Origin of the sequence: Psychromonas sp. Urea-02u-13 (genome assembly GCF_002835995.1) — a bacterium.
Taxonomy (GTDB): domain Bacteria; phylum Pseudomonadota; class Gammaproteobacteria; order Enterobacterales; family Psychromonadaceae; genus Psychromonas.
Genome location: NZ_PJBZ01000068.1, coordinates 57,672 through 115,342, shown reverse-complemented (window position 1 = coordinate 115,342; position 57,671 = coordinate 57,672). Strand labels below are relative to the sequence as shown.

The following is a 57,671-nucleotide window of genomic DNA, read 5'->3' as shown; positions in this document are numbered from 1 at the left end:
AATGGATTCAGGCGCAGTGGCAACCAAGTTTATCGCCCTCATTGTGAACATTGCCAAGCTTGTGAATCACTGCGTATTCCAGTGAGTGCTTTTGCTCTATCACGTAGCCAAAAACGTTTAATAAACAAAAATAGTTCCTTCATTGTCAAAATAGCGAAGACACCTCACGAAGATTACTTTGATCTTTACCAGCGCTATATCAATACAGTGCACCATGATGGTCCGATGTTTCCGGCCTCAGAGACGCAATATAACGACTTTATTCATAGCACTTGGAACCAAGCGCTGTTTATTGAAATTTACGATCAAGATAAATTGATTGCCGTGAGTATTACCGATCAACTCATCACTGAACAGAGTAAAGCATGGAGTGCTTTTTATTGCTTTTATGACCCTGATTATCACGCTAATTCATTAGGGAAATTTGCGGTATTAACGCAGTTAAAACTCGCTGTAGAGCATAATGTTGATTGCTTATATTTAGGCTATTACATCGAAAATTGTCAAAAAATGAATTACAAAACACAATTTAATCCACACCAACGTTTTATTGATGGAGAGTGGGAAAGTTTTCAATAACAGATATTTTGATAAATAGCACAATAAACAAACAACAAACCTTTACCCTTTCCGATAATTCTGGCATGATGCGCCGATTGTAATTAGCACTATGCCTCTAAATGACAGAGGTAATTAAAAAACATTAAAGGATCCATTAAGAATGGCAAAAGAAGATAGTATTGAAATGCAAGGCACCATCATGGATACCCTGCCTAACACAATGTTCCGTGTTGAGTTAGAAAACGGCCATATGGTGACAGCACATATCTCTGGTAAAATGCGTAAAAACTACATTCGTATCTTAACGGGTGATAAAGTAACAGTACAATTAACACCTTATGATCTATCTAAAGGTCGTATCGTATTCCGTGCTCGTTAATTAATTCTTAATTAAACTGCATGAAAAAACCAGCCTAGTGCTGGTTTTTTAGTTTTAGCGCCCTGCTTAATAAAAAAGTCGCTTAGCGATCCTGACCTTATAGCGATTGCTATGTCGAGATTAAAAGTCTATTTTTTACTGCGTAAGTTTTTAGTCGAACCACGCTGTGTTTTTTATCAATTCTTCGCTTCTGAGAGTTACGTGTGGGTTTAGTTGCTCTTCATGCTTTGTGCACCACTACCGCAGAAACAATTAACTCTTTTAAACGCACCAATGCATCCCCTCTATTCTTTTCTTGCGTTGCAGTGATACATCCGTTGATGATGCAAATGTTTGAGGAGAAGACATTGTTAAGAATACCCAAGATCAAGCTTCATCTACGTTAGCATTAACAGGCACGCTTTGGCGCTCTGACTTCCCCCTATCGCGCTAGCAACATATAGCGATCCTGATAATGAAGAAATTTTAGTTACAATTAATAAACAAGAGACCAAAAACGACAGTTCTTTGCAGGATTTATTAAAAAAACATCCTTTCATATCAAGATCTGATAAAAATGAGGTTGTGATTAATTATATTATTACTCAATGGGTCAGAAAACAAACAGAATTAAGAAAGGAAAATTCGCAGGTTGCAGGATTAATCGCAGCTTTCTCTGTTGAACATGCAGAGCAGATCTTGTTAATACTTTACTGAATATTTTCAGCAATCAGCTACGATTGTTACTTACAAAGAGCAACACGCCTCAGATAAGATTAATCACTTTCACTTCAGTGATACTCAATGGATTGCTTGCGTTGAAATGATCTCTGAGGGGACTGATATCCCTAGATTACAAGTTTGCTGTCACCTAAGCAGGGTAAAAAAAGAGATCTATTTTCGACAGGTTCTAGGTCGTATTTTGAGAGTAAGTCACTCAGCAAATCAAGAAGCTTGGTTATTTACTTTAGCTGAAGAAAAATTAAGTTTTTTTGCTAATAGGATAGACCAAGAGCCAACAGACATACGGGTACTGATAGAGATCGTATGACTGACAATGACTTTTTATTCACCGGAAAGGCAATAAAAAAGCATCAACTCCAGATAAAACGGCATATGAACAAGCGATCACACTGCTTAGTGAACTTTCCATATCTAACCAATTAAGTAGTTCAGATAACCAAAACGATAACTCACCACCATTTACTTGCCTTGAAGGGGTTGGTGGGGTTAGGCAAAAACTAATAGCAACTTTTACCTGTACATAATTACTGTAGGCCGGTTTTGTAGTGGTATGGTGCGTGGCGAACTCGTCATCCTCCCTTTGCCACGACTAGATGATATATCGGAGGCCGTTTATTTGTTATCCTTAGTTCCACTGACACTCGATGGTTCATTGAGTGTTCAAAACTACTTCTGAACAAATAGGTGCCACCATGCTAGCAATCTCAAACGCCGTAATAATTGCCGATTGGGAAATTGAACTTAATGCAATCAGATCTGCAGGAAACGGAGGACAAAATGTCAATAAAGTGGCAACTGCTATTCACCTTCGTTTTGATATCAAGCGATCATCTTTACCCGCCTTCTACAAAGAAAGACTACTTAAGCTTTCTGATAGCCGCATTACCACAGAAGGTATAATCATCATAAAATCGATGCAGTTCAGAACTCAGTTGCAAAACAAAGAAGCAGCCTTGGAACGCTTAAAAGAGCTCATTTTATCAGCCATAGTTGTGCAGAAAGCTCGAAGAGCAACAAAACCAACCAAAGGATCTCAACGTCGCCGTGTCGATAGCAAAACAAAACGCGGTGCTTCGAAGGTATTGAGAAAGAAGGTGGATTTCTAGTTAGGAGAAGTGAGCTCTGTTAATCTAAAGTGGAGGGAGTTCAAAATTCTGTGTCAGGTTAATTATTGAATTTTACTTTCTAAGGTTCTTCGCACAACTCGTAATGTGAACCAGGTAGCTTGATAAGAAAACATTACAAAAGCTATGGGGTACTTTATGTTGTGGCTAAGTTATTTGAGCCACTAATTTAGAGTGAGCCAACAACTATTCTTATCTCGCTTCGTGCCCCATTATAAGCTAGAAAGCAAACTCCATTGCTCCTCAGAAACTTATAAATGAGTGACCAATGTTACTTAGCCACAACAGTAATATAACAGCAAAACATCTCGCCCACCCAATGTAAGATTGCTATTTTCCTTCATATAAATAGCCTCAATACACATGATAATCCTCCCTTAAAATAAGTATAAAAGACTCAGTACTTGGCCTGTTTTTTGCAGTGTGTTTATTAATCAGCTTCAGTTCAAAAAATTGGCAACTATTGCTCTATTTTTTGCTGCTGATGCCGATTAACTAAACTATCTAATGGTGATAATTGAGGCTATTTATGACATCCGTTCAAATGAATAATTACAATGCTAATCTTAAGCTGACGCAAGCTCAGGGAGCACAAAAGCAACCCGTTGAGGCAGAAAGTACGACTCAAAATGTATCGCCAGAAAAAAAACAGGTAAGCCTTTCTACTGAAGGAAAAGCCTTGCTTGCTGCCGAGTCAGAAAAAGCGCCATCAAAGCCAGTAGCTAATGTCTCGGAACAAGGCTTCGGCGATAAAGTAGAATCATTTGCTTATGGCGCGTTAGGCATAGATCATCCCGATGATCTTAATGAAGAGACTGACAGTAGTTACTCTGCAGGGCAGTATCTAAAAGGGGCACTTTCTGTTGGTGCGTTATTATTAGCTGTTGTTTAAGGCTAGTTATACCAAACAAATTTAATATGTCATTAGCCTTGCTAGTTAAAAAAACACTATCTGCATTATGTATAGTGGCATAGTTAATTCCCCCCTATTTTAGGAAATATTAGTAAAAACATTCTAATACGCTTTTCGCCTCAGAAGCGAAGCCAAAAACGCCCCCATTATAATCGGCAATTTCAACGCCGTTGGAGATTTTAAGTGGCACTGTTAATACTTTCTTTATGTAATCTTTTAATTTATCTAATCTTTTAATTTATCTAATCTTTTAGCTTATCAACATAATGTCGTTGGTATATTTCAGCTGGCATTTGAGCTATTTGATAATCGATCATATATTCAAAACTTTTTAGTAACGGCATAAATTTTTCAGTGTTATTTTCTAGTTGTGATAACAAATAAAATCCTGCCTCAACAGTTGAAAATCCATCTTCTCGAGGTGATTTTCGTATGCGATAGTTACTTTTGCTCGTGATATTAATCGAGACTTTAGGCAGCGCTTGTAAAAAATCATTACTCATTAATAATTTATACGCTTTTTTCCAACTGCCATCGAGCAAAATAAACTGACTCTCTTTATTAAAACCCGTGACCTCAGTTAAAGACGCCGCGGGGATGGCATCTTCGCTAGGAAATAGCAGGTAGCAATTCTGTATATCAAAATCCTGCTCATTAAACACTTCACCAATAGTAAGTTGTACATTATTTAAAGAGAGCTTTAAAATGCGCGCAGTGCCTAACGCTTTTTTTTCTTCGCTGGGATCTTGTAATATATGTAAGTGGTGCACATTATCAATCGATTTTATGGTGCTACAGATACAAGCAGAGCTCGCTTTTAAACAATTTGGGCAGAGTGCTCTCTTGACCATAACAACACCTTATTTCTCGTTAAATATGAAAAGGAAGACCATGCCCTCGCTTTTAATTGAAACCACTCTATTGGTGATAATCTCACTGACTGTCTACTTTTTTGAGCCCTTGAGTGGTGACTGGCTCGCATATTACCACACCGGCATTAAGCAATTCGAGTTTTGGCGTTTAATAACGGCGACTTTTTGCCACACTAATATTAATCACCTTGCCATGAACTTATTAGGCCTGATGGTTATATTAGGATTATTCCTTGATACCTTTAAAAAAACATCTCTGATGCCTTTAACTATTTTTAGTAGTGTATTTATTGGTTTATCACTGTTTATATTAGAGCCTGATGTCATTTGGTATGTTGGTTTTTCAGGTGTATTACATAGCTTGTTTAGTTATGGCGTGGCGTCTGAACTTTATCAAAAAAGTAAATGGGGGGTGGGATTAGCAATAGGCCTTATGGGTAAAATCGGTTATGAACAATTTTTTGGCGCACAGCAAAGTACCATCGATCTTATCGGGGCACCTGTTTTAGTCAACGCACATTTATATGGCGTTATTGCCGGTGTTATTTTTTACTCTGTGGTATTACTTAAGCAAAAAAAAAACATCACTATAAAAGCGGAAAAATATGGCCACGATTAACAACATAGGTTTAAAGCGTAAGTTTAAACCATAGGTTTAAAGCATTTTAAACAAGCTTAATGATTGCAGTTGCATAAATGTTTGCTGAGACACTTCTAATTGGCTCATTTGTAATTTGAATTGACTAATTGCAGCTGCCATATCTAAATCTTCCAAACCAGAAAGCGTTTTCTGATTGGTGAGGTTAAAGTCTAATGACGATTCTCGTTGATTCACAATAGTACGCGTACGTGAGCCGACCGACGTATGCACTTTAGTCACATTACTAATTGCATTATCAATTTGTAAATGTGCCATTTCCAGACCCATTGTACGCTGTGCTTTTGCAGGGCCATCTTCACCCGGTATTCTTAACAGATCGATGGTATATTGAATGGTCGAAAATATATCTTTTTCACCACTTTGACGCAAAGTGAAGTTATCTAAATGTTCTACATTACCTTTAATGGTTGTTTTAATACCATTAAATTCAATTGATTGCCCTTCTTTGTATACAGTAGGCTCAACATAGTTGGTCATTGAATAAGTATCGGTAGTAGCAGGAATCCCATCAACTTCGATAGAAATACCATTAATAGCAAATGATGCAGCTGGCGTAGTAACCACCGTACTATCATAAACAGCAGGCACCGTTGCGACACCACCAATGGTGACGTTAAACTGTCCTGATAAAGGAGCGGTTTCGGTAAAGACAACATCCGCACTACTACCCACAGTCCCGACGGGGAAAGTGGCGTTTGTTGGATCAACAGATGATACTTTTACATTAGCATTACCCGTGACAGCAGTATCATCTAAGCCGTAAACAGAATACTCAGGATCTGCGCCAGGGGTAGGCTCAGAGATTGAAATCGTATAATCTTGCTCTACAAAATCTTTTGCTGCTTTTTGATCGATCACCGAAGCAGAATCAATGACACCTGAACCTGTATTAGCGAGGTTACCCTCAGAAACAAAGGTACCATTACCTTCTGCAATTTTAGTAAATACCGTAGAACCCGCGTCATTACCTTCGACTAATACTCCAGGTCCTACTCGATAGGATTTACTGCCATCATCACCGTGATAGTCAACGGTACCAAATTCATTTTTTTGAAAGGGCTGGGTATCAACCTGATAACCAGAGAAAATATATTGGCTATTACCATCTTTAGTATTTGCAACGCCGACAAGTTCATCTAATAAACCTTCGAGTTCCGTAGCCAGTACGTCACGATTATCTTCACTATTAGTATCATTACCGGCCTTCACCGTTAATTCACGTACGCGCTGTAGAATATTTGTCACTTGGCTTAAAGAGATGCCTTCAAGAGAGTTGGCACTTTCTGCAGCATCACCATTTTTTATATATTGCTCACCCACACTCACATCTTGCTTCAAACGCTGAATAGTCGAGATTGCAACGGCATCATCCGAACCATGAATAACACGTTTCTGTGTTGATAGATGGATGTTTTGCTGACTTAGCTTACTTTGGTGCCCTTGCATGCTATCAACATTTCGCTGGTAAAACATTTGGGTAGAAATACGCATAATTGCCTCTCTTAAGACTTATTCGAGCTTATGACTCAACTAAAGTAATAAATGCAAAAATCATTCCAATTATTGCGATTAATAAAGATAGTTTTAGGGGGCTAGTGAATCGCGGGTAATAAGCAATAAGTAGTTATTAAAGAATAAAACCACTTACTTTATCGGGAAGCTTGCAGAATGGTGTCGAATAACTCAGTGGCAACAGAGATAACACGAGCAGCTGCACTATAATGCTGTTGGTATTGTAAAAGGTTAGCCGCTTCTTCATCCATATTGACACCACTCATTGCTTGAATGCGATCAAATGATTGTCTTTGAAGAATCGCACTGGACTCCATTGATACTTCAGCATTGGCTGTTTTTGCCCCGATTTCCGATAACATGCCACTATAAACATCCGAAAAAGTCGCTTTTCCATCATTCATTATTTTCTGTGTTTGAAGATCCGCCATTTTCATAATGTTACGGCTATCACCATCAGCCGTTTCATTATAATTAAGCGTGAATTGGTCACCTGCAGCAGGCGAGCCTTTAATCATTTCAACGTCAATATCCGCTAGATTAAAGGTTACTTTTCCTGTTAACGGATCCGGTGTTAGTGTTAAGCCAGAAAGTGGAGCACCCACCGCTTTTGCCGGTACATAGTTATTTGCAGAGCCAGCCGGTAAAGTCACCGCCGTGCCATTTTTATCTAAAATGCTATAGGTAATTTCACCTGTTGCCGGATTAACCGCAGTGATATCAATCGTTAATGGGTTATCTTTGTCCATGTACAGTGGATCTAATGGGTTATTAATAGATTTAGTACGTAATTCTGCCGTCCCTGTATTTGCATCTCCTGACACTGTTTTAATTTCAGCATCGGCAGCTGCTATTTTAGAGGGATCTTTATGCTGTAAGCTGGCATCGTGAGCAGCTAAACGTGTTGGACGTAATGTAAATGTTTTACCTACTTGTGGTGGATCTAATGCTGTAATTGCATCAATACCGATGCTGATACCAGAATTAGGGATTTCTATACGGCTATCTTGGCCTAAATTAGAAGCCGTGAGACCCGTATGCATCTCACCGGTTGCGCGATTGGTAGAGCTGAATGAGATTGTTTCAGGTGGACCAACAGCATAAGCCTCAACCACTAGTTCAAAATCATCGGGTGTTAACGCACCTAAATCATCAATACGTACACTAAGTTGTGCGCTACCTAAACCATCATCATGAGCAAGTACACGGTTTCTCATTGAGAGCAGCGAGTTCACATCATTAAAAAGATCTTCACCTATTTTTCCTTCCAGTGTCATACCTTCTTTTTGTTGCTCATTAATAGAATGTGTTAAACCAATAATGCTTTGACCTAACTGGTTAAAAGCACGCTCTAAGTCATTATTACGTATACCAAACATCGCAGAAATTTTTCCGCCTAAACGCTCTCCGCTAATTAATGCCATATTGCCATCAATATTAAATGCTAATTCTTTACGAGATGGATCCGGGTCGCCATTAACGGCAATCATCTCTAATGATGTGCCTCCCATAACCAGTGATTGCCCGCTACCAATATAAACATTGACCATGCCGTTATCTGCCGGCACCACTGAAACGTCAACATATTGACTTAATTCAGTAATCGCTTGATCACGTTTATCCAATAAGTCATTGGCATTACTCTGCCCGCCATTGCCTAATACAATCGAGATTTGTTTATTCAAATTAGCCAGGTTATCTGCCAACGTGGTAACCGTTTTAGCGGTATTAACGATATCGTTATTAATGCCCGTGTACTGAATTTCTAAGTTGTCATATAAACGATTGTATTGATTAACCATATTACCCGCAGACTCAAGGAATACCGTACGAGACTCAAGCATATTAGGTTTATTTACCACGCCATTCATTGATTCAAAGGTTTGTAATACCGGCTTGATGACAGAGGTACTTTCATCAGAAAGTAACATATCCATTTGGCTAGATTGCTGAAAAACTTCTTTTGTATAGCTTGCTTGAGAAGTGTTTAGAATGTTCTCTGTAAATGCGAATTTATCATAAGCACGCTCAACACCCTCAACAATAGAACCACGTCCAATAAAATAATTACCAAAGCGATCTGCCCCACCCGATACGACTTCAGCGGATTGGCGAGAATAACCTTCGGTATTAATATTGGCAATATTATGACCCGTTGTATTTAGCTTTGCCTGGGATGAGTAGATACCAGATAAACCAATTTGAAATAGATCAGCCATTTGATTCTCCTTCAGCCACGGCCGCTTTAAACGACTCGTTATTCATTATCTGTTTAATCTTGTCAGCATATTGAGGATCCGTTGCATAACCCGCTTTTTGCAGCTCTTCTACGTAGCGACCCGCATCAGTTCCCTGATCCAGTGCCTCTTTGTAGCGTTGATTAGTGGTAATAAATTTTCCGTAATCAGTAAAGCTTTGTGCATAGTCTTGGTACGCTCTAAAATCAGAACGACGTTTAATGCCAATGCCATCTTCGACTTCAAGGCTATCTTTAGCGACTTTGTCACCCTGCCAATCTTTGTGCGCTTTAATGTTAAACAGATTAAAACTACTTTGGTTATCAGACCCATTAATAATCTTTTTACCCCAGCCTGTTTCAAGTGCAGACTGAGCAACTAATGCGGCCGGTGAAATGCCTAATGTTTTTGCCACTTTTTTGGCATAGGGCATTAGTGTCTCAATGAAGGACTTTTGATCGGTAAAAGGTTTAGCATCATTCGTTGATTGCTTGGTTTTATCAAAAACCATGACTGATGGCTGTGTTTGGTCTGGTTTATTAAGATCAACGGGAGGCAGGGTTTTATTAATGTCCATCATTTTCCCTTTGTCACTATTAGGCATAAGCAGTTTATCTTCTGGTACACCTTGAGGACGAGAAATAGACATAGGGTCAAGCTGACGAACAAGCGCATCGGCTAAACCAAGTGAGCCGTGGCGACTGATATCAAGCGCGAGTTGCTTGTCTTGCATATCGGTATAAAATTTAGTGTCTTTGTTATTAAACGGGCTATCTGTTTCAAAGGCTTCATTCGCTTGGCGCATTGATTTAATTAACATAGATGCAAACATTGACTCAAACTGATTAGCCACTTCACGAATCGATTCTTTACTATTACCCTGCGCTTTTTGACGCAGTTGATCTAACCCTTGTAGATCAAAGTAATTGCTCGGTTGTGTAACTACATTATTCGCCATATCTAGCTCCGTTTAACTCATTTTTTATGCTCCTTTTAAATAAAGCAATAATAGTGCCACAATGGTAAGTAGTCAGTAATTAGCGGTCAGCTAACAGTAAAAAGAAAGCCCTGCGATATCTTCATAGAGCAGTTTTTTTATAAGGGGCTATAAGGGAGTAAAAACGAGGATAACAAGGGAACTAAATAGGATTTTATTAAAGTTGATAAACGGGTCTACTCACGTAAAATGCCCCTTTAAATTTTATCGGGAAAAATGAATATGAATCCAGTTTTACTCGCAGTCTGTTTGATGCTCGTTTTATCAGTCATGCGTGTCAATGTAGTGGTTGCATTAACACTCAGCGCATTAGTCGGAGGTTTGAGTGCAGGATTATCACTGGCAGATACTGTCAGCGCATTTGAAGGTGGTCTTGGTGGCGGTGCAACCATTGCACTTAGTTATGCCATGCTCGGTGCATTTGCCGTCGCGATCTCTAAATCAGGCATTACTGATTTATTAGCGCAAACCGTTATCAAGCGTTTACACGGTAATAATGCAGATAAGCTATCAACAACGATAAAATATGGTGTGTTAACCAGTATTTTATTAATCGCTATCTCTTCGCAAAATATTATTCCTGTTCATATCGCGTTTATTCCTATTTTAATTCCGCCTTTATTAGCTGTTTTTGCCAAACTTCGTATGGACAGACGTTTAGTGGCCTGCGTATTAACCTTTGGTTTAATCACACCCTACATGGTCTTGCCTATTGGTTTCGGTGGTATTTTCTTACACAATATCCTGCTTAAAAACTTGCATGATAACGGCCTTGAAGCAACAGCTGCACAAGTGCCAGTCGCAATGATACTACCCGCACTTGGCATGCTTACAGGTTTATTGATTGCGGTATTTATCAGTTACCGTAAACCGCGCGATTACGCAGTGGTTGAGCAAGAGGAAGTTAAGCCTGAACTGAAAACGCTTAATAAACGCCATATTCTTGTTGCCGGTATTGCCATTGTCGCAACCTTAAGCACGCAGCTCTATTCAGGTTCAATGATCATTGGCGCACTCGCCGGTTTTGTTGTGTTTACAGTAGGTGGCGTGATTGCCTGGAAAGAAACACATGATGTATTCACTAAAGGTGTACACATGATGGCGATGATCGGGTTTATTATGATAGCTGCTGCTGGTTTTGCAGCTGTGATGAAATCAACTGGCGGTGTTGAAACATTGGTTTCATATTTAAGCATCAGTATCGGTGATAACAAAGCATTAGCCGCATTATTAATGTTAATCATCGGTTTATTAGTCACTATGGGTATTGGTTCATCATTCTCGACGATTCCCATCATTGCGACGATTTACGTTCCTTTAGCTATAGCGTTTGGTTTCTCTCCTATGGCAACTATTGCCTTAGTGGGTACAGCAGCAGCCTTGGGTGATGCCGGTTCTCCAGCTTCCGATTCAACCTTAGGGCCAACATCGGGCTTGAATAGTGATGGAAAACACGACCATATTAGAGATACTGTTATCCCGACCTTCATTCACTACAACTTACCATTGATTATATTTGGTTGGATTGCAGCGATGAGCTTATAAATAGAAGCCGTTAGTTATCAGTAAAAAGCTGTTAGTTATTAGCTGTCAGCTATCAGTTAAAAGAAAGCCCCGCTTTATCTACATAGAGCGGGGCTTTTTGTAAAGAAGCTGTCAGTTATTAGCTGTCAGCTTTCAGTTAATAAAAAGCTGTTAGTTATTAGCTGTCAGCTTTCAGTTAATAAAAAGCTGTCAGTTATTCGCTGTCAGCTTTCAGTGAATAAAAAGCTGTTAGTTATTAGCTGCCAGCTTTCAGTTAAAAGAAAGCCCCGCTTTATCTACATAGAGCGGGGCTTTTTGTAAAGAAGCTGTCAGTTATTAGCTAGAGGATAACCTTTTGGTGTTAACTGACAGCTGACGGCTGATAGCTAACAACTGCCCTCCTATATAATGATCAATTCACCCTGCAATGCGCCGGCTTGTTTTAGCGCTTCGAGTATTGCCATTAAATCACCAGGAGCAAGGCCGACTTCATTAACCGCTCGTACTAAGTCATTGAGACTAACACCCGTATCAAATTTAAACATACGGCTGTCTTCTTGAGTAATATTGATTGTGCTGTTATCAACAACCTCAGTATCGCCACCCGCAAAGGCATTAGGTTGTGAAACCTCTTTGTTCTCACTCACCGTCACACTGATACCACCATGGGTTATCGCGGTCGGTAATAACTTAACATCTTGGCCAACCACAATGGTGCCTGTCCGTGAATTAACAATAATTTTTGCATTACTACGAGCAGGTTCAAAAGTCAGGTTTTCTAGCGTTGATAAATACGATACTCGCTGTGAAACATCACGAGGCGCTAACACTCGAATTGAAGTGGCATCTAATAATGAAGCCGTATTTGGCCCTACTAAGTTATTAATGGTATCTGCCAAACGTTTGGCGGTTGTAAAATCAGACTGATGTAAATTAAAAGTAATGCTATCACCCTGTGAGAAAGGAGAAACAACTTCTCGCTCCACAATCGCACCGTTTGATATACGTCCAACCGTCGGGGTATTAATCACAACTTTCGAACCATCAGCGCCTTCTGCGCCTAGACCGCCAACGACTAAACTACCTTGTGCAAGTGCGTAAACCTTGCCATCCACACCTTTTAAGAAGGTTTGTAATAACTCACCACCCCGTAAGCTTTTAGCTTCACCAATGGCTGACACTGTGATGTCAATTCTCTGACCACGCTTAGTAAACGCTTTTAGTTCTGCTGTAATCGCCACTGGCGCTACATTTTTAATTTTTAATTTCTGACCTGCCGGCATGTTAATGCCAAAATTACGTAACATAGTTGCAAAAGCTTGCTCAGCAAACTTACTGCTTTTTTCACCGGTACCCGGTAAACCAACCACTAACCCGTAACCCACTAATTGGTTACTACGTACCCCTTGCACACTGGCAACATCTTTAATGCGAGCACTAAAAGAGCTTGTCGAAAAGCTAATAATTAATAGGCTAGCTAAGATTTTTTTAAATAAATTCATGATTCACTCCTTAAGTTAGATATTGCCACTAAATAGGCCAGTAAGGGCCGCTGAAAAAGGAAGTTAACCAACCTTGTCGTTGGGTATTCGCAAAGTCCCCTGTACCACCATACTCAATACGCGCATTTGCCACACGCATCGATGAAACAGAGTTATCAGCACTCACATCCTCAGAGCGAATAACCCCTTTAATACGCACATATTCATCGCCGTTATTAAGCATCAACCATTTTTCACCACGAATAACTAAATTGCCATTACTTAATACACGTATCACATTAACCGTTATGCTACCTTGCAAGTTATTACTTTGGTCTGCGTCTGCATCCCCCTCAAACTTACTTTTTTGACCAATACCAATACCAATACCCGATAATGATAATGGATTAGTACCGCTTCCAGGCAATGTCATTTGATCAATATCTAAGTTGTAACTATTTTTCTTTTCTTGGCTACTGCCCGCTTTTTTACTTGCAGAGGTCGACTCTTGTAAATAAACGGTAATAATATCGCCAACACGATGTGCTTTAATATCAGAATAGAGATTGTTAGAGTAACTTGCTTGGAACAGTGAGCCACTATTCACGACATCAACACCGGGTTCAATTGGCTCAACAGGTGCATATTCAGGATCATTTTTAGCTTCTACATTCGGTAGTGACGTACAACCAGACAATACCGTTAAACCTAACAAAAGTATTAATTTAATCATAAATCCTCCGTCTATAACTGTTGGCTAACGTACGAGAGCATTTCATCAACGGCAGAGATAACTTTAGAGTTCATCTCATAAACACGCTGACTTTCAATAAGATTTACCAGTTCTTCGGTTACATTTACATTAGAGGTCTCTAACATCCCTTGGCGTAAGAAACCCATGCCATCTGCACCGGGTACGCCTTGAAGAGGTGCCCCACTGGCGCCCGTTTCAGTGTAAAGATTTTCACCCATTGGCTCTAAACCAGAGGGGTTAACAAAGTCATTCACATTAAGCTGACCAACAACTTGATTGTTCGCTTGGCCATTAATACGCACAGAAACTTCACCTTCAGCGCCAATACTAATTGATTGTGCGTCATTCGGTATTTGGACTTGGGGTACTAGCGGATAACCCGAACCAGGTGTCACGATAATGCCTTCTTCATTTAACTGAAATTGGCCATTACGAGTATATCCAGAACTACCATCGGGTAATTCAATTTCAAAAAAACCACGACCTTCAACCATGACATCTAACGAGTTATTGGTGGTAAGTACATTACCTTGAGAGAAGTTTTTTTGTACTGCAACTACCTTCGCACCCGAACCAATCATTAACCCTGATGGAAGCTTCGTATTTTGTGTTGCATTCGCACCCGGCTGGTTGATATTTTGATACAACAAATCTTCGAAGACTGCACGACTCTTTTTAAAACCAACGGTACTCGCATTCGCTAAGTTATTAGAAATGGTTGCTACATTAGTTTGTTGGGCATCTAACCCTGTTTTACTTATCCATAAAGCGGGATGCATAAATTACTCCTTAGATTTGTTAAAATAAAAATAGATGTGTTATTACACAACACGCAATAAAGATTCAGAACTTTTGTCTATCTCTTCAGCATTTTTCATCATTTTTATCTGCATTTCAAAATGTCGTTGCAAGTTAATTAAACTGGTTAACTCACTACTTAAATTTACGTTAGACGCTTCTAGCGTGCCACTTTGTATACGTACGGTATTGTCTTGCTCTGCATCTAAACCATCAATACGTCTGAATAGACCGTCTTCACCACGCATCAGACCTTTAACATCTGGGTTGACTAACTTCAGCTGCGCAATATCTTCCATTCCATCGGCAGGAGCTCCTTCAGGACGCACTTCTAACATGCCATCTTGACGAATACTGAATTTTTCAACGGGTAATTGGATAAAAATAGGTGCGCCTTTAGTATCAAGCACTTGGCTACCATTATTATCAACCAAAAAACCATCCTGACTAATATTAAGTCCACCAGAACGCGTTAACCCTTCTCCACCAAGATCAGATTTAACAACAAACCAGCCATCACCCTGTATTGATATATCAAGATCACGACCAGTTGTTTGCATTATGCCACTTTCGAAGTTTTGACCAGGCTCTTCCGTTACCGAGAAAACCCGTGATGGTTGACCAGGGCCATAAATTTGCATACTGCGCGCTTGCTCAAAACTTGCTTTAAAAGCGGTTTTATTGGCGTTAGCTAGGTTATTCGAATGAATAGCTAAAGCATTCATACTCTCTTTGGCACCTGACATTGAGATATACAGAAACTTGTCCATTTACATTCCTTAACCGAGCGAAGCCGATATGCTTTTAATTAATCATTTAGATGAATATACGTTACTTATATACAACCAAAAGCAAAATCTATGCCAATAGATATTTATAGAGAATTTAAAACAAAAAACGCACCTAAAAAGGTGCGTTTTGATGGAATAAGCGTAAAAAGAAAGCTTATCTAATCTGTAGGATTGTTTGTTGCAGAGTATTATTAATTTCTAATGCACGCGAGTTAGCTTGGAAATTACGTTGTGCAGTAATTAGGTCGACCAATTCTGTCGTTAAATTGACGTTTGATTGCTCAAGCGCGGCAGATTTTATAGAACCAAATGAACCAGAAGCAGCTTCACCTGCAATAGGCTCACCAGAGTTTTGTGATGCGATCCAATTTGAACCTGTTTGTGCTAAACCTTGCTCATTACGAAAACGTACAATGGCAACACGTGATAAAGGTTGTGCAGTACCGTTACTATAAGAGGCTTTAACTAGGCCATCTGGGCCAATTTCAACACCCGTCAATCGGCCTACCGTTAATCCGTTTTGATCTAATGCGGTCACTTCAAATGCTGAAGAAAACTGAGTCGGCTCATTGAATTTTAATGTAAAAGCTTGTGTGCCGTCTGCACCAGGGTCAAGCACACCAGCTCCAGGCGTACCGAGAGGCGCAAAATTTAGTGCAGCTGGCGTACTAGACGTAAACGCACCAACTGAGTCAAAAGTTAATATCGCACCAGTTCGTGTCACACCATTTTTATCAACATAAGTGGCAGGTGAAGTAGCAGTACCATCTGGAGCAAGACCATAATTAGATGCAGCAGGAGCACCAGGGGCAGGCAATGCAGCAGGATTCCATGAATCAACAGGTTTATTACCAACCGTTACAAAAGTGACCCATTGGTTAACACCGGTATAGGAAGCATTATCAGGTTTGATATAATAAGTGGTAGTAATGTGCGCCTTACCTAATGAATCATAAATAGTTACCGCGGTTGCTTTAGTATAAGTATCAGGATCACCGGGATTAAAGTTTGCAGGATCTAATGTTGGTGCATCAGCCGGTAAGTTTAATGTAATGCCTATTTCATCGGTCATTACCGGTGTACCAGCTGTTTCAGGTATTAGAATCGGGCTTGTAGTACTCAAACTAACAGAAGAAGAGGTTCCATCAGGATTAACAGGAAATGCTTGCAGATAATTACCGTTGTTATCAACAATAAAATTTTCATTATTAAGCTTAAAGGTACCGGCTCGTGTATAACTTAAACTACGATCTTCTAAATTACCTGCCGTTGCAAAAAATCCACTACCCGTAATCGCTAAATCCAATGGGTTTTGTGTGAATTTCAAGCTACCTTGATGAAACTGTTGTGCAACAGCGGCAACAGATGCACCATCGCCCGTCTTAGTTTTACTATTAGAAAACAAAGAACTGGCATAAACACTTTCAAATTCAGCACGCGACTCTTTAAAGCCCACCGTGCCAACGTTGGCAATATTATTCGCCGTTGAATCTAAATCTGTTTGCGCAGCCGCGATTCCACTTAATGCAACATTAAAAGACATAATATTTTCCTCTTATTTGTTTTCTGCAACTTCAATTGCATCTGAAAGCTTAATTCCACCTAAACCCTGTAGGTTTAGATTTACGCCCGCTTGCCCCCCCCCTAAACTCACACTTTCTACGTGTGCGTAGGTAGCAACCGTTAATTCTTCACCTTTATTATTTACCGTACCGTTCGCTTTTAAGGTGTAATTGTCTTCAGGTAAACGTTTGTCGTCTTTATCAAGGCCATCCCAAGAAAAACGTTTATTACCCGCACCAATATCACCAAGGCTAATCTTACGTACCACCACGCCGGCACTATTCTCAACGGTTACCATGGTATTATAAGCCCCCGTTTTAGTATTAATTGATCCTGATAAATCACCAGTTTCCGCTAAATAACCTTCATTGCTTGGAATCAAAACTTTTTTCCCAACCAGTGAAGATGCCTCTAACGCTTGGCTTGAACTTAATACTTCTTTCATGCCTGCAAATTCAGTGCCCATAGTCGTGATACCTTCAGCAGTGGTAAATGACGCCATTTGAGCAATCATCTCTGAGTTATCTACCGGTTTGAATGGGTCTTGATACGCCAATTGTTGCGAAAGCAATGCAAAGAAATCTTCTTGTTGTAATTGTTGTTTTGCATCAACCTTTTTATTAGCTGCAACTTGTTCAGCTGTCAGCGGCGTATTAAGGTTTAACATCGAATTAATTGCTGTCATGTATTACCCCTTAGCTTTTGCCCATTTGTAACGTGCGGCTTAACATCTGCTTTGCTGCATCTGCAATTTGTACATTCGTTTGGTAAGAGCGTGATGCGCTGATCATATTTGCCATCTCTTCCATTACATTAACGTTAGAATGGTAAATAAAACCATTTTCATCTGACTTAGGATGATTGGGTGCATATTCCTGATTAAGAGGCGCAGCACTTTCCACAATACCTTGAACTTTAACGCCGACACTACTGCCTAAACTACCTTTTGCACGATTAAGTTCAGCGGCAAAAACAGGGTGACGCGCTTTATATGTTTCTTCACGGTTACTGCTTACACTGTTTGCATTTGCTAAATTACTGGCAGTAGTATTTAAACGAAGAGATTGCGCACTCATGCCTGTTGCAGAAACATCTAATACTCTTAATAAACTCATAACTATTCTCCTCGTTCCAACTATTGGCCTTTAATCGCTTTGCGAAGACCTGAAATTTTACTATTCAAAAAATCTAAACTTGCTTGATACTCTAAACTATTCTTCATAAACAGGTTACGTTCAACCTCTGTATCAACCGTATTACCATCACCTGTATCGACCTGGTTCGCAACACGATATAGCTCGCCTGATTTTGCCATTGAAAATGATTGAGCAAATTTATGACTCTCATGAGTGCGGTCTAAAAAAACACCCGATCTTGTTTTGGCATTTTGTAGCGCATCTTTAAAATTAATATCGCGGGCTTTATAACCAGGCGTATCCGCATTGGCAATGTTTCCTGCTAAAACTTCAGTTCTGCGAGAGCGAACTCCCACTGTGTGCTGATGGATACCAAATGCTTTTTCAAAGTTAATCGCCATAAATTTCTCCTATATATAACTACAATGCAAAACATGTGCCAAAAACATAAATACGGGGTAATTTAAGTAAATATATGGCTATTAACCTTCTCACAGCATAAAGCGGCGGCATGAATTGCAGTATTAACCGCTATCAGTGATGTAAAATGATATTTAACGAGGGTGGTTATAAAAAAGCGTGTTCTGTGGGCATCTATGGGTAGTAGTCTGAATAAAAGGAGAAGTAATGAGGAGTTGTATTAGGGGCAATAATTGCCTCTTTTAATAAAAAGAGGCAATTACAAGTTTAGCTTTTAAGTTTATAGACAATACCAGGATTACAACGAACCATATCGAACTTGTCCGTTAGGCCCGTTAGGGATTCTGAAGCCCCTAGAATCAAGTAACCGCCGGGGTTTAAGGCACCAGCAAACTGATTTAAAATACGAGATTTAACATCACTAGAAAAATAGATTAAAACATTACGGCAAAAAATAATGTCAAATTTCCCCAGCCCCGCATAACTATCTAATAAGTTGAAGTTTCTGAAGCTGGTCAGTTTTTTGACTTCTGGTTTAATTTGCATTTTTCCAGAACCATCATTGACACTATTAAAAAATAGTCGTTTACGATCGTCAGCTAAACCACGTGATAAAGCGAGTGTATCGTAAGTACCATTTTTACATTGCTCAAGCATTGTATTAGAAATATCAGTACCAATAATCTGTACGTTCATACCTAATACTGCTTTTTGTTTTTGATACTCTAACGACGTCATTGCAATAGAATATGCTTCTTGGCCTGACGAACTGGCTGCAGACCACAGCTTAATGCTTTTTTTCTTCTCTAAGATTTCAGGATAAATTTTCTTCGCAAGTAATTCAAAAGGATATTTATCACGAAACCATAAAGTTTCATTAGTTGTCATCGCATCAATCACAGCAGTTCTTAATTCTCTATTTTTATAACTCATTGATTGCTGTATAAGATCAGAGAGTTTCTCAATAGAAAACTGAGTCATTAGAGGAATTAAGCGACTTTTTACTAAGTATTGCTTATTTTCCCCTAGCACAATGCCACACTGTACTTCTAAGAAGTCAGAGAATTGCTTATATATGTCGTCCGAAAGTGCTCTCACTGATAATTTCTCACTTATTATTTATTTTGGTCATCTAAATTGATCACCTTTTGTACGGCAGTCGCTAATTCATCAGGATTGAATTTAGCGATGAAATCATCTGCCCCTACTTTTTCAACCATTGCTTGGTTAAAAATACCACTTAACGAAGTATGTAAAATAACGTGTAAATCAGCAAGGTCAGGGTTACCTTTTACTTCTGATGTTAACGTATAACCATCCATTTCAGGCATTTCTACATCTGAAATCATTAATGCATAACGATCTGTAACAGGTTGTGTTTTAGATATTTCTTTTAACAGATCCAGCGCTTCTTTACCATCTTTCACTAAATCACACTCAATACCCAATGCCGTAATCGCACGTTGAATTTGCTTTCTTGCAACAGAGGAGTCATCAGCCACTAATATTTTCTTAGTACCAATTTTCTCTTGAATGTTTTCATCAATAATTTCAACGGCTACTTCTGTATTTACAGGCGCAATTTCATCAAGAATTTTTTCTACATCTAATACCTCAATCAAAGAACCATCTATTTCAGTGACAGCCGTTAGGTAGTTATAACGCCCGACACCGTTAGGTGGTGGTAAAATATTTTCCCAGTTAATATTGATAATACGCTCAACAGAACCGACCAAAAAACCCTGAATAGAACGATTATATTCAGTAATGATAATAAAACGCTCTTCAATATTTTCTATTGCTCGACCACCCGTTGCTAAGTTCATATCAATAACGGAGATAGTTTGTCCCCTGATATGTGCAATCCCACGGATCGCATGATGTAACTTAGGCAGTGCAGTCAAAGGCGGGCATTGTAAAACTTCTTTTACCTTAAATACATTAATACCGTAACGCTGAATACCACCCAACTTGAATAATAGTAATTCAAGTCTATTTTGTCCGACTAATTGAGTCCGCTGATTCACCGAATCTAACACACCAGCCATATTATTTTCCTTATTATCGTATAGGCATTTACTGACAAATCGTTCTATAATACTGGTATTTACATGATTATCACCACGTAATTTCACAGTGTTCAATTACTCCAATAGGGCAATTACTTTGATACGTTTTATCTTTCTTTTTCTTAGTTTAGGCTGCTCTTACAGTTTTGCTGAGACTAATTTTCGAAAAGAGTTAGAAAACTTCGCTCAAACACTTGTTTTTGATAAATATCATTCATTATTTGAGCTACAAAAATATGAAAAATTACTGTTAAAAGTAGCCCCTTTAGATAAGCGCATTAACTATCCAGCTTGTGTGACAGGTCTTATCGGGGAAGTCGTCAAGAATAAAATCAAAGCAAGTACCTCTGTCAAAGTTAGTTGTCTCGATGAAAAGAGATGGACCACCTATGTACGTGTGCGCGTTAGTGTCCTGCAAAAAGCAATTGTCGTCACTAGCTCCCTTAGTAAAGGTCAGGCGCTTAACCCAAGCAATATAAAATCAGTTTTCATCGACAAATCTCGCATCCGCAATGGCAGTTTTAATAAACTAACTTCTCTTTATGGTGCACGCTTAAAGCGCAACTTAAATACCAATAAAGTCATTAAGAGCCGTGATGTTTGTTTTGTGTGTAAAGGAGATAAAGTAACGATTAATGCAAGTAATGCAAGCCTATCCATAAACGCCTCTGGCATTGCACTTAGCGATGCAAACATAGGAGGAACAGTAAGAGTGAAAAACAGCCGTACACAGCGGATTGTCGTGGGTACTGTTTATGCTCTTAAAAAAGTAAAAGTATCATTTTAGAAATAGTTACTCTTTTTTCAAAATAAAAGCTAAAATAGCTAAAGAAATAGTTAAGCGTGCCGACATTGTTAATATGTAATCTTTTTGGAAGATAATTATGAGTCTAAATATCAATCGCCAAGCGACGCAAAAAAACATCGTTATTGAGAAGAACCAAGCTCAAAAACAACAAGATGTAGGTAAAAAGGAAGTAGATAGTGCTGACAAAAATAAAGATTCAGTACAGCTAACATCGCAAGCAAAAAGTTTGAATAAAATGCAACCTGCCGGTGAGCCTCAAGTTAATAAGCAACGTGTTGAGTCACTTAAAGCAGCTATTTTAAATGGTGATTACAAAATCAATACTGAAAGATTAGCTGAAAAACTCAGCAAGTTTGAAGGTGATATTGGAAAAGCATTCGCTTAAGTACTTAAGTAGATAAAATTATGCTCTCAGAACAACTATTGCAACAGTTAAAAAACATCACTGATCTACAAGTTGCTCTTGCAGAGGAAAAACGTTGTTTAACAGAAAAAGACTTCTCTTCATTTAGTAATATCCTCTTTGACAAACAAAAGCTATTACAAAACATCGCAACATTAGATGCGCAACTCAGCATTGAAAAGACCCTGCAAGTTATACAACAAAGCGCCGAATTAACGGCTTTAAAAGACTCGGTTGAAACAAACTTACAAGCGTGCCAAAAATCAAACAATGTGAATGGAAAGTTAGTTGAATTAAGTATGAAAAGTAACAAGCATCTCATGCAGATTTTGAAACAAGCAAAAGGCAAAAATAGCATCACCTACGATCAAAAAGGAACACTAAATACAGGGCGACTACTTGGAAAAGATATCCAAGCTTAACACTGTCATTATACGTTCATCCTAGCAAACCTATTTCCCCCTCAAAAAAATCTCTTAATATTTATTTAATTTAATAATACACAGAAGGTTTCACTCTGATCGTTTTTCCAGCTTGCTGACTCGCTTCAGTCTTCTGTAAAAAAAGTAACGTTTGCATGTCAAACTCTAACTCAGTGATATAAACCCCACCTTCATGGTAGCTTTTTAAGATGCGTGCTCCACGAACCAGCCCCTTTACCTGTGCTTCTATCTTATCATCAATTAATACAGCACCTTCTACGGTGTCATCAGCGCGGATTAGCACACCATGTATTTGTTCGACCATCTCTTTGTAGGCTTCTATTTTGGAGGCTTTAATGGCATTTAACATTTTCAAATCAAAGCTATTACCAGGTTGTGCATCAATTGAAGCATAACCGACAGAGGTAAAAAGGGATTTTTTTATTACTTCTGCTTTTTCTTCCGCTGTAGGTTCAGGCACTACAGGCGGTTTCTCAGCGAAGTGGGCGCAAGCAGATAGCAGAGGTATTATTAGTATTGCAGATAGATATGATTTCATAAAAGTTTCCTAGCTTATTTATTACATTTGAAAATGCAATAAACAAGCCAACTTTTATTATTTGACGAGGCGAACTTGTGATTTGTTTTGCTGTACAAAGCGACTATCTCGTTGATAATACTTTTTACTTTGATAATCGTATTGCCCACCAACAAACATATTATGGGGAACAAAAGCACTACTCGTTGATTCAACTAAGTTTGAATCGGCATTAACAATACGTATATTAAAGATAACGCCTTCTTCATTACGTGACATTGTCCCAGTCAAGATACGGCGTACATCAACGCCTTTATTTAGCTTTTTCCAATCACGTGTTAGCGCAAACTCACCCGCATCCGTTAACTGAATATTGCCTGTTAATTTAAAATCTACGACACGTAATTGTCTAATATGTAATTCATGAATAAATTGCTCAGACACTGTCTGCCCTAACCAATTAGTCACAGAGTGATCATTCAAATCAACAATGGAGGTTAATGCGATCGTTTCATTGTGATATTTTTTCGGGAAGTTATATAAAAGCTGATCTGCCATTTTACTGACAACTTCCGATAATATTAACGATTTTTCGCCATTAAAAGAGTATTGATGTCCATAACCATTAGATTCAGTTTGCACACCAGATTTTTCTTGGTTCGCATCTTTTTCTACATCAGCTTGGCTAAAGGAATGAGCAACATAATAATATAAATATTCGTCGCTATTTTTCCGTGAAATCGTAGGTTGAGGCTCACTTTGAACCGTATTATCAATAGTGTCGTCAGTCTCGTGCATTATACTGCACCCTTGTAAAAAAAGGACTGCTGTGGCAATTAATAATAATTTTTTCATAGATACCAACCTTGGATAATACGATAATTCATAAATTAAGTTATCGGCAATCATTTACATAACTTTAACATAGAATTGAATAAATATTTTTACCAAAAAAATAAGCGTGGTATAGATCTTGCTTCCTAGTAGATATTATCAGCATTCAAATTAATAGCAGTGATTTATCAAAGGTTACCCCATGAATAAATACATTTTATTTTTTTTAGTTATTTTCTCAAACACGCTCCAAGCCCAATGGTTTGAGTCTTCCGCCAGCGCTAGTGTTATTGACAGTGATTGGGACAACGCGCGTGAACGTGCGATTAAAAAAGCGGTAAAAAGTGCCCTTCTTTTTTCCGGCGGTACAATCTCTAGCTTACAACAAGTTACCAATGGTGTATTAATTGAAAATAAATTAGCCTTAAATAGCGAAGGAGAAATAAAAGCATTAACCATCATCGATGAACATCGATACGGCGAGGTTGGTGGAGAAACTATCAGTGTTACGCTTAAGGTCGATATTCAGACACCAGAGGAAATATGCTACGGCAGTAATTTCCCAAAATCCATTGCACTGACACGATTCAAATTAAACACACCAGAACAAGCCACTGACGGCAGTATCTTTGAGATTAACAAACTGATCAGCAAGACCCTCTTTAATCAGCTAAAACTTTCACCGCAAAGCTTAGATGTTCGACAATACATAAACTCTCCCGTTAAATTAGGTGAGCAATATCAAGACAACAAGCAAACCGACACCTTAACTTCACTTGCAATGACAACTGATAGCCAGTTTATTGTCTACGGTGAAATCAACGATATTTCAGTCACATTCAAAAGTAAAAACTCTTTAAGTTACTGGACATTGAATCCAAAACGTCACTTTTATATTACAATTTACCTTTACGATGCATTACAGGGACACTTAATTTCTAGTAAGCAATATCGTACTCAGGCACCTTGGCAATATGACAAACACGAAAAGGCAAACCTACAAAGTAAAGAATTCTGGCAAAAAGACTATGGTCAAGCCATTATTGCGTTGCTCGATGAGGTAAATATTGATTTAGAAAATAAACTGCAATGCCAACAACCGACTGCAAAAGTGGTTTCTGTTAATAACAATAGCCTGCAAATCAATCTTGGAAAGAGTAATGGTATTACCAATGGGTCTATACTTTCGATATTCTATTCGACCAGTCAAAAAGACCAGTTTGGTATTGAACGTAATTCAAAAAGCCAATATCAAGGAGCAATGAAAGTGATTGAAGTTGATCACAATAGTGCCATTTTACGCACACTAGATAACCTTCCACTGGGTAACATACAAATTAATGATTTAGCTCGCATTAAATAGTTGATACACTTCATTTATCTCTTCATAGCTCAACAGGATAGAGCACCCGCCTCCTAAGCGGATGATCGGGGTTCGAGTCCCTGTGAGGAGACCACGTTTTACAAGACCTATAGGAATAGTAACTGCAAACAAATAGATAAAAACAAAAGAAAAGGTGTAGTTAGAAAATATTTTTATTAACTACAGAATTAGATCACTTAAAAAGAGATCTAATTCTGTTAATTATTTTAAGCATTTCAAAAGTTTCATTTGTAATAGGCTTAACGTTACCACGCAGCTTTCATACCTATGCCTATGAGTCACAAACTAAAGCTCTTTTACCCATATCAATAACAACTACCTCTATCTCTTCTATGCCAATATTTTCATGGGAAATAGTTTGCCAGTAGTCTTTCATAGCAGACGAAAGGCCTTCAATTCCTACTAACTTACCTCCGATCTTCCATTTTTTATTTGTAGACAAAGAGACTAAAAGAAATACACCATTACTAGCAGATCTTTCTCTAAGGTAGTCGCCAACCAATTGATTTCTTAATCGCTCACATAACTTTGGACCACTCCAACTTTTATCAAGTAATTTTAACTCGATAGGAACTGGCGATGCGATACATGGATTAGCAATCCAAATATCCATACGCTGTTCATTAGCCAATTCAGGCTCTTCAGCAATAGTATAATGCCCTTTGCTATTTAGCCTTAACATACCAGCAATGAGTGTTCTCACCTCATTTTCTGTCTTAGCTCGCTGCCAAGTCATCCAAGGGCTATCGTTACCATTCTCAACCCAATCCTTGATTATATTTAATTGCTGTACTGCCAATTCAAAAAGCTGGCCTTGTGACTCTGGAATAATAATGTTTGATTTATGGAATTCTTTAAATTTATGAGCAGACCAAGGAGCCATGTCTCCTTGGGTCTCTGCTATTCTATAAGCACGTTCCAGCATCCAAGGCCTACAAGATTCATCGGGATTAATATCAATTAGAGATTTTATAGCGTAGTAACTAGCTTTACTTGGCACTTCTATCAAATAATTAAACAGCATATCTCGTGAATTTTGGGCATCATCACGAGTAGTTGGGCTATAAGCTCCTTTACCAGCTCTTTCAAGGTCTTCACTTAATTTGATATACTTATGCGTTAAAAGATATAGAGATTTTATATGCTGTACCGTTTTGAATCTTCCAGCGCTGTAAATAGATTTACGAGACATTCTGCTTCCTAATAGTGCAACGATAAATATTTCCATCGCACTTGTCGCCTCCCCTTGATCTAAACTAGCTAACCAATGTTCAAGTTTTGGAATTCCTATATTGGGCACACTATCAACTAACAATGCAAACCACCAAGCCGCTTCGTCACTGTTTGATTGATTCGTGGCTATATTCTGTTCAGCTAATTGAGATAGTTTTTCAGGTTCAGTTCCCCCCTCAATTAAGACCCTTACACAGAGTTCTTTTTTTAAAGAAACAGAAGTAGTTGCATGCATTAAATGTTCTAATATTTTAGAAGCAATATGCACATTCAACCAAGGAGCATAATAGACTAAATCATGTAGTATATGATTTATCCCCCCCTCCTGCTTGTGCTCCTCCAATTCCCATACAACCTCTTTTAATACAGAAACTTCCGTTTCCTTAGGGAACTCTTTGTGCATATTCTCAAACCAGCTAGGGAAACAATTCATATCCCAAGTGATGTAGCGTAGTGCCCTATTAATTTCAGCATTATTTAACGATTTTGGAAAGTCATCGACTTCTATAGCTTCTATTTCCAGCCCTGCCAGTGCAAGTATTAATGAGTAAGGAATAGAGTTTTCAAGCTCCTCTTCTGATCTTAGTTGTGGCTTGTAATTTCTCCAATGCAGCATACAAAAGTTTTTGTATGCTGTTGCCACCTCTTCGCCAAATTCAGGAATTAACATCTGCCATTTTGAGTAATCAAAGCAGTTATAATCTGAACTCTGTTTTTCTAGCTCTCTCATTAAACATAAATGATCATTAGAAATCTCTCCAATCGCAACTAGTGGGTTTTTAATCCTCTGAGGGTTATTACGCAATGAAGCAATCCACTCTCTTCGGTTAAACTCTATCTTCACCCTTTCATCTTTAACCTTCGAAGCACGCTTCACTCTATCGTCTTTAAGCTTCAGATCATATTCTGAAGCTACGGGGTTTAACAGCTTATCTAATCGCTCTACTAGAACACCACTTCCTTTTACAGCACTCTTTAGCTCCTCTAGCATATTATCTTTAGGCTCTAATTGTAAATACACTCTATAAGCAGCATTAAGGGCAACTAACCGATCATCATTGAGCGAACGTCTCTTTATGCAAGATAATAAGTAAAAGAAACAACTTCCATCAAGGCACCAAAAATGATCTATATAAGAAATGCGATTATCATCAGTAAAAGTGTTGCCTTTAGCGTCCGAGTTACTTCTGGCTTTATCGATACTGTACCAATATAGCGCTTCATTCAACTCAGACCACTGAGGAACCAATTTTTTCAAATCATGCTTCAGCTCTTCTGAGCTATCCTGTCGCCAAAAATTCATTTTGGCTGCACTTTCTAAAATAGAAAGCGACGTCTTCGAGAGCACATAATTATCCCTATCAAGGGTTAGCTTTTCTATACATTTTAAAGCTACGCAGAGTAGCCAAGCATAATGTTCTGATACTCGACATTCACTCTTATCAAGGTAAGGCGCAGTTTTTAAATAAGGAAATATTCCATCCAAAAATGTAACAATAATTTTCGAGCTTGCACATTCGATAAACTGGGATAAAAAATAGCTTAACCTTGATGATTCGAATTCTTCGTACCGAGCTAGTTTAGGAATAGAATAAAGAAGTAATTCAATAGAGTTTTCTGTTGGTGTCATTCCATTAATTAGTTCTACTAATATTTCTCTTAAAATAACATCATGATTATCGTTTATATCCTCCCATAATAATTTTTTTTGCTCTTCCGTCCCACAAGTCATTGCGGCTCTAATAGATACAATTATTAAGTACTTCCCTCTATTGCTATTACTTATAATTGGCATTAATAACTTAATACAATTAGCCATATTTCCTTGCCATACCAATCGAGCAAGGAAGAAAATAACGTCATCATTATTGCAATTAGTACTAATAAGATTAGAAACATATTCTGATAGATCAGATTGTGCAATTCTTGCAATAGAATCGTTATTCCTAATAGAGTATTTATGACTATCGTTGGCAATCCTAATCACAATATCTGACAGTATTTTTTTTCTTACAGGTAGTGGTAGCTGGGATGGGTCTCCTTCTTCAACTGCAATTTCAGGTTTAATATCTAAAGCTTTAATACGTATGTTGTCATCAAATAAGATAAGCCATGGTAATAGAGGACGAAGTAAAGGAGTTACAATGGTTTCACCAAAAGATTTTTTGAAAAAATAAGATTCAATCTGTAAGCGGTCACGTCCACTTTTGAGTAATTTAACAAAAAACTCTGCAGCTAATAGCTCTCTTATATCTCGATGCCTGAATCGAACAGCGCCATAGATAATGTCATTGAATAGCGCGCTTTCGAGTAACGTTTTAACATCCTCTCGATCCCAATCAAATAAAATTGTATCTGCATCAATTCCTTTTTTATCATGTAATGAATCAGGGATGTTAATTCCAACATTACCAGTTAATACAACAGCGGCGGCTAAACGTTGTGCACCATCACGAGCTTTATCTGCATTCAGGGCAGTGCGCACATCGCTATGATTCTCTGCAAGTCGAATATCAATATTTTGTTGTAAAAGGCTTAGACGCCCATCAAGTGAACTATCCTTCTCCCACTTAGTAATAATAAGATCTAAATCGAATGGCCTTTCGGCTAGACCCCAAAGACTAAGCCTCTGAACTTCATTTATCAGCCTATCAATACCTTTAGTTTCACGAGCTTTGCAATAAGCAGATATTCTGTTTTTATCTAAGGGATTTAAACCGTATACTTTAAGTGTACTACTAGGTTGGCTATCTGACTGACTTGTCGCAGAAGATGGAATGAAAAGGTGATTATCCATTAAAAGTTGATCGGCTTTAACTCTCCAACTATAAGGCCGACTAGAGACGTATATATGTGCTCTGTGAGCCCCTTTTTTAATGCCTTGGGCAAATAGTCGTATGGCTTTATCAAATGCCCTTGGGCTCGACAGTTGCGCTTCATCTACAGAGTCTAAGAAAAACCAAGCTTCTTCACTTGAGGCTAACCAACCATTAAAAGCATCTTCATCACCAACCTCAAAAGCCTCAGAAAATTGATTAACAATATATTCTATTCTAATAAAAAAAGAGAACTTTCCTTCCTTTTTGACCAGCTTCGCTCTTTCCGTAAACTCTACTGTTTTTCCAGCTCCAGCTTCGGCTAAAACCACGCAACGATACTCTCTCAATAATTCTTCCCACGAATCAGGTTTTCCAAATACATGGCGAAGTGATACATCATACTCATCCGTATCTTGCTTATCTTTTGAAACTAGAGAGAACTGCCTATTTAATGATATATATTTCGACATGACAACATCTAAACCTGCATAAGTTGTGAGCATATGCTCAATGTCTAATATTCTACTAGTCCTCTATACTGATGCAATCGTAAAATCATTTTATGATGCCTTATAGAGTGCATTTACTGATTACTTCAATCTATTTAACCCATGCCTGATTATCAGGTCTTTAACCTTGAATTTGCATAAGTTTTCTAGGACGCTTCATGGCCCATGTTGGCCAATCTGGGACTCCCAAGTCTTTTGGCTGAATTTCAGAGTAAAAAATTTGGTTAGGATTTTAATCTTTAATTTAACGCTACACAACGAGGCTGCGGGAATCCCCTTCCATTTTTATTGCTAAGGTGTCGCTGATTTAGCAAGGGGCGACAGGACGTCGCCACTAAGCTCAGTCAGCATATGGATGTGCTGTTTGAGCTGGTGCGTTTAAAGGAAAGTAACTCGCTCAAAAGGCGAAAGCGACACAAACCAAGTTAAACTACAGACAGGATGAGCGTAGACGAACAGAAAATCACGGCCAGAGGCTCAGTTCTTGAATCTTGAATTCACATGAATTTTCTAGGGTGCTTTATGCCACTTTGCGATCTAGAAAGTTAAGTCAAAATGCCCCAAAGTGTCTTATAAACCTATAAATGAGTGGCCAACATTACCTCCCCGCTATAGGTTGATAATTAAAAATCCTGTAATGATTTAATTTCAATCACGCTGTAAGCAGGGGTTTCAAAAGGATGCGCATTAATCAAAGCCTGTAGTACGGTTTTGATTAATGCTTTTTCGCACACCATTTCTACACGATATTCAGCTAAGCGCTCTAGTTGGTCCACCTCTCCAATGAATGCATGACTTTTTTTTAACGGCCGAAACTGCCCTTGCCCTAATACTTGCCAAGCGCATGAATCGTAGTTGCCTATTTTACCCGCGCCCGCTTTGAAGAGTGCAGACTTAACATGTTCGCAATGGCTCTCTGGTACGTAAAAAACGAGTTGATACATAACCATTACAAATCAGCAAAGACAAAGTTTAATACACGTTTTTCAGTGCCAACCTGCGTCTCTAATTTTTGCTCGAAGACAATGCTATTGTCTTCTTCAGGAAGATCGTCACTATCACAGCTAAATGCAACGGTATAATTGCCCGACGTAACAAATCCAACTTCGTACTCATAATCAGTTTCTCCCTTATACGTCACCATCGCACTCGCATAAGGCAGTTGTGATTCATCCCCACCGTTATCCGCTAAATTTTCAATCGCTAAATCAAAACCCTGATATAGATAAACGCTACCAACAATATCGCCGACCTCAGGATTGCTAAGGGTACAAAAATCATCGGCATCGACACTACCCGCTACCGTTGCCGACTCACTGTTATCCACTAAACGTACGCCACGCGGTTTCAAAAAATAGTAATCTAAGCCTACAGGGTTAGTCATGCCTTTATTAAGATCAAACTCCGCGGTTAAGTCTATGACCCCGCCAATCACGGCTGTAAAACCATCTAACTTAAGTTCATTTGAAGGAACTTTAATGGCTACAGTTGTTACATCATCATCTGCAAATACCCCGTAAGACCCCTCAGACATAATTAAACGCAATTGAGAATAATCACCCGCCTCAATAATTATCCCTTCAAGCAACGTAATATAATCAGCGCCGGTGAACATTTTAAGGTCAATCGCATAACTGTTTTTGTCAACGCATAACTCATCCGCATAAAGAGGGTTAGGCGTTAAATCAAGCAATACATCGGCGACTTCACTTTTAAGTTCAATTTGGGAGAAACAGATAATCACTTTGGAAAGGGCTTCAACGGGAGCATCACTGACGGACAATGAAAATGTCGTGCCACTGCTCGCTGTTACACTACCGCTACTTGAATTGCTGGAGCCACTTTCTCCACCACAACCAACTAATAGCAACAATGAAAAAAATGGAATAGATAAGGTATTTTTTAACATGTGGTTCTCCTTTAAAACAATGCAGCGACACTGTAATTTTAGTTTAAAAGACAAGGAGAATGGCGGGTAACAGGTCAGAAAATGGTCAAGATAAAATTTGTTATATAAAAGATGGCGTTAACGGGGTAATTTGACTCTTTTTTGTCTATAGCGACACATTAAAAAAACGTAAACGCTGCAAATAACGTAACTGTTCTGTTGCTAAATCCGTGCGTTTAAAAGTAATTTCTTTCCCGCTACTCTGCTGTGCAAGTAAACTTAAATCACAGCGACTGACACAGCCAATTTTAGGATAACCACCTAGTGTTTGCCTGTCTTGCAATAAAATAATGGGCTGTCCATCGGCAGGTATTTGAATGCTACCAAGGGCAATCCCCTCAGAAACAACCCCACTTAATCGGCCATTAATCGCCGGTCCCTGTAAGCGCATTCCCATGCGATCATTTTGTTTATCAATATGATATTCGCTGTTATAAAAACGTGTTTTTTCATTCATTGAAAACGCGTCACACTGGTAGGATTCAATCACTGAGAGTGTCACTGATTGCTTATAATCAGGGATAAATTTGCAAGGTATTTTACGTTCAGGCGCGCAGTTCGTTAGTGCTGTGGCGGGTAAAAAATCATTATCTTTTAGTGCGTTTCCATCGCCATTTAATCCACCAATGACATTACGTTTTACACAACTCACACTGCCTAATATTGGCTTAACAGTAAACCCATCCTTAATAGCAAGGTAAGCACGTACGCCACTGGTGGCAAAAGAGAGCAATAAACGCTGTCCTTTGTTTAATACAAATGAACAATTATTTTTTTGCGCTTGTCGTTGACCCGATACATACAGGATTTGTGCATTCATCGGCGCACCTGTTAATGCGAGTTGCACCGTTGCTGTCGCTTCAAATTCAGCTTGTCCAAAACAGATTTCAAGTAACGGGCAACTCGCTGAATTACCCAGTAAATAATTCGCCCAGCCAGCCGCTAGCTCATCACAAAAACCACCTTGGCTTAATCCTTGTTGTGCTTGGTTATATCGCCCTTGATCTTGCAGTTGAGTAAACAGCCCTGCTTTGATGACTTGTAAGCCTGCATTATTTCTCATCGATCACCTTACCGCCTAACTCAATAAATTGTTGATGAGTAATCGCTTTAAATTTCACCCTGTCACCAATCTCAAAGGGGCTAATCGGATGGTTGTTAATATCAAAAAGCATTACCGGACAATTGCCAATTATATGCCAACCACCGGGACTATCACTTGGATAAACGGCGGTTTGTTTATCGGCAATCGCAACACTACCCGCGGGAACAAAAGCACGTGGAGACTGATGCCTAGGTTGGCATATTTTATCATCAAGCTCAGCTAAAAAAGCAAAACCTGGCGCAAAACCAATGGCACACACTTGATAGGTTTTATCCGTATGGCAGTGAATAACGTATTCAATCGACAACTGCTTTTCAGTAGCGACTTTATGTAAATCCCAGCCCACTGAGTCATGGTAATAAACCGGTAATTCAATCAATTTCCCTTGCAACGTGCGTGTTTGATTACTTTCCTCACAGAGATTAATAAGCAGAGTTTCTGCGACTAATGGCGTTATGTTTAAGAGATTAAATTGCACCAAAATAGTGTTATAGGAAGGTGTGATATCAAGTAATGTATTTGTGGGGAAGTTGGCGTTAATTTGTTTGACTAAATGCGCAATTGTTACGGTTAATGAAAGGTCGATATGATCACTGAGTGTGATTAAAAAACAGTTTTCATTAACCGCCTTTATCATGCCAGCAACTTAGCTAATTTTGGTATCTGTTGCACAGCAATCGGGTTATCGCCATGCACACAAATAGAATCAACCTGTAGCTTAATCACCTTGCCATTAATCGTGGTAATCGTTGATGTTTCCACCAGCTGTTTCACTTGTTTCTCTACTTGTTCTGGAGTCGCTAATAAGGCGCCTTTCTCGCTGCGCTTAACCAGATACCCAGCATCATCATAACCTCTGTCGGCAAAGGCCTCTAACATCAGTGTAACGCCATTTTTTTTAGCGATCTGCTGATAATCTTGTAACGCAGGATGCGCTAAAATCATTAACTTTAAGGGCGCGTCAAAACAAGCAATCGCTTCAACGATTGCGCTAAAAACCAGCTCACTTTGCATCATCTGATTATATAACGCACCGTGTGGCTTTACATATTCAACATCAACACTCTGTAACTTAGCTAACGCTTGTAAAGCCGCTACCTGAGAACAGATAAGATGCTTAATTTGCTCTGCGCTTAATGACATAGGTAAACGACCAAAGTTTTCTCGGTCGTTATAACTAGGATGCGCGCCAATAGTGACATTGTTTACCTTCGCGATATTAATCGCTTCAGCCATCAAATCAGCGTCACCCGCGTGCACACCACAGGCAATGTTGGCTTGCCCAATAAAGGGCATTAGGCTTTTATCACTATCAAAACCTTCACCGACATCGCAGTTTAATTTCATAGACTGGCGCGTGGTAAGCTGTAGTTAGTCGTATGGTCGCAACTGCCATCGGATTCACAGTCATTGTTACCATCGCTATTTTCATCCCAACTGCTGTGCATTCTTTCTACCGTTTCAAAGCTTGAGAAGTTATTTAATAGTTTCAAATAGATAACGTCATTTTTTGTTGGGTAATCCGCATAAGCTTGGTGCTCACCATGATTTTTAAAATCAACTTGCAGGTAATCGTTGAAATAAGTAATTTTCTCTTCTCGAATACGATTCCCTAATAATGCAGAATCTAAATGTACGCTCTTTTTAGATTTCATATCGTAAGAAAATAAGCCGCTATAAACAAACACGCCTTTACCAACCGTATTGATAATAAACGGTGCTGCATAATGTACTAAGCCACCTTCCGCTTCATTTAAAATAACCATTTTAGACATATTAAGGTAAAGCAGACCTCGATCATAAACCGCTTGCTCATCACCCGTCGCTTCTTTTAATAAGATTTGGTAATGGCCACGAAGATAATAAACTTCCTCAACGGTTTCCACTTTATCAATCTCAACCTGAATATCGGTTTCAGGGTAAGTCATGGTAATGGGATAACCCGAAGAAAGGCTTTCATAAATAGTTTGTGTGGTTGTTTGCTCACACACTTCTTCTGTTGCATTCCAAACACCCGCCACTTTTTGACACTCTTCAGGGGAGTTGATTTTACTTTGTAAAAAATACAAACCCGCTAAGAGAATGACCACAACTAAGATAATACGATTGGCTATTTTGTGCATGTTTCAACGTCCAGATTAAGTTTAAGTAATAATGAATTAAAAGTGTCATCAAGTGGTGCGTGAATTTCCACTTTCTCACCCGTTACTGGGTGTGTAATGCCAAGAAATGAAGAGTGTAATAACAAGCGATCTGAGTCGAAATTATCACGGAACATCTGATTATGTTTACCATCACCGTGTGTGGTATCACCGATAATAGGGTGGCAAAGGTGTTTCATATGACGACGTAATTGATGACGGCGCCCGGTTTTAGGAACCATTTCCACCAGCGAATAACGTGATTGTGGGTAAGGACGTACCGCGATTGGTAATTCACAAAATGAGAGTCCTTTGTAACCGGTTTGCGCTTCCTGTGCTTCTTGATCTTGCGAAGCATGTTTATCAGCAATTTTATCCAGTTTCTTTTTCAGCGCGTAATCTAAAAAGCCTTCGCCAATGTGACCACGTACCACGGCTAAATAACGTTTTTCTGTTTTTTGCTGTGCAAATTGTTCCATCAAATTTGTCGCATGACTTTTATCTAATAAAAACAATAAAACGCCTGAGGTGGGTCTATCTAAACGATGTGCAGGGTAAACATGCTGACCAATTTGGTCACGCAACTTCTGCACGGCAAACTCTGTTGCATGGCTATCAAGCCAACTACGATGGACCAATAGACCAGAAGGTTTGTTAATCGCAATCAGGTATTCATCGCGGTAGATAATGTCTAAATCAGGGAAAGCAGGTTGTTCTATTTCTAAAGGTTCTTCTAACATTTTATTTTCTCGTTAATCACTAAATCAATGCGCGTAATCACAGCGATAAGCGCACCACTGTCCATTACTCGCACTTTAAAATATTCTGTTGCCATTGGCGTTATCGCCATTGCACTAGGAAGTGCTAAGCCTAATTGTAATAGTTGAGTCATCTTTTCAATAAAGATAAATTGTAACCACTCGGGGAAATTTAATGTATCGATAGCAAAAGGTTCGACACTGGCTAATGCTTGCTCGCAGGGTCTGTTTTTTTGCCATAAATTTAGGGCTAACAATTCACTTTCTAACTCGCGTAATAGACGCGCTAATAACTGTCGTTTTTGTTGTTCAAACTGGTGCATTTTATAACTCTGTTAAAACCGTCACTTTGTAGCGCGTTAATATAACATTACAGGGATCAAAGTCGTATTGATTCCTGATATAATCCCGACACGTTACGCACAAAAGAACTTTTTATGAATATAAATACGCTTACCGATTTTTTACAGCAGGCTCAGTGCCAATTTCGCATCTATGATTTAGGGCGTAAAGTCACTAAAATTTCTAATAGTGCTTTTCAGAAAATAGCTGAAAATAAATTACCTTACCCATACCCTATTCAACAACATGCTTTTATTGGACTGACTTTTTGGCAGGCCAATAAACAGCAACAAGATCACTTTGTTTGGTTTTTAAAATTACCGGTCGATGAACAAGGCTTATTAAAAATAACCGCGCAAACGAGTTTTATAAAAATGGTAATGGAAGCCATGGGTGAAAACCTAACCGGCGATATGAGTGAAGACTTGCAAGAACGTTTAGCGAGCAATCCTTTTATTTATAAACCGGCAGCTGAAAAACTCGCTATTTTTAATGCCATTATGAATACCAACTTCGTACGCCCAGCTTCTAGCTTTTACCCTGCAGCAGTACAATATTTTTCAGGTAAAAAACAGTGGAATGAGTGGCAAGAAATAGGTATTCAAGGTATTGCCGATGTTTGTGCTCGCCTTAATTACGATGATAACCAACAAACACTGATTAATGCGTTACCCCATTTGCCACAGCAACCTTTGCAATCATTAGCGTTATGTTTAGAGCATCAGCATGACATTAATAGCGACTTAGCAGCGGCTATCGCAAAACAGGCAGATCTTGAATTACAGGCGAATCATCAAGAAAGTGCCATTTTGTTATTACGTGCTCTTTCAAGCGCCCCTGCTGTGGGTATTACTAAAGCATTATTTGATCAACAAATTAATTCTGACCTGATTCATAACGAACATTGGTTTGTCTGTATTGCAGGTCGTTGTTGGTCATTACTTGAAGATGAAACGTTACTTAATCGTTTCTTTGAAGCGCTGGCGAATCACCACAGTTCATTGTTCCCGCAACTGTTTATCGACTTAGTGGCGATTCCTGCATTGCGTGAAAAAGTATTAAAACAGCTACGTTTAACCGCGCGTTCACCCGCGTTATCACAAGCAATTGGATTGCTATTTTCTGGTGTACAACCAGCTGCATAATAAGGATTAACACTGTGATAGATCTACTTTTTATTTTATTTGTTGTGTTTTTTTTCACGCTTATTTGGAAACTAAGACAGCAATCTGAATACGCAAAAACATTAATAGAACAGCAATGTGTGAAGCTAGATCTTCAGCTACTCAGCGTATCACGTTCAAGCTTTAACTATAAACTTGGGCCTAACTTCCTTCAGGCAAGTTTTACTTTTGAATTTAGCAGTGATAACGAAAACAATTATCAAGGAAAACTGTTACTTTCAGGCTTACTTCGCCCTCGGTTTGAGTTACCCGTTTACCGTTCTTTTGACTCAACAGATCAATTTCACTAAAGGCTCCCCATGGACAGAATTATTTTAATCGCGCAGCAAATTGCCAAAGAAGGCAAAACGCCCAATACCGCGATGCTCAAAGCGAGATTACCTAAAAACGTACCACTACCGACGATTATTCAAGGGTTAAAGCTTTGGCAAGATAATCCTAATAAAGAGATTAATACCCCAACAGAGCCTGCATTAATTGCCAATGAAAAAGTAGAAATGGGTAGCTTTGATAAATTAATAGCGGCCACCATAGACACTAAAATAGAAACGCTAATCGCCCCACTTAAAGATGAGATTCAACAATTGAAAGCCGACCTTAAAGCATTAAACACAGAGCTTAAAACACTAAAAGAGAGAAAATAAGTGTTTATTAAAGAGCTTACATTTGAATGTTATCAAAATACCCAATACGCAGCTGTTGAACGCGCGATTAATAATTATTTTGATATGTTGCGTTATAACGGACAAATCCTAGGCCGTGAGTTTCCGATTGCCATGTTAGGCGCGGTATTTAGCACACGCCTTGTTTGTCCTGAAGAAAACAGCCTTGATGAACTATTTAATAGCCCGCAGGTAACCCATGCGCTTAATCAGTTAACCCAAGCAGGTTTACTCGCGCCTAAAGTAAAAACGGTGGCAGAGGATTTAAACTCCCTTGAGTGTGCCCCTGATTTTCAACCTAGCTGGCAAGTGTTATACACCACTTTCTTAGATACCTGCTCACCACTACGTTGTGGCGAAACATTACAACCTATTCCGCTGTACCGAACACCGGAAGCGATCAGTAATGGCGATCGTAAAAGTGTTTTAAAGTGGCAAGAAGAGTGGATTAATTGTGATGAGTTGCAAATGAACGGCTCAGCGCTGTCAGGTGCGATTTTAAAAGAGATGGGTGACATTGATAGCAAACTATATCACCGAGGTAGTAACCTCAGTAAACGCATTCAATGTGTCACTAAAGTGCCTACTTATTATTACCTTTACCGTGTCGCGGGTAATAGCTTAGTGGAAGAGCAAAATAGAAAATGTCCTAGCTGTGGCGGAGATTGGCGATTAACCTCCCCGCTATTTGATATTTTTGATTTCAAATGTGATGCATGCCAGTTAGTATCCAACCTGTCTTGGGATTTCAAGAAATAACCTCATTAAAACTATATGGAAATAAAATAAAATGTTAAAAAAAATAAAGATTTACGGCGCAATTTTCATTATCTTAGTGATCGCTTTTTTCATCTTTAATAGCTATTCAAAAAATGAAGTCGGTAATGTCTCGCTGGGGCTGTTTACTACCAAAGATATTAAAATTCAAAAGTTAAGCGATCCTGAAGTGACTGGTGTTACCTGTCATATCTCTAATATCGTTGCCGATTTAGACTTTGCAGACCCATCAGAGTCTTCAATTAGTTGTCGCCAAACCGGTGAAATTACGATGGCAATGCTAGCGAATGTAGACACATCACCCGGTGGTGAAGTAGTTTTTAAGAAGTCAAAAAGCATTCTTTTTAAAACGCTAAAAATAAAACGTATTTTTGACCAATCAACACAAACACTTATCTATATTTCTTACAGCACAAAAGAGATCAATGGTAGTTACAAGCATTCAATGTCAACGGTTCCACTATGGGGCACAGAGGCATATACCGCGCCAGTGCTTGAAGTAAAATAACAACGCGACTTTAGTCATTAGAATATTGCTCGCACTTTATTAAATGAAGTGTCGAGCACTCTGCTATTAACCCACTCCCCTAGTAATCTCTCCAGCTCATAAAAATTTCACCTTGGTTACTTTGACACTCTGTTTTTTAAGGGTAAAGTTAGCCCTCAATACTTAATTTATTAAAAGGCCACTATTATGTCTAACCGCGTTTACGTTTTAGCTCAATTCAAACCTAAAGCAGGTAAAGAAGCTGAATTATTTGAAATATTGAAAGCCCTTGAACCTGATTCATACCGTGAGGAAGGCTGTATTCAATATATGCTAACGCGCCAAATTTCTCATCCAAGTGCAATGAACAATGAATTCACTTTGGCATTTAATGAAATTTGGGAAAATGCAGAAGCTTGGTCAGCACACGGTCGCAGAAAACAAATTCAACACTTTTTCGAAAGCCAAGTACAAGCAGAAACAGGCCTAGTTGAAGATGTGATGGTGACAGCCTACACAGATGAAGGTCATAACTACGATAAACCTGTTTACGGTTAACCTGTCAGCCATTAACTGATTTTTAATCACGCTGATCAATAGGCGAGTGACAAAAATTTATTAAAATGACTCATCAATAGCGCGCTATGGTGGGTCATTTTTGTTTCTAGCCATAAAATTATTAATACTGAACCACAGGTTATTTTTCAAAGGAATAAGAGATGAATAAACAACAAGTACTCTTACAACTTTTTGTCCGTGAATCTGAGCAACAGGCATTACAAAATGCAGTCTCTATTGATACTTCATTAGTAGAAAGTCAGGCATTCATCGATTGGCATCGTCAAAAACGTGAAATTACCACTACAGATGTCGCAGGCACACATTGGATAAAAACCTGCACCGAGGGTTATATACCCATGCTACTTCAAGATGCAAAGTCAGCAAGGAAAATTGTGCCGAGATACTAGGCATAAAATTGAAGCCTAGTCATTCTAAGTCGATATTTTATAACGACGTAGATGGGTGCAAGTTACCTTGCCCTACGGGGCGCAAGCTCGATTATTATTCAACCATGGCAGCCCAGCGTTACAACAAGCGAAAAGTGAATAACAATAAAGGATTAACGTCTTTTTTTAATCCTTTATTGTGCCTTGCTCTGGTTATCGAGCTTGTGCCTGACAAAGTATATTGAGGTAGCATGGGTATCTTACCGAGTTAGTGTTTAATCAGGACGGGACGCTTAATGAATATCGTTTATTTGACCGCTACGAAACACAGGGCACATGGGTTTTATCAGGGGGGTTATTAGAGGTTGATATTATTAAAGCGGGTAACCACTATTGCTTTACTATTGTTGCGAATGCCAAGCTGAATATTCATTCTGCCGTTGAACATAAAAACAGTGAATTACATTCCTATTTAAAGTTTGCTCAAATCAAATGAGCAAACTTTAATAAAGAGAGTGGGCACTCTCTTTTTATTTAGCCGATACTACGATTCTTCGTCAGTATCAATTGGCGCGTCAGTTTTTGGCTTACGGCGCATTGGTGCAAAACCAACATCTTGTGCTTCATGGAAGGTTTTGTTCGCTGGCGCTTTGCTTTTCAGCTTTTTAGCCTGCACTTTCTTGTTATTCTCTTTAAGCGATTGAGTTGTTTTTGCTGACTTAATAACAACAGGTTTTAACCCTTTAAATTTCGGGTTAATACCTTCCACTCGGTCAAAAGTAATAGACTGTTGTACAAAAGACTCTACTTTCTTAAAGTTATCCCAGTCTTTAGGACCAATGATTGAAATTGCATCACCCGCTGTTCCTGCACGACCCGTACGTCCGATACGGTGAATATATTCTTCCGTATGTTTTGGAATATCAAAGTTAATAACATGGCTTACGTTTAATAAATCCAGACCACGTGATGCGATATCTGTTGTTACTAATATCTGCTCTTTACCACGGAAGAATGAATCCATAATCTGGTTACGATTCGTTTGTGTTAAATCACCATGTAGCGCAATTGAAGAACAACCTTTCTCATTCAAAACAGCACTTAAACGCTCAGTATCTTTACGTGTTGCGGTAAAGATAATCACTTGTTTAGTCGTTTCTTTTTGCACAAAGTGGAAAAGTAACTTTTCTTTTTGGTTAAGGTTATCCGCTAAATAAAAGCGTTGTGTGATTTCACTGTGTTGCTGATTTTCTTCACCAATGGCAATACGTACTGGTGCTTTTAATAATTCAGCTGCAAATTCGTTTACTTCGGCATGGCCCAGTGTTGCAGAGAATAATAATGTTTGGCGTAAACGGTGATTTGCTTCTTCGTTCACTGCTTTTAACTGCTCAGCAAAACCAAGATCTAACATACGATCCGCTTCATCTAAGATAAGTAGTTCTAAGCCGTGTAGATGCAACAACCCTTTTTTAAGATGGTCAACAATACGTCCCGGTGTACCAACAACAAAATGCGGGTCGCGATCAAGTTGTTTAACTTGGTCGTTGAAGTTTTCACCACCTAATACCAGTGTTGATTTTAAGCTAGTATTTGAAACTAATAAACGCAGTTGTGAATACACTTGTTTTGCAAGTTCACGCGTCGGCGTTAAAATTAAAACACGTGGATCACGCTTGGTTAATGCACGAGTTTTTAATACACGTTGCATTGCTGGCAATAAAAACGCCAGTGTTTTACCTGAGCCTGTTTTTGATGATGCAAGTAGATCTTTACCAGCAACCGCAATTGGGACTGCTTGCGCTTGTATTTCAGTTGTTTCTGTAAATCCCAAGTGCGAAAGGGACATAATCAAGCGGCGATCAACGGGTAAATCATCAATGAGCAAAGGACTCTCCAAGGTATAAAAATAGGGTTAATAAAGTAATAATGTGAGTAGTATAACGATTAAGCAAGAAAAGGAGAAATTAAGATTTACAAGAAGCGAAAAAAAGAGCTTAACAGGTAAGCTCTAAGATAAGTCTAACGATTGAAAGCGTGCTTAAATTGCACTTAAACCCATTTCAAAAATCAATTTTTCAGCAGTACATTCAAATGTGAACGTAACTTGGCAAGCAAAACCTTGCTCTGTGACTGAATCTTCTTGGTTTATTTCAACTGTTTCAAAACGTGCTTTAGCTGCATCAATATATTTCTGAGCTAACTTTTTAACACCCGCTTGATCTGCACCATCAAATGGCAGTACTAAGACGATATCGTCTTCATGAATGACGCTGCCTAGCTCAACAATCGTACCACACGCTTCACATACATCTGCTTCAGTTGTATTTTTATCTTCAGACATAAAAACCTCTGTTTATTTTATTCTAGCATTAGCCAAATTGGGATGAATTTATTGTAACCCGATTAATAAAAAAGGCGATATTAATAGAAATTAATATCGCCTTTTTTTGTTTTAAAACAAATTTTTAGGTTTTATTTCAGAGGGTGTTTAGTCAGTTTCCAAATCGTTGATGCGTAATCTTCGATTGAACGGTCTGAGTTAAACTTCCCCATTGAAGCACTGTTAATAATCGCTTTCTGTGCCCATAACGGTTTGTTACGGTAAGTATCATCAATCGCTTGATGTGCTTGCACGTAAGACTCGTAATCCGCTAAACAAAGGTATTCATCACCCCAATCTAACAAGCTACGTTTGATATCAGACAATGCACCAGGTTGACCCGGCGTAAAGAAGTCAGAGTCTAACCAATCAAGTACCGATTTCAGTTCAGGGTTGTTGTAGTAATAATCGTAAGGATTATAACCACTTGCTTTAAGCGCTTTTACTTCAGCAACACTTAAACCAAAGATAAACATATGCTCAGCGCCAATCTCTTCGGCCATCTCAATGTTTGCACCGTCCATCGTACCGACTGTTAGCGCGCCATTAAGTGCAAGTTTCATGTTACCCGTACCCGATGCTTCTAAACCAGCTGTTGAAATTTGCTCTGAAACATCAGCAGCAGGAATCATCACTTCCGCTAATGAAACACGGTAGTTTGGAAGGAAAACAACTTTCAGTTTGCCTTTAATACGATCATCGTTATTTACTTTATCGGCAATTTTATTAAGCGCAAAAATAATTTGTTTCGCCATGTGATAACCCGGTGCTGCTTTTGCACCAAATAGGAATACACGAGGTACCATGTCGTAGTCAGGATTTTCAAGCAGACGTTTGTACAGCGTTAAAATATGAATCAAGTTTAACTGCTGACGTTTGTACTCGTGCAGACGTTTGATTTGAATATCAAAAATCGCATCCGGTGAAACATCAATATCCGTTAAGTCTTTAATCACTTTAACTAATGCGACTTTGTTCTCTTGCTTGATATCCATAAAGCGCTTTTGGAAAGCCACATCTTTGGCTTTTGGTAGTGCATCTTTTAGCTTATCTAAATTAACAACCCAATCAGCACCCACGGTCTCATCGTACAAACCTGCTAGTTTAGGATTACACGCTTTTAACCAACGACGTGGCGTTACACCATTGGTTACATTCACCAATTTAGTTGGGAACAGCTCATGGAACTCAGGAAAGAGGTCTGTTTTAACGAGTGCAGAATGAACAGCAGCAACACCATTTACTTTATAGGCTGTGATAACACATAGATTTGCCATACGAACTAGACGTTGACCGCCCTCTTCGATAACAGATAGTTTCTCTTTTTTAGCTTGATCGCCCGGCCATTTTTGTTCAACCAATTTAAGGAACTGATGATTGATTTCATAAATGATTTCAAGATGGCGCGGCAATACTTTTTCAAATAAACCAACAGTCCATTTTTCAAGTGCTTCAGGCAATAATGTGTGGTTTGTGTAAGCAAATGTTTGTTGACACAGTGACCAAGCAAAATCCCAATCTAAACGTTCTTCATCGACTAAAATGCGCATTAATTCAGGGATAGCAATCGTTGGATGTGTATCGTTTAACTGAATCGCCACTTTTTCAGGTAATAATGACCAATCACTGTTAGCACGTTTAAAGCGACGTAAAATATCTTTAACCGAACAAGCACAGAAGAAGTATTGCTGAATTAAACGTAACTCTTTACCCGCCTCTGTTGTGTCATTTGGATAAAGTACTTTTGACACTGTTTCTGCTTTTGATTTTTCTGCTTGCGCGTCAACATAACCGCCGGCATTAAATACATCCCAATCAAAGGCTTCATCGGCACGACTTTCCCATAAACGCAGGATATTAACCGTTTTAGCACCATAACCTACAATGGGAATATCCCATGGCACACCTTTAAGTTTCTGGCCTGCATGCCATACTTTGTATGAACCACCTTCTTTATCAAACACAGTTTCAACATAACCATAAAGCGGTACATGTTGAATAGACTCTGGACGGCAAATCTCCCATGGGTTGCCGTATTCACGCCATGTATCAGGACGCTCAATTTGATGACCGTCTTGGAACGATTGTGAAAATAGGCCATGTTCGTAATGGATGCCGTAACCAATCGCAGGGTAACCGAGTGTTGCTAATGAATCGATGAAACAAGCGGCTAAACGGCCTAAACCACCGTTACCTAATGCCATATCAGGCTCTTCGTCACACACTTCGTAAATATCTTTACCCAGTGCTTTCAGAGCATCTTCAGCCACGCTGAAAAGCTCTAAGTTTTGCAAGTTATTAGACAGCAAGCGTCCCATTAAGAACTCAAGTGATAAGTAGTTGACCGCGCGGGTATCTTTACCGCAGTGGCTTTGCTGTGTTTTTGTTAGTTTATCAAAGACTAATTCATTCACTGCGTAACACGTGGCATTCCACCACGCTTTATTATTCGCTTTTTGTGAATCTGTGCCTAGGCCTTTATGCAAACGATCTACAATAGCGTCTTGCATCTGCTTAGTCGTGCATTTAATTGCTGGAGAGGCCTTTACTGGCGTCGCTTTTTTGCTTGCGCTTTTTGCGGGAGCTACTTTTTTTGCAGTCGTTTTTTTTGCAGTCGTTTTTTTTGCTGCTTTGTCTTTTACTGTGGCCATGTGATACCTATATTTTGTAGTGATATTTTAAATGAAATTTTTAATTAAGTCGTTCAATGTAAATCGTTCTAAACTTTAATTTAGTGATAATAGTTTGTTTCTATTAATTTTTAGTGACAAAGTTAATATAAACATGATTAATTTACCATTATTTCATCATAACTTAGTTTTTTAAGTTATTGATCTAAAACAGTACATAGATTAACAGCAGCAAATCTCTCGTCACCCTCCTCAATTCTACGCCCCTTTAAATACGTTTTTTAGACATAAAAAAAGCGAATTACCCTCTCTTTACAGAGTGATAGTTCGCTTTATGTTAGCAATAAATTTTCCTGCTTAGTAAATCTTTACAATCCCGCTTTAGCAAACGCAGAGGCAACGATCTGTTGTGCTTCTTCTTGTATTTTTGCAATATGCTCAGCGCCAATAAACGACTCTGAATAGATTTTATAGATGTTTTCAGTGCCCGATGGGCGGGCTGCAAACCAACCATTTTCAGTGGTGACTTTAAGGCCACCAATAGCAGCGCCATTACCTGAGGCATGCGTTAGCTTCTCTAAAATGCGCTCGCCCGCTAATGTTTCAGCTTCGACCATTTCAGGGCTTAAATTGGCTAATACCGCTTTTTGCTCTGGTGATGCTGGTGCATCAAAACGTTGGTAAACAGGAGAGCCAAATTTTTCAGTAAACTCGCTATAATGCTCGCCTGGATCTTTACCCGTCACCGCAATAATTTCAGCTGCTAGTAACGCTAAAATGATGCCGTCTTTGTCCGTGCTCCATACTGTTCCGTCTTTACGTAGGAATGAAGCACCCGCGCTTTCTTCGCCACCAAAACCAAACTTACCTTCATAAAGGCCATCAACAAACCATTTAAAACCAACTGGCACTTCAGACAACTCTTTACCAAGGGCAGCCACTACGCGGTCAATCATTGAGCTTGAAACTAATGTTTTACCTACGATTGCATCTTTTGGCCACTCTGTACGGTGTTCAAACAAGTAGTTAATGGCAACAGCAAGATAATGGTTAGGATTTAATAAACCCGAGCTTTTAGTCACAATGCCGTGACGGTCATAATCAGGATCGTTAGCAATTGCCACATCAAACTGATCTTTTAATTTAATCAGACCGGCCATTGCGTAAGGCGATGAACAATCCATACGGATTTTTCCATCTTTATCTAATGTCATGAATGAGAAAGTAGGATCAACGCGGTCATTAACAACTTCAATATCTAAGCCGTAGGTTTCAGCAATCACAGGCCAGTAAGCAACACCTGAACCGCCTAGTGTATCAACACCAATTTTGATGCCCGCTTTAGCAATCGCATCTAAATTCAATACATTTTTAAGATCGTCAACATAAGGTTTGATGTAATCGTAATGTTCAACAAGATCAGATTCCATCGCCTCAGCGAAGTCTTCTTGCAAAATATCATCGTAGTTATCATTTAATATTTCATTAGCACGATCTTGAATGATCTTAGTGACATCGCCATCTGCTGGGCCACCATTTGGCGGGTTATATTTAAAGCCACCGTCTTCTGGCGGATTATGTGATGGGGTAATCACAATACCATCAGCTAAGTTATCTGGATGCGCATTATTGTGTTGTAAAATAGCATGAGAAATAACAGGCGTTGGCGTATATCCGCCCCCCTCTTGCACAATCACTTTAATGCCGTTAGCCACTAATACTTGTACAGCAGAAGCAAACGCAGGCTCAGAAAGCGCATGGGTATCTTTACCAATGAACATTGGGCCCGTGTAACCTTGTTGCTTACGATATTCAGCCAATGCTTGGCTAATCGCTAAAATATGTAATTCAGTAAACGCATTGTTAAATGAACAACCACGGTGACCAGAAGTACCAAATGCCACTTGCTCAGCAGGCAAGCTAACATCTGGAAGGTTTAAATAATAAGCAGAAACTAACTTTGGAATATCTACTAAATCGCTTGCGATTGCTGGTAAGCCAGCACGTTCATGTATTGCCATAATTAAAATTACCTTTATATAAAAATTAACAAATTAACGTCTATTATAAATTTTAGACATGCTTTACCGTAAGGGCATCGGCTAAGGCCTTACGGTTTAAAGTAGTTTTGCTTTAAAGTGACTCTTTTTTGAGTGACTTTAGTTTAAATTTCTTCTTTGATACGTTCGATCAAATTGTGCGGATAACCCATAGAGGCCATTACCTGCGTTAAAATAATTCGTTTACGCCCTGTATTAGCATTTGTTACCACCCAAAATGGTGTGTACGGAATATCACGTGGTTTACTGGCAATAAGCAAGTCGACCTCTTCCTGATTATCCGATGCTAATAACTGTTCTAAATTCTCCCCTAAATAATCACGAGAGCGTCCCTTTGCTACTTTTGATGCTTCAATAAAGGCATCTCTATTTTCAAAGTACATAGTCGTCAGCATCATTTTGAATTTATTAGTGATGACAGACTCTTGTTGAAATGTCTCACTGGCAAACAAAGCAGCCACACCATTTGCAAATGCTTCAGGCAACGCTGAATTAGAAAAGACATGCGATGTAGGTACTACCTTTTCTGATTTTTCTAATTTTTCAGTTATCTCTATTTTCTCTATTGCCACGATAGGCTCAACAATAATTTTGCTTACAACAGGCTCATTAACAATCACTTCAGCGACAGGCGCATAATGTTCAGCTGGCGTATGACCATTAGGCAATTGTAATAAGCGACGCAGTATCTGGGAGGGAGTTTCACCAAATTCTTCTATGTTTGCCAAAATATATTTGTAAAGGTCATCTTCAATATCAATTTGTTTCATTGTTTCTCCGCTTGCAATCGTTTCTCATTTTTTAAATTATCTAGTGCACAGATAGCTTAAAAAATAACGTAATATGTTGCACTTATGTTACTATTCGAGCATTAAATAAACCTCACTTTATTTTCACTTAAAATAAGATCTTATGCTACTTAATTACCAAATAAAACAGGCCTCTGACGTTGATTTAGAGAATAAAGCTGAGATTATTTTTATAATTCACGGTTTATTTGGCAGTTTGTCGAACTTATCAACACTTGCCAAAGAGTTGCACGAAAATTATCACGTTGTATTAATTGACGTTCGCAACCATGGAAGAAGCCCGCAAAGTGAGACAATGAGTTACCCAGAAATGGTTGCTGATATTTTTGAATTAGCGGATCATCTCGAAATAGAACAATTTTCTGTTGTTGGTCATTCAATGGGCGGAAAAATTGCAATGGGTTGTGCGTTAACCAATCCAGAGCGTATTAAGCGTTTAGTGGTCGCTGATATCGCACCGGTTGATTACCCCGATAAACACAGTGAAGTATTTAATGGTTTATTGTTGCTTGATTTTAAAAAAATCAAAAACCGCCTGCAGGCAAATGAACAACTCTCACGTTATATAGAAAGCCCAGACGTCAGACAGTTTTTATTAAAATCATTGCAGAAAAAAGGCGATAATTTTGCTTTTTTATTCAATCTTATCGCACTGGCTAATAACTATATTCATGTTAGAGGTTGGCCTTTTTCGAATAAAATATTCAATCAACCGACCTTGTTTATTAAAGGTGGAAATTCAGATTACATCTTACCCGAGCATCAAAATACAATAACAACGCAGTTCCCTATGGCACAAGCTAAAATCATTGCAAATACAGGCCATTGGTTACATGCTGAAAAAGCGAAAACATTTAACCGTTTAGTGACCGATTTTTTTAAATAAACAACCGATATTCGCTTTGTTTATATGCTATATTCCCCTTTTTAAATGAAGCTTTGATTATGTTACAACAATACACAGATCAAATTGAGACCCTAGGCTTATACGGTTTTTATCTTTTCCTCTTTATTTTGATGGGAATGTCCGTTCAAGACGTATTAAAACGCAGTAACGTACCAAAATTTGGACGTAATATTGTGTGGGGTGTTTTATTTTTTGGTTGTGTTGGTTTTGTTTTCAAAGCGGTTGTTGAGATTTGGTGGGCAACCACTCATTAGCTAATCGCTAATTTTTAGGTAGAAACATGGCAAAAGAATCATTTGATCGTATTACTCACGATCTTTTTGCTGACGAAGTACGTCCAGGTAGACCTAAAAGTAATCCGCATTCTCGTAAAGTACAGCTTAAAATTAATAAGCAGAAACAAGTATTGCGCGATAAGCAAAAAGGTCTCAAACGTATAGAGTTAAAAGTAGATAGCAAACTGTTTAGTTTGCTTAATCAACTTTCAAAAGAGCAGAATATAAATCGCAGTGAACTGATTGCACAATTGTTGCATGCACAAATAAATAATTAAAATTAACAAAGGTATTAAGATATGGGAAGCGTTGGTATTTTCTTTGGTAGCGACACAGGTAACACAGAAGCTGTTGCAAAAATGATCCAAAAAGAACTCGGTAAAAACCTCGTTGAAGTAAAAGATATCGCTAAAAGTAGTAAAGAAGAAATTGCCGAATTTAGCCTGCTTTTATTTGGTATTCCAACTTGGTACTACGGTGAAGCACAATGTGATTGGGATGACTTTTTCCCTGATCTAGAAGATATCGACTTCAATGAGAAGCTCGTTGCTATTTTTGGTTGTGGTGACCAAGAAGATTACGCTGAATACTTTCTTGATGCGATGGGCCAACTTGGTGATATCGTTGAAAGTAAAGGTGGCATCATTGTTGGTAATTGGCCAACAAAAGGCTATGATTTTGAAGCGTCTAAAGCAACCGTTGATGATAATAACTTCATTGGTCTAGGCATTGATGAAGATCGTCAGCCTGAATTAACTGCATCACGTGTAAAAGATTGGTCTAAACAAATTTTTGATGAAATGTGCCTCGCTGAACTTAGCGATTAATTATTGTTGTAGGGAACTCGATTATGTCTTTAGAAAACCAAGCGTTAAAAGATGCAGGATTAAAAGTAACTTCTCCTCGCGTGAAAATTTTACGTTTACTGCAACTACCTGAAAACCAGCATTTAAGTGCTGAAGACCTGTACAAAAAATTACTTTCACAGGGTGATGAAGTCGGTGTTGCAACAGTTTATCGTGTTCTTAATCAATTTGATGATGCTGGCATTGTTACACGCCACCATTTTGAAGGCGGAAAATCAGTCTTTGAATTGACTCATCAAGAACATCATGATCATCTTGTTTGCCTTAAATGTGGTGAAGTAATTGAATTTAATGATGACTTAATTGAAAAGCAACAAGAGCTGATTGCGAAAAAATTCGGTATCAAACTGACTAACCACAGTTTATATCTTTACGGTGAACCCGTTGATGGTAAATGTAACCATTAATTAATCACTGAATAAAGAAACAAAAAAGCCCGATTTATCTTCTGATAAATCGGGCTTTTTATTGTCTGATTTTTAATAAGACATTCAACGTAAAAAGATCCAGTTAGTCAGCCTGAGAGCGCTTCTAAAGAAAGAAGCAACCTCCCAAGCTAACTATTACTAATCCATTGCTAACTTAACCAGCTCTTCTCTACGACGACGTATTTGTATCATCGCAATGCCCAGTAACAACAATAATGCTGGAATGTACAACCATTGCTTAGCGAACGCGCCTTCAACAGGTAGTTCAACTGATAATACTTGCTGATCCCAGTCCAGTCCCATACTTGCAGCTGGGCTGTCAAAACTAACATCATCAATCATAACAGCACCGTCACTCTCAACTAATGTCAGTCCCATATGTGCTAGACGTTGCTCGCCTGTTTCACCTAATATTGGTAAATGCGCATAAAAAGTAGTGGGCTCGCCAATATCGCTTAAACCACTCACTTTTATTTTCATGTCACGATCACTGGGTGAATGTTGCAATTCAGCCACAAGATTATAAGGCTCAACATTCACGTAAGAAGGAGATATTTTTTCCATGAAATAAGCGGGTCTAAACAGCGTAAATGCAATTAACAGCAATAAGATAACTTCTAACGCGCTACATTTATCAAAAAAGTATTTCTGCGTTGCCGCGGTGAACACTAAGATAGCGGCCGTGGCGATGATAAATATTAATATTCCGTGTAACCAATCCACATCGATTAACAAAAGATCCGTATTAAAAATAAACAAGAAAGGTAATATCGCGGTACGCAAACTATAGAAGAAAGCGATCACACTGGTTTTAATCGGTTTCCCGCCTGAAATAGCTGCAGCAGCAAAGGAGGCCAGACCAACCGGTGGGGTTACATCCGCCATAATACCAAAGTAGAAAACAAACAGATGTACGGCAATCAACGGCACAATTAACCCATTTTGCTGGCCCACTTCTACGATAACCGTCGCTAATAATGAAGATACAACAATATAGTTAGCCGTTGTTGGTAAACCCATACCAAGAATAAGACTCAATATTCCTACTAGAATAAGCATGATAAGAATATTACCGCCAGACGCCATTTCCACGATACTAGCTAATGGTGCCCCCACATTTGTGAGTGCAACAACACCAACAATAACACCCGCGGTTGCTGTCGCAATACCGATGCTCACCATGTTTTTAGCGCCGGTTTCAAGGCCTTCTAATAAGTCACTGAACCCTGCTTTAAATTGAGCAGCGAAGTTAGACTCTCCACGAAAATAACCAAACAACGCTTTTTGCGTTAACAGGATAAATATTAATACCGCGGTGCCCCAAAAAGCAGATAACCCCGGTGATAAACGTTCAATCATCAAACACCAGATCAATACAATCACGGGTAATAAGAAATGTAATCCTGAATTCACTGTCGATTTAACGTCAGGTAGATGCACAATCGGCGCATTAGGATCGTCAAGTTCTAACTCAGGAAAACGCGCACACCAGTAAGCCACGGCGATATAAGCCAGCCCAACAAGTAAAGCGATAACATAAACAGAACTATCACCCGCTATGCCTTTTATCCAGCCTAAGCCGTAATAAGTAACTAGAGCTAATAAACAAAAAGAGAAAACAATTAAGGCCGCGTTACGTAAACGAATTAACATTTTTGCTGGAGGTTTAGCGCGTTTCAAACCAAACATGCCTGCTTTCATCGCCTCTAAATGAACAATATAAACCAGTGCAATATAAGAAATTAAGGCTGGAATAATGGCATGTTTAACCACTTCAAAATAACTAATACCCACGTATTCAACCATTAAGAAAGCAGCGGCCCCCATAACAGGTGGCATGATTTGTCCATTAACAGAAGAAGCCACTTCTACTGCGCCAGCTTTCTCCGCAGAAAAGCCAACTTTTTTCATCATGGGAATAGTGAATGTACCCGTGGTGACTACATTAGCAATTGATGAACCAGAGATTAGACCGGTTAACCCAGATGCAATAACAGCGGCTTTTGCGGGACCACCACGAAGGTGCCCAAGTAAAGAGAACGCGGTTTTAATAAAGTAATTACCTGCGCCTGCTTTATCAAGCAAAGCGCCAAACAATACAAAAAGGAATACAAATTTAGTCGAAACACCTAAGGCAATACCAAACACACCTTCGGTTGTTATCCATTGTTGATTAACAATAGTGGTAATTTTATTGGCGTTATGGGCAAGTAATTGCGGTAAATTGGGGCCCATAAAGTTGAACAGGAGGAAGATTAGCGCGATCACCGCTAAGGGTGCGCCTAAACTTCGGCGTGTCGCTTCAAGTAGAATCAATATGCCGACAACACCTGCGATAACATCCATCTGATTTGGAATGCCTACTCGTGTCACAATGCCTTCATAGAAAATAAAGTAATAAGCCCCTAAGAAACCACCCACTAATGCCAGTATCCAATCAATCACTGGAATGGTTTTCTTTGAGGAATTTTTAAATGCAGGGTAAGATAAAAAAGCCAGAAATAGTGCAAATGACAAATGAATAGAGCGCGCTTTGGTATCGTCAAACACCACGTTTAGATCTAATCCAATAGTGTTTAAAAACTGCTGCAACATAAAAGGCACGGGTGATGAAAAATATAACTGGAACAGTGACCATGCTATAGCCGTGAAAGTGATCAGTTTTTTGATATTACCGACAACATGACGTCCACCTGTTTCAGTTTGTTCCACCAGCTCTTGCAGCTCGTTTTCATCCATTATATGAATTTTTTCGCGCATAAATTATTCTTATTTTAGTTGTTATAAAAAAAAAGACAGTAACACTGCCTTTATAGTTTTATATTAAATTATATCCCCGTAGCGACTCAAAATACTTTGTCAGGTGCTAGCTCATAGAACAGAGCAAGGCGCGACTTTAAGTCTCACGGGTATAGTTGAAATTACATCCAGCCGCGCTGTTTGTAATATTTAATCGCACCGTTATGCAATGGAGCAGAAAGTGCATTTTTAATCATATCTTCTTCTTTCAGGTTAGCGAAAGCAGGGTGTAATTTTTTGAAGCGTTCAAAGTTATCAAATACGGCTTTAACAACTTGATAAACAGTTTCATCATCTGTTTTAGTTGAACTTACAAATGTTGCAGCAACACCAAAGGTTGGTACATCGTTAGGTGTGCCTTTGTACATGCCACCAGGAATAATTGCAGGTGCGTAGAATGGGAAATCAGCAATTAACTTGTCAACTTCAGGTCCAACAACAGGCACTACTTTTGAATCACAAGAAACACCCGCTTCTTTGATTGCACCAGAAGGATGACCCACGGTATAAGTAATTGCATCTAAGTTGTTATCACATAAAGCGGCTGACATTTCAGCAGCTTTAAGCTCAGATTTAAGGCTAAAGTCTTTCATGGTAAAGTGCTTAGCGCCCATTACCACTTCCATTGTACCACGCGTACCAGAACCTGGGTTACCGACGTTAACACGTTTGTTTTTTAGGTCATCAAAACTTTCAATACCAGAATCACTACGTACCACTAATGTGAATGGTTCAGGATGAACTGAAAATAGAGCACGTAGCTCTTTATTTTGCTTGCCTTCAAACTTATTAGTACCGTTGTAAGCATGGTATTGCCAATCAGACTGTGCAACACCCATATCTTGCTCGCCAGCGCCAATTGCATTGATATTAGCAACGCTGCCGCCTGTTGAAGGTGCATTACATTTAATCTGGTGATCTTTAATGCCACGGTTAACCAATTTACAAATAGATTGGCCAACAACGTAATAAACACCTGTTTGTCCGCCCGTTCCAATCGTTACAAATTTTTGGTCAGCTGCTTGAACAAATGAAGCGGATAATACTAATGCACTCAATAGTGAGTATTTGAAGGTCTTTTTCATTGATAGTTCCTTAATAAGGTGAACACGTATTATGAGTAAATGGTAGCGGTTTTCAATCTTATTAAGTAATTTTTGCGAGTAACCAGTGATTAATCTAGATATATTTAGGTGAAAAATAGCTTTTATTATGAACTATTTCATTAAACCGACTTCTTTATAATATCGGATGGCGCCTTTATGCAATGGAGCGGTAATAGAGTTCGTTACCATCGCTTGTTTTTTTAAATACTTAAACGCAGGATGTAATTGAATAAACTCATCGTGATTTTCAAACACAGACTTAACTAATTGGTAAGCAACGACCTCTGATAATGCTGATGTGGTTGTGACCACTGCGCCAACACCAAATGTTAGTGTATCTTCGTCACTACCACGATACATACCACCCGGGATAATCGTTTTTTGATAATAACTTCTTTGCTCAGTTAAGGTATTAATTTTATCGCCCGACACATTAACCAATTTTGTTTGGCAAGCACCAGAGGCTTCTTTGATTGAGCTATTAGGATGGCCAACAACATAAATAATGGCATCAACTTTGTCATCACATAATGCTTTAGCTTGTTCACTAGGGGTTAGTTGTAAAACGTTTTTAAAATCTTTATTTTTCCACTGATAAAGATCTAATAACATTTCCATTGTCGCACGCTGTCCAGAGCGAGGAGCACCAATATTTACACGTTGCCCTTTTAAGTCTTCAAAACGATTGATATTTGAGTCCGCTCTTGCAAGCACGGTAAAAGGTTCTGCATGAACAGAAAAAAGAGAACGAAGCTCTGGAAACTTACCAATTTTTTTATAACGCCCCGTGCCTTCATAGGCATGATATTGCCAATCAGACTGCAACACACCCAGCGTTAATTCACCCGAGCGAATGCCTTCAATATTGTAAATTGACCCCGGTGTACTTTTAATTTCACAGTGATAATCCGTTTCTTTTATTTGATTGGCTAAATAACAAATAGCCCCACCTGTTGGGTAATAAACGCCCGTCACACCACCCGTACCAATCGATAGATATTGCGTTTTACTTTGTGCATTCAGTGATAACGAGACCAAAAAAAGGGTCAAAAATATCGATAACAACGGTTTAGCTAAGGGCATAATAATAATAGGAAATCCTTGGGTTAACTAATTTTGCGTAATAACACTTTGGAGTTACGCTTTAGGTTATACATCTCTTTTTTGGCAGCAGGTAACTCACTAATATCAGTAAAATCAAAACCTCGCTCTCTAAACCAATGAATACTTTGTGTGGTTAATACAAAAATAGACTCCAAGCCTAACTCTCTTGCTTTACGTTCAACATGTGCCACCAAATTATCTGCGCGTGCACTACGACGATATTTAGGATGGCTAACAAGACAGGCTAACTCGCCCATCTTTTCATCTTTAAAGGGATACAAAGCAGCACAACCAATTACCATGCCGTCTAACTCAACAATCTGAAAATGATGGATCTCATTCTCAAGTAACTCACGAGAGCGTTTTACTAAAACACCTTGCTTTTCAAGGGGTTCAATAAGCTCTAATAAACCACCGATATCATCGATTGTTGCTGTGCGAACGCGTTCTGAGCTCTCTTTTACTATTTGTGAACCACTGCCATCGCGGGTAAATAATTCTTTTAATAATGCGCCCTCTTGATAATAACTAATCAAGTGGCTGCGTGTAACACCGGCTTTACAAGCGGCAACAGCAGCCCGTAAAAAGCGTAAGGTACCAGAAGCCTCACCAGCTTGAGCGCCAATAACTTCAATATGTTGCTCTGCTTGCTCAGGTAACAGCTCAGAGATCAATTCACCCGATTCATCTAAGACACCGGTTTTAGAGCAGAAACCAATCAGCTTGTCAGCGTGTAAATCAATCGCAACTTGTGTCGCCACTTCTTCAGCAAGTAAGCTAAAAACTTCACCAGTAACCGAGTAACCAATCGGTGATATCACAGGAATCGCGCCCATATCAAGATGGATTTTTAAGCCTTCAATATCGATACGGCGCACCTTGCCAGTGTGGCAATAATCGAGACCATCTTTAATGCCAATGGGTTGTGCGGTCACAAAATTACTAATAACCGTGCGAATACTCGCGCCCTGCATTGGCGAATTTGCAAGGCCCATTGAAAGACGAGCTTGCAATTCAATTTGAACAACACCAACAGCCTGTTTGATAAGCGCTAAACTTTTTTCATCGGTAATACGCACATCATTTTTAAAAGCACTTTTATGACCATGAATATCAAGTTGCTTTTGAATTTGCGGGCGAACGCCATGCACAATAACAAGTTTTACACCTAAGCTATTAAGCAGTGCAATATCATTGATGATATGTTGAAAATTATCAGTCTCTAATGCTTCACCACCTAACATTAATACAAATGTTTTGTTTCGGTGAGCATTAATATAAGGCGCTGAACTGCGAAACCAATTAACTAATTGTGTAGAGTCTTGTACCACTTGCATCTATTTACCTGTTTATTCTTAAGCTTAGCGAAGGGTTGAATGACTTTTATTTTAACAAGTCATGATGCGTTATCCAATCAAAATAACAATAGAACGTGCAGTAACTAAGTAATCTTTTGTTACAAAATGTTTTTTATCTCCTTCTAGATGAATATCTTGACCATTACTTAATGAGGTATCAACGATACGTTGCCATTTTCCACTCGGAGAAGGCGGTAACTCGAAACGGAGTTCTTCCCAGTAAGCATTAAAAACAACATAGGAAACATGCTTCGAGCCCAATTGTTTGCTTTCCATCGCAATTGCGTGAGAATGCTCACCCCAATCAGGCTCATTTACTTTTACTCCATGCCAGCGAATGCCTGATTGCGCGATAATATCATGTAATGAATCACGTCGAGCATCACTCAAATGCACCGCTTCCAGTGTGGTACGTTGCTCAATTAAGGCTTTAGTGAAACGGAACAACTCTTTATTTTTTTCTACATTGTCCCAATTAAACCAAAAATCAGGATTGTCTTGGCAGTAGCCATTATTGTTACCTTGCTGGCTATGCGCTATCTCATCCCCCATTAAAATCATCGGAGTGCCCAGCGAAATTAAATTAATCGCCAACAAGTTCTTAATTTGTTGCAATCTTAACTGTTGAATTTGAGGGTCGTCTGTTTGCCCTTCAACCCCATGATTCCAGCTAAAGTTATCAGAGCAACCATCACGATTTTCTTCACCATTAGCGAGGTTATGTTTATCGTTATAACTCACCAAATCATTTAAGGTAAAACCATCGTGGCAAGTGATGAAGTTAACTGACTTTTCTGGTTCTAAATTATGCGCGCCATAGATATCAGGGCTACCAATTAAACGTGCTACAAATTTACCGACAAGCCCTGAGTCACCACGGACAAAACGACGTACATCATCTCTAAAATGGCCATTCCACTCACGCCAACGCTGTCCCGCTAAACTACCCACTTGATATAATCCCCCCGCATCCCATGCTTCGGCGATCAGTTTAACTGGCGATAAAATAGGATCCGTATCAATACTCCATAATGTCGGCGGACTGAGCATTGGGCGACCGACTTCATCGCGGGATAAAATAGAGGCTAAATCAAATCGAAATCCATCCACATGCATTTTTTCCACCCAAA

58 protein-coding genes and 1 tRNA gene (2 of these 59 cut by a window edge) are annotated in these 57,671 nt (G+C 38.9%); 24 read left to right on the top strand and 35 right to left on the bottom strand.

Features of this window, described 5'->3' with window-relative positions; genetic code table 11:
* The 4 genes from CXF74_RS13040 to CXF74_RS13015 all read left to right on the top strand — a co-directional run.
* A protein-coding gene (locus CXF74_RS13040; RefSeq protein WP_101082868.1) for an arginyltransferase crosses the window boundary here: on the top strand, positions 1-579 show its 3' portion. It extends 141 nt beyond the left edge of the window; the window shows 579 of its 720 coding nt (coding positions 142-720); its start codon lies beyond the left edge, outside the window; its stop codon occupies positions 577-579.
* Positions 580-721: 142 nt separating this feature from the next.
* The gene (gene infA, locus CXF74_RS13035) at positions 722-940 is read left to right on the top strand and encodes a translation initiation factor IF-1 (protein ID WP_015465665.1); all 219 of its coding nucleotides are present in this window, start codon (positions 722-724) and stop codon (positions 938-940) included.
* A 1,415-nt stretch (positions 941-2,355) separates the two neighbouring features.
* On the top strand, positions 2,356-2,769 hold the full coding sequence (gene arfB / locus CXF74_RS13020; protein WP_101082867.1) for an alternative ribosome rescue aminoacyl-tRNA hydrolase ArfB: 414 nt from the start codon (positions 2,356-2,358) through the stop codon (positions 2,767-2,769).
* 547 nt (positions 2,770-3,316) lie between these two features.
* On the top strand, positions 3,317-3,679 hold the full coding sequence (locus tag CXF74_RS13015) for a hypothetical protein (RefSeq protein WP_198552849.1): 363 nt from the start codon (positions 3,317-3,319) through the stop codon (positions 3,677-3,679).
* Between the two features lie 263 nt (positions 3,680-3,942).
* On the opposite strand, the gene CXF74_RS13010 is transcribed toward CXF74_RS13015, so the two are convergent.
* Positions 3,943-4,551 (bottom strand): tRNA-uridine aminocarboxypropyltransferase, encoded by a 609-nt coding sequence (locus CXF74_RS13010; protein WP_101082865.1) that lies wholly within the window; start codon positions 4,549-4,551, stop codon positions 3,943-3,945.
* 40 nt (positions 4,552-4,591) lie between these two features.
* Between CXF74_RS13010 and rrtA the strand changes: the two genes are divergently transcribed.
* Positions 4,592-5,191, top strand: coding sequence for a rhombosortase (rrtA, locus tag CXF74_RS13005; RefSeq protein ID WP_101082864.1), 600 nt, complete (start codon positions 4,592-4,594; stop codon positions 5,189-5,191).
* 36 nt (positions 5,192-5,227) lie between these two features.
* Here rrtA and flgL read toward each other — a convergent pair whose 3' ends face one another.
* The 3 genes from flgL to flgJ all read right to left on the bottom strand — a co-directional run bounded on the left by flgL (position 5,228) and on the right by flgJ (position 9,940).
* Positions 5,228-6,724 (bottom strand): flagellar hook-associated protein FlgL, encoded by a 1,497-nt coding sequence (gene flgL, locus CXF74_RS13000; RefSeq protein ID WP_101082863.1) that lies wholly within the window; start codon positions 6,722-6,724, stop codon positions 5,228-5,230.
* Between the two features lie 158 nt (positions 6,725-6,882).
* On the bottom strand, positions 6,883-8,964 hold the full coding sequence (flgK, locus tag CXF74_RS12995) for a flagellar hook-associated protein FlgK (protein ID WP_101082862.1): 2,082 nt from the start codon (positions 8,962-8,964) through the stop codon (positions 6,883-6,885).
* Positions 8,957-9,940, bottom strand: coding sequence for a flagellar assembly peptidoglycan hydrolase FlgJ (gene flgJ, locus CXF74_RS12990; RefSeq protein ID WP_101082861.1), 984 nt, complete (start codon positions 9,938-9,940; stop codon positions 8,957-8,959). The genes flgK and flgJ overlap by 8 nt, the downstream gene beginning before the upstream one ends.
* Positions 9,941-10,201: 261 nt before the next feature.
* Here flgJ and CXF74_RS12985 point away from each other — a divergent pair, with 261 nt between their 5' ends.
* A complete protein-coding gene (locus CXF74_RS12985; protein ID WP_101082860.1) occupies positions 10,202-11,524 on the top strand; it encodes a Na+/H+ antiporter family protein in 1,323 nt (440 codons plus the stop codon).
* A gap of 380 nt (positions 11,525-11,904) precedes the next feature.
* Here CXF74_RS12985 and CXF74_RS12980 read toward each other — a convergent pair whose 3' ends face one another.
* From CXF74_RS12980 to CXF74_RS12935, 10 genes are all read right to left on the bottom strand, one after another.
* Positions 11,905-13,005: a flagellar basal body P-ring protein FlgI gene (locus CXF74_RS12980; protein ID WP_101082859.1), complete on the bottom strand. Its 1,101-nt coding sequence runs from the start codon at positions 13,003-13,005 to the stop codon at positions 11,905-11,907.
* A 28-nt stretch (positions 13,006-13,033) separates the two neighbouring features.
* Complete coding sequence (flgH, locus tag CXF74_RS12975; protein ID WP_101082858.1) at positions 13,034-13,717, bottom strand: flagellar basal body L-ring protein FlgH; 684 nt, start codon at positions 13,715-13,717, stop codon at positions 13,034-13,036.
* 11 nt (positions 13,718-13,728) lie between these two features.
* Positions 13,729-14,517, bottom strand: coding sequence for a flagellar basal-body rod protein FlgG (flgG, locus tag CXF74_RS12970; RefSeq protein ID WP_101082857.1), 789 nt, complete (start codon positions 14,515-14,517; stop codon positions 13,729-13,731).
* Between the two features lie 42 nt (positions 14,518-14,559).
* A complete protein-coding gene (locus CXF74_RS12965; protein WP_101082856.1) occupies positions 14,560-15,306 on the bottom strand; it encodes a flagellar basal body rod protein FlgF in 747 nt (248 codons plus the stop codon).
* A 175-nt stretch (positions 15,307-15,481) separates the two neighbouring features.
* A complete protein-coding gene (gene flgE / locus CXF74_RS12960; RefSeq protein ID WP_101082855.1) occupies positions 15,482-16,870 on the bottom strand; it encodes a flagellar hook protein FlgE in 1,389 nt (462 codons plus the stop codon).
* A gap of 12 nt (positions 16,871-16,882) precedes the next feature.
* Positions 16,883-17,575 (bottom strand): flagellar hook assembly protein FlgD, encoded by a 693-nt coding sequence (locus CXF74_RS12955; RefSeq protein WP_101082854.1) that lies wholly within the window; start codon positions 17,573-17,575, stop codon positions 16,883-16,885.
* A 10-nt stretch (positions 17,576-17,585) separates the two neighbouring features.
* Complete coding sequence (gene flgC, locus CXF74_RS12950) at positions 17,586-18,005, bottom strand: flagellar basal body rod protein FlgC (RefSeq protein WP_101082853.1); 420 nt, start codon at positions 18,003-18,005, stop codon at positions 17,586-17,588.
* A gap of 20 nt (positions 18,006-18,025) precedes the next feature.
* Positions 18,026-18,427, bottom strand: coding sequence for a flagellar basal body rod protein FlgB (gene flgB, locus CXF74_RS12945; protein ID WP_101082852.1), 402 nt, complete (start codon positions 18,425-18,427; stop codon positions 18,026-18,028).
* 286 nt (positions 18,428-18,713) lie between these two features.
* On the bottom strand, positions 18,714-19,544 hold the full coding sequence (locus CXF74_RS12940; RefSeq protein ID WP_101082851.1) for a CheR family methyltransferase: 831 nt from the start codon (positions 19,542-19,544) through the stop codon (positions 18,714-18,716).
* A 17-nt stretch (positions 19,545-19,561) separates the two neighbouring features.
* On the bottom strand, positions 19,562-20,494 hold the full coding sequence (locus tag CXF74_RS12935; protein ID WP_101082850.1) for a chemotaxis protein CheV: 933 nt from the start codon (positions 20,492-20,494) through the stop codon (positions 19,562-19,564).
* Positions 20,495-20,612: 118 nt separating this feature from the next.
* On the opposite strand from CXF74_RS12935, the gene flgA reads away from it, so the two are divergent.
* The 3 genes from flgA (at position 20,613) to flgN (ending at position 22,148) form a co-directional block, all read left to right on the top strand.
* Complete coding sequence (gene flgA / locus CXF74_RS12930) at positions 20,613-21,302, top strand: flagellar basal body P-ring formation chaperone FlgA (RefSeq protein ID WP_101082849.1); 690 nt, start codon at positions 20,613-20,615, stop codon at positions 21,300-21,302.
* Positions 21,303-21,399: 97 nt separating this feature from the next.
* Positions 21,400-21,708, top strand: coding sequence for a flagellar biosynthesis anti-sigma factor FlgM (gene flgM, locus CXF74_RS12925; RefSeq protein ID WP_101082848.1), 309 nt, complete (start codon positions 21,400-21,402; stop codon positions 21,706-21,708).
* A 20-nt stretch (positions 21,709-21,728) separates the two neighbouring features.
* On the top strand, positions 21,729-22,148 hold the full coding sequence (flgN, locus tag CXF74_RS12920) for a flagellar protein FlgN (protein ID WP_101082847.1): 420 nt from the start codon (positions 21,729-21,731) through the stop codon (positions 22,146-22,148).
* A 70-nt stretch (positions 22,149-22,218) separates the two neighbouring features.
* Here flgN and CXF74_RS12915 read toward each other — a convergent pair whose 3' ends face one another.
* Complete coding sequence (locus tag CXF74_RS12915) at positions 22,219-22,707, bottom strand: LPP20 family lipoprotein (RefSeq protein ID WP_101082846.1); 489 nt, start codon at positions 22,705-22,707, stop codon at positions 22,219-22,221.
* 57 nt (positions 22,708-22,764) lie between these two features.
* A complete protein-coding gene (locus CXF74_RS12910; protein WP_232772518.1) occupies positions 22,765-23,484 on the bottom strand; it encodes a FlgO family outer membrane protein in 720 nt (239 codons plus the stop codon).
* A gap of 238 nt (positions 23,485-23,722) precedes the next feature.
* Here CXF74_RS12910 and CXF74_RS12905 point away from each other — a divergent pair, with 238 nt between their 5' ends.
* Together CXF74_RS12905 and CXF74_RS12900 are read left to right on the top strand one after the other, a co-directional pair.
* Positions 23,723-24,883, top strand: coding sequence for a flagellar assembly protein T N-terminal domain-containing protein (locus CXF74_RS12905; RefSeq protein ID WP_101082844.1), 1,161 nt, complete (start codon positions 23,723-23,725; stop codon positions 24,881-24,883).
* 18 nt (positions 24,884-24,901) lie between these two features.
* Positions 24,902-24,977, top strand: a tRNA-Arg gene (locus tag CXF74_RS12900).
* Positions 24,978-25,175: 198 nt separating this feature from the next.
* Here CXF74_RS12900 and CXF74_RS12895 read toward each other — a convergent pair.
* From CXF74_RS12895 to CXF74_RS12855, 9 genes are all read right to left on the bottom strand, one after another.
* A complete protein-coding gene (locus CXF74_RS12895) occupies positions 25,176-29,426 on the bottom strand; it encodes an NACHT domain-containing protein (RefSeq protein WP_232772517.1) in 4,251 nt (1,416 codons plus the stop codon).
* A 662-nt stretch (positions 29,427-30,088) separates the two neighbouring features.
* Positions 30,089-30,409 (bottom strand): NGG1p interacting factor NIF3, encoded by a 321-nt coding sequence (locus CXF74_RS12890; protein ID WP_101082888.1) that lies wholly within the window; start codon positions 30,407-30,409, stop codon positions 30,089-30,091.
* 5 nt (positions 30,410-30,414) lie between these two features.
* Entirely contained in the window at positions 30,415-31,374 is a 960-nt protein-coding gene (locus CXF74_RS12885) for a DUF4382 domain-containing protein (RefSeq protein ID WP_101082842.1), read from the bottom strand.
* Positions 31,375-31,519: 145 nt separating this feature from the next.
* On the bottom strand, positions 31,520-32,476 hold the full coding sequence (locus CXF74_RS12880) for a biotin-dependent carboxyltransferase family protein (RefSeq protein WP_101082841.1): 957 nt from the start codon (positions 32,474-32,476) through the stop codon (positions 31,520-31,522).
* Complete coding sequence (locus CXF74_RS12875; protein ID WP_101082840.1) at positions 32,466-33,155, bottom strand: 5-oxoprolinase subunit B family protein; 690 nt, start codon at positions 33,153-33,155, stop codon at positions 32,466-32,468. Before CXF74_RS12875 ends, CXF74_RS12880 begins: the two co-directional genes overlap by 11 nt.
* Positions 33,152-33,865, bottom strand: a complete 714-nt coding sequence (locus CXF74_RS12870) for a 5-oxoprolinase subunit PxpA (protein ID WP_101082839.1) — start codon at positions 33,863-33,865, stop codon at positions 33,152-33,154. The genes CXF74_RS12875 and CXF74_RS12870 overlap by 4 nt, the downstream gene beginning before the upstream one ends.
* Positions 33,862-34,641: a hypothetical protein gene (locus tag CXF74_RS12865; RefSeq protein ID WP_101082838.1), complete on the bottom strand. Its 780-nt coding sequence runs from the start codon at positions 34,639-34,641 to the stop codon at positions 33,862-33,864. Before CXF74_RS12865 ends, CXF74_RS12870 begins: the two co-directional genes overlap by 4 nt.
* A complete protein-coding gene (gene truC / locus CXF74_RS12860) occupies positions 34,629-35,399 on the bottom strand; it encodes a tRNA pseudouridine(65) synthase TruC (RefSeq protein WP_101082837.1) in 771 nt (256 codons plus the stop codon). The genes CXF74_RS12865 and truC overlap by 13 nt, the downstream gene beginning before the upstream one ends.
* Entirely contained in the window at positions 35,393-35,740 is a 348-nt protein-coding gene (locus CXF74_RS12855) for a YqcC family protein (RefSeq protein ID WP_101082836.1), read from the bottom strand. Before CXF74_RS12855 ends, truC begins: the two co-directional genes overlap by 7 nt.
* A gap of 114 nt (positions 35,741-35,854) precedes the next feature.
* Between CXF74_RS12855 and CXF74_RS12850 the strand changes: the two genes are divergently transcribed.
* The 8 genes from CXF74_RS12850 to CXF74_RS12815 all read left to right on the top strand — a co-directional run bounded on the left by CXF74_RS12850 (position 35,855) and on the right by CXF74_RS12815 (position 40,312).
* Positions 35,855-36,904, top strand: a complete 1,050-nt coding sequence (locus CXF74_RS12850) for a DUF3549 family protein (protein WP_101082835.1) — start codon at positions 35,855-35,857, stop codon at positions 36,902-36,904.
* Between the two features lie 14 nt (positions 36,905-36,918).
* Positions 36,919-37,233, top strand: a complete 315-nt coding sequence (locus tag CXF74_RS12845) for a DUF3301 domain-containing protein (RefSeq protein WP_101082834.1) — start codon at positions 36,919-36,921, stop codon at positions 37,231-37,233.
* 9 nt (positions 37,234-37,242) lie between these two features.
* Positions 37,243-37,587 carry a hypothetical protein gene (locus CXF74_RS12840; protein WP_101082833.1) on the top strand — a complete coding sequence of 115 codons (345 nt, stop codon included), beginning with the start codon at positions 37,243-37,245 and terminating at the stop codon, positions 37,585-37,587.
* Complete coding sequence (locus CXF74_RS12835) at positions 37,588-38,364, top strand: Zn-ribbon-containing protein (protein ID WP_101082832.1); 777 nt, start codon at positions 37,588-37,590, stop codon at positions 38,362-38,364.
* A 31-nt stretch (positions 38,365-38,395) separates the two neighbouring features.
* Positions 38,396-38,890, top strand: coding sequence for a CreA family protein (locus CXF74_RS12830; protein WP_101082831.1), 495 nt, complete (start codon positions 38,396-38,398; stop codon positions 38,888-38,890).
* A gap of 186 nt (positions 38,891-39,076) precedes the next feature.
* Positions 39,077-39,427, top strand: a complete 351-nt coding sequence (locus tag CXF74_RS12825; protein ID WP_101082830.1) for a putative quinol monooxygenase — start codon at positions 39,077-39,079, stop codon at positions 39,425-39,427.
* Between the two features lie 161 nt (positions 39,428-39,588).
* Complete coding sequence (locus CXF74_RS12820; protein WP_101082829.1) at positions 39,589-39,837, top strand: hypothetical protein; 249 nt, start codon at positions 39,589-39,591, stop codon at positions 39,835-39,837.
* Positions 39,838-40,087: 250 nt separating this feature from the next.
* A complete protein-coding gene (locus CXF74_RS12815) occupies positions 40,088-40,312 on the top strand; it encodes a hypothetical protein (protein WP_101082828.1) in 225 nt (74 codons plus the stop codon).
* Positions 40,313-40,360: 48 nt separating this feature from the next.
* On the opposite strand, the gene CXF74_RS12810 is transcribed toward CXF74_RS12815, so the two are convergent.
* From CXF74_RS12810 to CXF74_RS12790, 5 genes are all read right to left on the bottom strand, one after another.
* Positions 40,361-41,704, bottom strand: coding sequence for a DEAD/DEAH box helicase (locus CXF74_RS12810; RefSeq protein ID WP_101082827.1), 1,344 nt, complete (start codon positions 41,702-41,704; stop codon positions 40,361-40,363).
* 153 nt (positions 41,705-41,857) lie between these two features.
* Complete coding sequence (locus tag CXF74_RS12805; RefSeq protein WP_101082826.1) at positions 41,858-42,160, bottom strand: DUF406 family protein; 303 nt, start codon at positions 42,158-42,160, stop codon at positions 41,858-41,860.
* A 131-nt stretch (positions 42,161-42,291) separates the two neighbouring features.
* Positions 42,292-44,850 carry a glycogen/starch/alpha-glucan phosphorylase gene (locus CXF74_RS12800; protein ID WP_101082825.1) on the bottom strand — a complete coding sequence of 853 codons (2,559 nt, stop codon included), beginning with the start codon at positions 44,848-44,850 and terminating at the stop codon, positions 42,292-42,294.
* Positions 44,851-45,197: 347 nt separating this feature from the next.
* Positions 45,198-46,850, bottom strand: a complete 1,653-nt coding sequence (gene pgm / locus CXF74_RS12795) for a phosphoglucomutase (alpha-D-glucose-1,6-bisphosphate-dependent) (protein ID WP_101082824.1) — start codon at positions 46,848-46,850, stop codon at positions 45,198-45,200.
* A 143-nt stretch (positions 46,851-46,993) separates the two neighbouring features.
* Positions 46,994-47,659: a replication initiation regulator SeqA gene (locus CXF74_RS12790; protein WP_101082823.1), complete on the bottom strand. Its 666-nt coding sequence runs from the start codon at positions 47,657-47,659 to the stop codon at positions 46,994-46,996.
* A 142-nt stretch (positions 47,660-47,801) separates the two neighbouring features.
* On the opposite strand from CXF74_RS12790, the gene CXF74_RS12785 reads away from it, so the two are divergent.
* Genes CXF74_RS12785 through fur form a run of 5 tightly spaced genes read left to right on the top strand, consistent with a single transcriptional unit; the run spans position 47,802 to position 50,153 of the window.
* The gene (locus CXF74_RS12785) at positions 47,802-48,584 is read left to right on the top strand and encodes an alpha/beta fold hydrolase (protein WP_101082822.1); all 783 of its coding nucleotides are present in this window, start codon (positions 47,802-47,804) and stop codon (positions 48,582-48,584) included.
* 59 nt (positions 48,585-48,643) lie between these two features.
* Positions 48,644-48,859, top strand: coding sequence for a DUF2788 domain-containing protein (locus CXF74_RS12780; RefSeq protein ID WP_101082821.1), 216 nt, complete (start codon positions 48,644-48,646; stop codon positions 48,857-48,859).
* A 26-nt stretch (positions 48,860-48,885) separates the two neighbouring features.
* On the top strand, positions 48,886-49,158 hold the full coding sequence (ybfE, locus tag CXF74_RS12775; RefSeq protein WP_101082820.1) for a LexA regulated protein: 273 nt from the start codon (positions 48,886-48,888) through the stop codon (positions 49,156-49,158).
* 21 nt (positions 49,159-49,179) lie between these two features.
* Positions 49,180-49,707 carry a flavodoxin FldA gene (fldA, locus tag CXF74_RS12770; RefSeq protein ID WP_101082819.1) on the top strand — a complete coding sequence of 176 codons (528 nt, stop codon included), beginning with the start codon at positions 49,180-49,182 and terminating at the stop codon, positions 49,705-49,707.
* 23 nt (positions 49,708-49,730) lie between these two features.
* Positions 49,731-50,153, top strand: a complete 423-nt coding sequence (gene fur / locus CXF74_RS12765) for a ferric iron uptake transcriptional regulator (protein WP_101082818.1) — start codon at positions 49,731-49,733, stop codon at positions 50,151-50,153.
* Between the two features lie 159 nt (positions 50,154-50,312).
* Here fur and CXF74_RS12760 read toward each other — a convergent pair whose 3' ends face one another.
* From CXF74_RS12760 to glgX, 5 genes are all read right to left on the bottom strand, one after another.
* Positions 50,313-52,934, bottom strand: a complete 2,622-nt coding sequence (locus CXF74_RS12760) for a TRAP transporter permease (RefSeq protein WP_101082817.1) — start codon at positions 52,932-52,934, stop codon at positions 50,313-50,315.
* Positions 52,935-53,095: 161 nt separating this feature from the next.
* Positions 53,096-54,058: a TAXI family TRAP transporter solute-binding subunit gene (locus tag CXF74_RS12755; RefSeq protein ID WP_101082816.1), complete on the bottom strand. Its 963-nt coding sequence runs from the start codon at positions 54,056-54,058 to the stop codon at positions 53,096-53,098.
* Positions 54,059-54,190: 132 nt separating this feature from the next.
* Positions 54,191-55,162, bottom strand: a complete 972-nt coding sequence (locus CXF74_RS12750) for a TAXI family TRAP transporter solute-binding subunit (protein WP_101082815.1) — start codon at positions 55,160-55,162, stop codon at positions 54,191-54,193.
* A 23-nt stretch (positions 55,163-55,185) separates the two neighbouring features.
* Positions 55,186-56,520: an amino-acid N-acetyltransferase gene (argA, locus tag CXF74_RS12745; protein ID WP_101082814.1), complete on the bottom strand. Its 1,335-nt coding sequence runs from the start codon at positions 56,518-56,520 to the stop codon at positions 55,186-55,188.
* Between the two features lie 69 nt (positions 56,521-56,589).
* Positions 56,590-57,671, bottom strand: partial view of a glycogen debranching protein GlgX gene (glgX, locus tag CXF74_RS12740; RefSeq protein WP_101082813.1) — the 3' portion only. Its footprint extends 973 nt past the window's final position; the window shows 1,082 of its 2,055 coding nt (coding positions 974-2,055); the start codon falls outside the window, past its right edge; the stop codon is at positions 56,590-56,592.

Coding starts and splice junctions, on each gene's coding strand:
- CXF74_RS12780 (WP_101082821.1), top strand. CDS start 48,644: ATGTTACAACAATACACAGATCAAATTGAGACCCTAGGCTTATACGGT.
- flgJ (WP_101082861.1), bottom strand. CDS start 9,940: ATGGCGAATAATGTAGTTACACAACCGAGCAATTACTTTGATCTACAA.
- flgC (WP_101082853.1), bottom strand. CDS start 18,005: ATGAGTTTATTAAGAGTATTAGATGTTTCTGCAACAGGCATGAGTGCG.
- CXF74_RS12800 (WP_101082825.1), bottom strand. CDS start 44,850: ATGGCCACAGTAAAAGACAAAGCAGCAAAAAAAACGACTGCAAAAAAA.
- CXF74_RS12855 (WP_101082836.1), bottom strand. CDS start 35,740: ATGCACCAGTTTGAACAACAAAAACGACAGTTATTAGCGCGTCTATTA.
- CXF74_RS13010 (WP_101082865.1), bottom strand. CDS start 4,551: ATGGTCAAGAGAGCACTCTGCCCAAATTGTTTAAAAGCGAGCTCTGCT.
- CXF74_RS12755 (WP_101082816.1), bottom strand. CDS start 54,058: ATGAAAAAGACCTTCAAATACTCACTATTGAGTGCATTAGTATTATCC.
- CXF74_RS12840 (WP_101082833.1), top strand. CDS start 37,243: ATGGACAGAATTATTTTAATCGCGCAGCAAATTGCCAAAGAAGGCAAA.
- truC (WP_101082837.1), bottom strand. CDS start 35,399: ATGTTAGAAGAACCTTTAGAAATAGAACAACCTGCTTTCCCTGATTTA.
- CXF74_RS12870 (WP_101082839.1), bottom strand. CDS start 33,865: ATGAAATTAAACTGCGATGTCGGTGAAGGTTTTGATAGTGATAAAAGC.
- CXF74_RS12760 (WP_101082817.1), bottom strand. CDS start 52,934: ATGCGCGAAAAAATTCATATAATGGATGAAAACGAGCTGCAAGAGCTG.
- CXF74_RS12885 (WP_101082842.1), bottom strand. CDS start 31,374: ATGTTAAAAAATACCTTATCTATTCCATTTTTTTCATTGTTGCTATTA.
- infA (WP_015465665.1), top strand. CDS start 722: ATGGCAAAAGAAGATAGTATTGAAATGCAAGGCACCATCATGGATACC.
- CXF74_RS12805 (WP_101082826.1), bottom strand. CDS start 42,160: ATGTCTGAAGATAAAAATACAACTGAAGCAGATGTATGTGAAGCGTGT.
- CXF74_RS12895 (WP_232772517.1), bottom strand. CDS start 29,426: ATGTCGAAATATATATCATTAAATAGGCAGTTCTCTCTAGTTTCAAAA.
- CXF74_RS12850 (WP_101082835.1), top strand. CDS start 35,855: ATGAATATAAATACGCTTACCGATTTTTTACAGCAGGCTCAGTGCCAA.
- CXF74_RS12830 (WP_101082831.1), top strand. CDS start 38,396: ATGTTAAAAAAAATAAAGATTTACGGCGCAATTTTCATTATCTTAGTG.
- CXF74_RS12790 (WP_101082823.1), bottom strand. CDS start 47,659: ATGAAACAAATTGATATTGAAGATGACCTTTACAAATATATTTTGGCA.
- fldA (WP_101082819.1), top strand. CDS start 49,180: ATGGGAAGCGTTGGTATTTTCTTTGGTAGCGACACAGGTAACACAGAA.
- rrtA (WP_101082864.1), top strand. CDS start 4,592: ATGCCCTCGCTTTTAATTGAAACCACTCTATTGGTGATAATCTCACTG.
- CXF74_RS12910 (WP_232772518.1), bottom strand. CDS start 23,484: ATGCACGAGACTGACGACACTATTGATAATACGGTTCAAAGTGAGCCT.
- ybfE (WP_101082820.1), top strand. CDS start 48,886: ATGGCAAAAGAATCATTTGATCGTATTACTCACGATCTTTTTGCTGAC.
- CXF74_RS12880 (WP_101082841.1), bottom strand. CDS start 32,476: ATGAGAAATAATGCAGGCTTACAAGTCATCAAAGCAGGGCTGTTTACT.
- flgE (WP_101082855.1), bottom strand. CDS start 16,870: ATGTCTTTTAATGTTGCATTAAGTGGAATCGCGGCTGCGCAAACAGAT.
- CXF74_RS12890 (WP_101082888.1), bottom strand. CDS start 30,409: ATGTATCAACTCGTTTTTTACGTACCAGAGAGCCATTGCGAACATGTT.
- flgL (WP_101082863.1), bottom strand. CDS start 6,724: ATGCGTATTTCTACCCAAATGTTTTACCAGCGAAATGTTGATAGCATG.
- fur (WP_101082818.1), top strand. CDS start 49,731: ATGTCTTTAGAAAACCAAGCGTTAAAAGATGCAGGATTAAAAGTAACT.
- CXF74_RS12955 (WP_101082854.1), bottom strand. CDS start 17,575: ATGACAGCAATTAATTCGATGTTAAACCTTAATACGCCGCTGACAGCT.
- CXF74_RS12785 (WP_101082822.1), top strand. CDS start 47,802: ATGCTACTTAATTACCAAATAAAACAGGCCTCTGACGTTGATTTAGAG.
- CXF74_RS12825 (WP_101082830.1), top strand. CDS start 39,077: ATGTCTAACCGCGTTTACGTTTTAGCTCAATTCAAACCTAAAGCAGGT.
- flgG (WP_101082857.1), bottom strand. CDS start 14,517: ATGCATCCCGCTTTATGGATAAGTAAAACAGGGTTAGATGCCCAACAA.
- CXF74_RS12905 (WP_101082844.1), top strand. CDS start 23,723: ATGAATAAATACATTTTATTTTTTTTAGTTATTTTCTCAAACACGCTC.
- CXF74_RS12965 (WP_101082856.1), bottom strand. CDS start 15,306: ATGGACAAGTTTCTGTATATCTCAATGTCAGGTGCCAAAGAGAGTATG.
- CXF74_RS12820 (WP_101082829.1), top strand. CDS start 39,589: ATGAATAAACAACAAGTACTCTTACAACTTTTTGTCCGTGAATCTGAG.
- flgB (WP_101082852.1), bottom strand. CDS start 18,427: ATGGCGATTAACTTTGAAAAAGCATTTGGTATCCATCAGCACACAGTG.
- CXF74_RS12915 (WP_101082846.1), bottom strand. CDS start 22,707: ATGAAATCATATCTATCTGCAATACTAATAATACCTCTGCTATCTGCT.
- flgM (WP_101082848.1), top strand. CDS start 21,400: ATGAGTCTAAATATCAATCGCCAAGCGACGCAAAAAAACATCGTTATT.
- pgm (WP_101082824.1), bottom strand. CDS start 46,850: ATGGCAATACATGAACGTGCTGGCTTACCAGCAATCGCAAGCGATTTA.
- flgK (WP_101082862.1), bottom strand. CDS start 8,964: ATGGCTGATCTATTTCAAATTGGTTTATCTGGTATCTACTCATCCCAG.
- CXF74_RS12985 (WP_101082860.1), top strand. CDS start 10,202: ATGAATCCAGTTTTACTCGCAGTCTGTTTGATGCTCGTTTTATCAGTC.
- CXF74_RS12980 (WP_101082859.1), bottom strand. CDS start 13,005: ATGAATTTATTTAAAAAAATCTTAGCTAGCCTATTAATTATTAGCTTT.
- CXF74_RS13015 (WP_198552849.1), top strand. CDS start 3,317: ATGACATCCGTTCAAATGAATAATTACAATGCTAATCTTAAGCTGACG.
- flgH (WP_101082858.1), bottom strand. CDS start 13,717: ATGATTAAATTAATACTTTTGTTAGGTTTAACGGTATTGTCTGGTTGT.
- CXF74_RS12865 (WP_101082838.1), bottom strand. CDS start 34,641: ATGCACAAAATAGCCAATCGTATTATCTTAGTTGTGGTCATTCTCTTA.
- CXF74_RS12875 (WP_101082840.1), bottom strand. CDS start 33,155: ATGATAAAGGCGGTTAATGAAAACTGTTTTTTAATCACACTCAGTGAT.
- arfB (WP_101082867.1), top strand. CDS start 2,356: ATGCTAGCAATCTCAAACGCCGTAATAATTGCCGATTGGGAAATTGAA.
- CXF74_RS12750 (WP_101082815.1), bottom strand. CDS start 55,162: ATGCCCTTAGCTAAACCGTTGTTATCGATATTTTTGACCCTTTTTTTG.
- argA (WP_101082814.1), bottom strand. CDS start 56,520: ATGCAAGTGGTACAAGACTCTACACAATTAGTTAATTGGTTTCGCAGT.
- CXF74_RS12935 (WP_101082850.1), bottom strand. CDS start 20,494: ATGGCTGGTGTGTTAGATTCGGTGAATCAGCGGACTCAATTAGTCGGA.
- flgN (WP_101082847.1), top strand. CDS start 21,729: ATGCTCTCAGAACAACTATTGCAACAGTTAAAAAACATCACTGATCTA.